The sequence below is a fragment of the Rhizobium cerradonense genome, from assembly GCF_030182455.1.
In the GTDB taxonomy this organism is placed as follows: domain Bacteria; phylum Pseudomonadota; class Alphaproteobacteria; order Rhizobiales; family Rhizobiaceae; genus Rhizobium.
In genome coordinates this window covers 286,103-339,956 of the sequence record NZ_JAQJCK010000006.1, presented here as the reverse complement: position 1 = coordinate 339,956, position 53,854 = coordinate 286,103, and the positions used below count along the sequence as shown (strand labels likewise).

General features: G+C 59.7%; 47 protein-coding genes (1 of these 47 only partly in view). 18 read left to right on the top strand and 29 right to left on the bottom strand.

Going from position 1 to position 53,854, the window contains the following annotated elements:
- The 6 genes from PH547_RS16730 to PH547_RS16705 form a co-directional block, all read right to left on the bottom strand.
- Nucleotides 1-1,380, bottom strand: a 1,380-nt coding sequence (locus PH547_RS16730; protein WP_285168905.1) for an NAD-dependent succinate-semialdehyde dehydrogenase, incomplete at its 3' end; no start/stop codon positions are given.
- A gap of 67 nt (nt 1,381-1,447) precedes the next feature.
- Nucleotides 1,448-2,428, bottom strand: a complete 981-nt coding sequence (hpaD, locus tag PH547_RS16725) for a 3,4-dihydroxyphenylacetate 2,3-dioxygenase (RefSeq protein ID WP_285168904.1) — start codon at nt 2,426-2,428, stop codon at nt 1,448-1,450.
- A gap of 30 nt (nt 2,429-2,458) precedes the next feature.
- A complete protein-coding gene (hpaE, locus tag PH547_RS16720) occupies nt 2,459-3,976 on the bottom strand; it encodes a 5-carboxymethyl-2-hydroxymuconate semialdehyde dehydrogenase (protein ID WP_283053133.1) in 1,518 nt (505 codons plus the stop codon).
- 40 nt (nt 3,977-4,016) lie between these two features.
- Nucleotides 4,017-4,403, bottom strand: coding sequence for a 5-carboxymethyl-2-hydroxymuconate Delta-isomerase (locus PH547_RS16715; RefSeq protein ID WP_104826042.1), 387 nt, complete (start codon nt 4,401-4,403; stop codon nt 4,017-4,019).
- 113 nt (nt 4,404-4,516) lie between these two features.
- Nucleotides 4,517-5,029 (bottom strand): flavin reductase, encoded by a 513-nt coding sequence (locus PH547_RS16710; protein WP_285168903.1) that lies wholly within the window; start codon nt 5,027-5,029, stop codon nt 4,517-4,519.
- Between the two features lie 9 nt (nt 5,030-5,038).
- Complete coding sequence (locus PH547_RS16705; RefSeq protein ID WP_285168902.1) at nt 5,039-6,601, bottom strand: 4-hydroxyphenylacetate 3-hydroxylase N-terminal domain-containing protein; 1,563 nt, start codon at nt 6,599-6,601, stop codon at nt 5,039-5,041.
- Nucleotides 6,602-6,696: 95 nt separating this feature from the next.
- Between PH547_RS16705 and PH547_RS16700 the strand changes: the two genes are divergently transcribed.
- A complete protein-coding gene (locus PH547_RS16700; protein WP_104826045.1) occupies nt 6,697-7,587 on the top strand; it encodes a helix-turn-helix domain-containing protein in 891 nt (296 codons plus the stop codon).
- A gap of 41 nt (nt 7,588-7,628) precedes the next feature.
- On the opposite strand, the gene PH547_RS16695 is transcribed toward PH547_RS16700, so the two are convergent.
- The 6 genes from PH547_RS16695 to PH547_RS16670 are packed head-to-tail and all read right to left on the bottom strand — an operon-like array spanning nt 7,629 to nt 13,991.
- Nucleotides 7,629-8,639, bottom strand: a complete 1,011-nt coding sequence (locus PH547_RS16695) for a phosphotransferase enzyme family protein (RefSeq protein WP_285168901.1) — start codon at nt 8,637-8,639, stop codon at nt 7,629-7,631.
- Nucleotides 8,640-8,647: 8 nt separating this feature from the next.
- Nucleotides 8,648-9,931, bottom strand: a complete 1,284-nt coding sequence (locus PH547_RS16690) for an aspartate aminotransferase family protein (RefSeq protein WP_285168900.1) — start codon at nt 9,929-9,931, stop codon at nt 8,648-8,650.
- A 2-nt stretch (nt 9,932-9,933) separates the two neighbouring features.
- Nucleotides 9,934-11,289, bottom strand: a complete 1,356-nt coding sequence (locus tag PH547_RS16685) for an aspartate aminotransferase family protein (protein WP_285168899.1) — start codon at nt 11,287-11,289, stop codon at nt 9,934-9,936.
- Between the two features lie 16 nt (nt 11,290-11,305).
- Nucleotides 11,306-11,956, bottom strand: coding sequence for an HAD family hydrolase (locus tag PH547_RS16680; RefSeq protein WP_285168898.1), 651 nt, complete (start codon nt 11,954-11,956; stop codon nt 11,306-11,308).
- Nucleotides 11,953-13,206 carry a Tm-1-like ATP-binding domain-containing protein gene (locus PH547_RS16675; protein ID WP_104826050.1) on the bottom strand — a complete coding sequence of 418 codons (1,254 nt, stop codon included), beginning with the start codon at nt 13,204-13,206 and terminating at the stop codon, nt 11,953-11,955. The genes PH547_RS16680 and PH547_RS16675 overlap by 4 nt, the downstream gene beginning before the upstream one ends.
- Nucleotides 13,206-13,991, bottom strand: coding sequence for an IclR family transcriptional regulator (locus PH547_RS16670; RefSeq protein WP_260304620.1), 786 nt, complete (start codon nt 13,989-13,991; stop codon nt 13,206-13,208). The genes PH547_RS16675 and PH547_RS16670 overlap by 1 nt, the downstream gene beginning before the upstream one ends.
- Nucleotides 13,992-14,306: 315 nt before the next feature.
- Between PH547_RS16670 and PH547_RS16665 the strand changes: the two genes are divergently transcribed.
- Both PH547_RS16665 and PH547_RS16660 read left to right on the top strand, forming a co-directional pair.
- A complete protein-coding gene (locus PH547_RS16665; protein WP_285168897.1) occupies nt 14,307-15,761 on the top strand; it encodes an APC family permease in 1,455 nt (484 codons plus the stop codon).
- A gap of 56 nt (nt 15,762-15,817) precedes the next feature.
- Nucleotides 15,818-17,296, top strand: coding sequence for an aldehyde dehydrogenase (locus PH547_RS16660; protein ID WP_285168896.1), 1,479 nt, complete (start codon nt 15,818-15,820; stop codon nt 17,294-17,296).
- A gap of 182 nt (nt 17,297-17,478) precedes the next feature.
- On the opposite strand, the gene PH547_RS16655 is transcribed toward PH547_RS16660, so the two are convergent.
- Together PH547_RS16655 and PH547_RS16650 are read right to left on the bottom strand one after the other, a co-directional pair.
- On the bottom strand, nt 17,479-18,375 hold the full coding sequence (locus PH547_RS16655; RefSeq protein WP_285168895.1) for an MBL fold metallo-hydrolase: 897 nt from the start codon (nt 18,373-18,375) through the stop codon (nt 17,479-17,481).
- Between the two features lie 25 nt (nt 18,376-18,400).
- A complete protein-coding gene (locus PH547_RS16650) occupies nt 18,401-19,039 on the bottom strand; it encodes a DsbA family protein (RefSeq protein ID WP_285168894.1) in 639 nt (212 codons plus the stop codon).
- 101 nt (nt 19,040-19,140) lie between these two features.
- Here PH547_RS16650 and PH547_RS16645 point away from each other — a divergent pair, with 101 nt between their 5' ends.
- On the top strand, nt 19,141-20,055 hold the full coding sequence (locus PH547_RS16645; RefSeq protein WP_285168893.1) for a LysR family transcriptional regulator: 915 nt from the start codon (nt 19,141-19,143) through the stop codon (nt 20,053-20,055).
- Between the two features lie 19 nt (nt 20,056-20,074).
- Here the strand turns inward: PH547_RS16645 and PH547_RS16640 are convergent, their stop codons facing one another.
- From PH547_RS16640 to alr, 8 genes are all read right to left on the bottom strand, one after another.
- Complete coding sequence (locus PH547_RS16640; RefSeq protein ID WP_285168892.1) at nt 20,075-21,064, bottom strand: beta-ketoacyl-ACP synthase III; 990 nt, start codon at nt 21,062-21,064, stop codon at nt 20,075-20,077.
- Nucleotides 21,061-22,329 (bottom strand): adenosylmethionine--8-amino-7-oxononanoate transaminase, encoded by a 1,269-nt coding sequence (locus tag PH547_RS16635; protein WP_285168891.1) that lies wholly within the window; start codon nt 22,327-22,329, stop codon nt 21,061-21,063. Before PH547_RS16635 ends, PH547_RS16640 begins: the two co-directional genes overlap by 4 nt.
- Complete coding sequence (gene bioD / locus PH547_RS16630) at nt 22,326-22,964, bottom strand: dethiobiotin synthase (protein ID WP_285168890.1); 639 nt, start codon at nt 22,962-22,964, stop codon at nt 22,326-22,328. Before bioD ends, PH547_RS16635 begins: the two co-directional genes overlap by 4 nt.
- Nucleotides 22,961-24,106, bottom strand: coding sequence for an 8-amino-7-oxononanoate synthase (locus tag PH547_RS16625; RefSeq protein ID WP_285168889.1), 1,146 nt, complete (start codon nt 24,104-24,106; stop codon nt 22,961-22,963). The genes bioD and PH547_RS16625 overlap by 4 nt, the downstream gene beginning before the upstream one ends.
- A complete protein-coding gene (gene bioB, locus PH547_RS16620; RefSeq protein ID WP_285168888.1) occupies nt 24,103-25,098 on the bottom strand; it encodes a biotin synthase BioB in 996 nt (331 codons plus the stop codon). The genes PH547_RS16625 and bioB overlap by 4 nt, the downstream gene beginning before the upstream one ends.
- 286 nt (nt 25,099-25,384) lie before the next feature.
- Nucleotides 25,385-25,765 (bottom strand): Rid family detoxifying hydrolase, encoded by a 381-nt coding sequence (locus PH547_RS16615; protein ID WP_285168887.1) that lies wholly within the window; start codon nt 25,763-25,765, stop codon nt 25,385-25,387.
- A gap of 35 nt (nt 25,766-25,800) precedes the next feature.
- Complete coding sequence (locus PH547_RS16610) at nt 25,801-27,051, bottom strand: D-amino acid dehydrogenase (RefSeq protein WP_285168886.1); 1,251 nt, start codon at nt 27,049-27,051, stop codon at nt 25,801-25,803.
- A gap of 25 nt (nt 27,052-27,076) precedes the next feature.
- The gene (alr, locus tag PH547_RS16605) at nt 27,077-28,210 is read right to left on the bottom strand and encodes an alanine racemase (RefSeq protein WP_285168885.1); all 1,134 of its coding nucleotides are present in this window, start codon (nt 28,208-28,210) and stop codon (nt 27,077-27,079) included.
- Between the two features lie 124 nt (nt 28,211-28,334).
- Here alr and PH547_RS16600 point away from each other — a divergent pair, with 124 nt between their 5' ends.
- Together PH547_RS16600 and fdhA are read left to right on the top strand one after the other, a co-directional pair.
- The gene (locus PH547_RS16600) at nt 28,335-28,799 is read left to right on the top strand and encodes an Lrp/AsnC family transcriptional regulator (RefSeq protein WP_285168884.1); all 465 of its coding nucleotides are present in this window, start codon (nt 28,335-28,337) and stop codon (nt 28,797-28,799) included.
- Nucleotides 28,800-29,258: 459 nt separating this feature from the next.
- Nucleotides 29,259-30,449 (top strand): formaldehyde dehydrogenase, glutathione-independent, encoded by a 1,191-nt coding sequence (gene fdhA / locus PH547_RS16595; RefSeq protein ID WP_104826064.1) that lies wholly within the window; start codon nt 29,259-29,261, stop codon nt 30,447-30,449.
- 188 nt (nt 30,450-30,637) lie between these two features.
- Here the strand turns inward: fdhA and PH547_RS16590 are convergent, their stop codons facing one another.
- The 3 genes from PH547_RS16590 to PH547_RS16580 are packed head-to-tail and all read right to left on the bottom strand — an operon-like array spanning nt 30,638 to nt 34,037.
- Nucleotides 30,638-31,075: a TadE/TadG family type IV pilus assembly protein gene (locus PH547_RS16590; protein WP_260304635.1), complete on the bottom strand. Its 438-nt coding sequence runs from the start codon at nt 31,073-31,075 to the stop codon at nt 30,638-30,640.
- On the bottom strand, nt 31,072-31,668 hold the full coding sequence (locus PH547_RS16585) for a TadE/TadG family type IV pilus assembly protein (protein WP_104826066.1): 597 nt from the start codon (nt 31,666-31,668) through the stop codon (nt 31,072-31,074). Before PH547_RS16585 ends, PH547_RS16590 begins: the two co-directional genes overlap by 4 nt.
- Nucleotides 31,665-34,037: a pilus assembly protein TadG-related protein gene (locus PH547_RS16580; protein WP_285168882.1), complete on the bottom strand. Its 2,373-nt coding sequence runs from the start codon at nt 34,035-34,037 to the stop codon at nt 31,665-31,667. Before PH547_RS16580 ends, PH547_RS16585 begins: the two co-directional genes overlap by 4 nt.
- On the opposite strand from PH547_RS16580, the gene PH547_RS16575 reads away from it, so the two are divergent.
- The 5 genes from PH547_RS16575 to PH547_RS16555 all read left to right on the top strand — a co-directional run bounded on the left by PH547_RS16575 (nt 33,998) and on the right by PH547_RS16555 (nt 40,616).
- On the top strand, nt 33,998-35,281 hold the full coding sequence (locus tag PH547_RS16575; RefSeq protein ID WP_285168881.1) for an NAD(P)/FAD-dependent oxidoreductase: 1,284 nt from the start codon (nt 33,998-34,000) through the stop codon (nt 35,279-35,281). The two genes, PH547_RS16580 and PH547_RS16575, sit on opposite strands and share 40 nt — an antisense overlap.
- A 10-nt stretch (nt 35,282-35,291) precedes the next feature.
- On the top strand, nt 35,292-36,188 hold the full coding sequence (locus PH547_RS16570; protein ID WP_104826068.1) for a LysR family transcriptional regulator: 897 nt from the start codon (nt 35,292-35,294) through the stop codon (nt 36,186-36,188).
- Between the two features lie 131 nt (nt 36,189-36,319).
- On the top strand, nt 36,320-37,735 hold the full coding sequence (gene hglS, locus PH547_RS16565) for a 2-oxoadipate dioxygenase/decarboxylase HglS (protein WP_260304638.1): 1,416 nt from the start codon (nt 36,320-36,322) through the stop codon (nt 37,733-37,735).
- A gap of 70 nt (nt 37,736-37,805) precedes the next feature.
- Nucleotides 37,806-39,368 carry an L-piperidine-6-carboxylate dehydrogenase gene (gene amaB / locus PH547_RS16560; RefSeq protein WP_104826070.1) on the top strand — a complete coding sequence of 521 codons (1,563 nt, stop codon included), beginning with the start codon at nt 37,806-37,808 and terminating at the stop codon, nt 39,366-39,368.
- A 9-nt stretch (nt 39,369-39,377) separates the two neighbouring features.
- Nucleotides 39,378-40,616: a pyridoxal phosphate-dependent aminotransferase gene (locus tag PH547_RS16555; protein ID WP_104826071.1), complete on the top strand. Its 1,239-nt coding sequence runs from the start codon at nt 39,378-39,380 to the stop codon at nt 40,614-40,616.
- Between the two features lie 60 nt (nt 40,617-40,676).
- On the opposite strand, the gene PH547_RS16550 is transcribed toward PH547_RS16555, so the two are convergent.
- The 3 genes from PH547_RS16550 to PH547_RS16540 all read right to left on the bottom strand — a co-directional run bounded on the left by PH547_RS16550 (nt 40,677) and on the right by PH547_RS16540 (nt 44,608).
- Nucleotides 40,677-41,003 carry a hypothetical protein gene (locus PH547_RS16550; protein WP_285168880.1) on the bottom strand — a complete coding sequence of 109 codons (327 nt, stop codon included), beginning with the start codon at nt 41,001-41,003 and terminating at the stop codon, nt 40,677-40,679.
- Nucleotides 41,000-43,294 (bottom strand): FdhF/YdeP family oxidoreductase, encoded by a 2,295-nt coding sequence (locus tag PH547_RS16545; RefSeq protein WP_285168879.1) that lies wholly within the window; start codon nt 43,292-43,294, stop codon nt 41,000-41,002. The genes PH547_RS16550 and PH547_RS16545 overlap by 4 nt, the downstream gene beginning before the upstream one ends.
- A gap of 126 nt (nt 43,295-43,420) precedes the next feature.
- Nucleotides 43,421-44,608: an MFS transporter gene (locus tag PH547_RS16540; protein ID WP_285168878.1), complete on the bottom strand. Its 1,188-nt coding sequence runs from the start codon at nt 44,606-44,608 to the stop codon at nt 43,421-43,423.
- A gap of 354 nt (nt 44,609-44,962) precedes the next feature.
- Here PH547_RS16540 and PH547_RS16535 point away from each other — a divergent pair, with 354 nt between their 5' ends.
- Nucleotides 44,963-46,078 (top strand): AraC family transcriptional regulator, encoded by a 1,116-nt coding sequence (locus tag PH547_RS16535; protein ID WP_285168877.1) that lies wholly within the window; start codon nt 44,963-44,965, stop codon nt 46,076-46,078.
- Nucleotides 46,079-46,183: 105 nt separating this feature from the next.
- On the opposite strand, the gene PH547_RS16530 is transcribed toward PH547_RS16535, so the two are convergent.
- Nucleotides 46,184-46,462 carry a hypothetical protein gene (locus PH547_RS16530; protein WP_104826074.1) on the bottom strand — a complete coding sequence of 93 codons (279 nt, stop codon included), beginning with the start codon at nt 46,460-46,462 and terminating at the stop codon, nt 46,184-46,186.
- Nucleotides 46,463-46,850: 388 nt separating this feature from the next.
- Here PH547_RS16530 and PH547_RS16525 point away from each other — a divergent pair, with 388 nt between their 5' ends.
- From PH547_RS16525 to PH547_RS16500, 6 genes are all read left to right on the top strand, one after another.
- On the top strand, nt 46,851-47,159 hold the full coding sequence (locus PH547_RS16525) for an MliC family protein (protein ID WP_285168876.1): 309 nt from the start codon (nt 46,851-46,853) through the stop codon (nt 47,157-47,159).
- A gap of 75 nt (nt 47,160-47,234) precedes the next feature.
- Nucleotides 47,235-48,152, top strand: a complete 918-nt coding sequence (locus PH547_RS16520; RefSeq protein WP_285168875.1) for a lysophospholipid acyltransferase family protein — start codon at nt 47,235-47,237, stop codon at nt 48,150-48,152.
- A 122-nt stretch (nt 48,153-48,274) separates the two neighbouring features.
- Nucleotides 48,275-50,518, top strand: coding sequence for a methyl-accepting chemotaxis protein (locus PH547_RS16515; protein ID WP_285168874.1), 2,244 nt, complete (start codon nt 48,275-48,277; stop codon nt 50,516-50,518).
- Between the two features lie 820 nt (nt 50,519-51,338).
- The gene (locus PH547_RS16510; RefSeq protein ID WP_260304648.1) at nt 51,339-52,373 is read left to right on the top strand and encodes an amino acid ABC transporter substrate-binding protein; all 1,035 of its coding nucleotides are present in this window, start codon (nt 51,339-51,341) and stop codon (nt 52,371-52,373) included.
- An 83-nt stretch (nt 52,374-52,456) separates the two neighbouring features.
- Nucleotides 52,457-53,587 (top strand): ABC transporter permease subunit, encoded by a 1,131-nt coding sequence (locus PH547_RS16505; protein ID WP_285168872.1) that lies wholly within the window; start codon nt 52,457-52,459, stop codon nt 53,585-53,587.
- A gap of 2 nt (nt 53,588-53,589) precedes the next feature.
- Nucleotides 53,590-53,854: the 5' portion of an amino acid ABC transporter permease gene (locus tag PH547_RS16500; RefSeq protein ID WP_285168871.1), read on the top strand. It continues 830 nt past the right edge of the window; only the first 265 of its 1,095 coding nucleotides appear in the window; it begins with the start codon at nt 53,590-53,592; its stop codon lies off the right edge, out of view.

The following is a 53,854-nucleotide window of genomic DNA, read 5'->3' as shown; positions in this document are numbered from 1 at the left end:
GCCGAGACCGGAGAGTTTGACGCCGCCGAATGGCGCTTCGGCCGTCGAGATCAGGCCGGTATTGACGCCGACCATGCCGTATTCGAGCGCTTCTGCGACGCGGAAGACGCGGGCGAGATCCTTGGCATAGAAATAGGAGGCAAGACCGAATTCGGTGTCGTTGGCCTGGGCAATGACATCGGCCTCATCCTTGAAGCGGAAGAGCGGAGCCACCGGTCCGAAAGTCTCTTCCTTGGCGACAGCCATCGCCGGCGTGACATTGGCCAGTACGGTCGCCTCATAAAAGCGTCCGCCGAGCTGGTGGCGATGACCGCCGGCAACGACACGGCCGCCCTTGGAAAGCGCATCGGCGACATGCTCCTCGACTTTGGCAAGGGCTGCTTCGTCGATCAGCGGGCCGAGATTGATGCCTTCGTCGAAACCATTGCCGGTCTTCAGTGCGCCGACCGCCTTAGAGAGTTTTTCGGCAAAGGCGTCATAGACGCCGTCCTGCACATAGAGCCTGTTGGCACAGACGCAGGTCTGGCCGTTGTTGCGGAACTTGGCGATCAACGCGCCTTCGACGGCGGCATCGAGATCGGCATCGTCAAAGACGATGAAGGGCGCATTGCCGCCGAGCTCCAGCCCGAGTTTCTTGATGGTCGGCGCGCTCTGCCTGTAAAGCTCGGCGCCGACTTCGGTCGAGCCGGTGAAGGTGAGCTTGCGCACGACCGGGCTTGCGGTCATCTCGCCGCCGATGGCGCGGGCCGAGCCGGTCAATACACTGAACAAGCCCTTGGGCAGGCCGGCGCGTTCGGCAAGGACCGCAATCGCGATCGCCGAAAATGGCGTCTGCGAGGCCGGCTTCAACACCATGGCGCAGCCGGCGGCAAAGGCAGGACCGGCCTTGCGGGTGATCATCGCATTCGGGAAGTTCCAGGGAGTGATCGCCGCAACCACGCCGATCGGCTGCTTCATCACCAGAATGCGCTTGTCCTTCTGGTGGCCGGGAATGATGTCGCCATAGACGCGACGGGCTTCTTCGGCAAACCATTCGATGAAGCTGGCGCCATAGGCGATCTCGCCCTTGGCCTCGGGCAGTGGCTTGCCCTGTTCGGCCGTCAGGATGCGGCCGAGATCATCCTGGTTTTCCATCATCAGCTCGAACCAGCGCCTCAGGATGCCGGAGCGTTCCTTGGCGGTGCGGGCGGCCCATTCCTTCTGGGCGGCTTCGGCCGCGGCAATCGCCTTTTTGGTCTCGGCAGCGCCCAGATTGGGAACGTGGCCGATGATCTCACCGGTCGCCGGATTGTCGACCTTGATTGCGTTGTCCCCTGCCTCGATCCAGTCGCCACCAACCAATGCGGCCTGCCGGAACAATGTTGCGTCTTTCAAATGCATGACGGCCTCCTCGCATCGCGAAGGTTGATGAGAAACGGACGTTTTCGCCCGCTCTCAAAGCTAACGCTTAGGGCGCGATAATCGGCTGTGACTTCAAGTCAGGCTCGGCTACTTCAGCACCGGCGAACAGACTGCCATGCTCGAACCAGGATTTGGGAGCGGGTGCGCCCCACAGTGTCTGGCGCTGCGGGTCCTTGAGGTCCCACTTGATCGGCTCCAGATCGGGATCGACGGTCTGATAGTCCGAGCAATAGATCTCGATGCGATGGCCGTCCGGATCGAGGATGTACAGGAAGAAGGCGTTGGAGATGCCGTGACGTCCCGGACCGCGCTCGATATTGGCAACCCAGCCGGTGGTCGCCATCAGGTCGAGAAGGTCGATGATGTTGAGCGGCGTCGGCACCCAGAAGGCGGTGTGGTGGAGGCGCGGGCCACGGCCGTTGGTGAAGGCGATGTCATGGACGCCGCCCTTGCGATGCGTCCATGCGGCCCAGAGGCGGCCGGTTTCCTCATCCTCGGTATATTCGGTCACACGGAAGCCGAGTTCGTTATAGAAGGCGACGCTCTCGTCGACATTGGTCGAAAAGCAGTTGAAGTGGTCGATGCGCAGCGGCTTCACGCCCTTGTAGAGGGCATATTTCTGATGGATCGGCGGCAGGCGATCCATCTTCGAATAGAATTCGAGCGGGATGCCGTGGGGGTCGCGGGTGCGGAAGGTCCGCGCCTGGTAGGGACGCTCGACCCATTCGACCGGCAGGTCCTTGCCCTTGAAGAAATGCGCCGCCTTGTCGAGGTCCTCGTCACCGAAGACCTTGAAGCCGAGATCGCGGGCTTCGGCCTTGTCGGATTTCTTGAGCACGATGCAGTGGTGGCCGCGTTCCTCCATTGCCCGCAGGTAAATCGTGTCGGAGGTCTCGTCCGTCACTTGCAGGCCGAGCGTGTCGACATAGAAAGCACGGGACTTGGCAAGATCGGTGACGCCGAATTCGACATGGCTGAGGCGCACGATGTTGAAGGGCGGATAGAGATTGGGTTTCGGCAGGGGCATTTGTTCCTCCTCTTTATGCGTATTGGCGGCTCAGCCGCCGAGTTTCTGGATGGCGTGCGGCTTGGTGGCGAAGGCGACGTTCTTGGTTTCCATGTAGAAATCGAAAGACCAGTCGCCGCCGTCGCGGCCGATGCCGGAGCTCTTGACCCCACCGAAGGGGGTTGGCAGGTGGCGCACGTTTTCCGAATTCACCCAGATCATGCCGGCTTCGAGATGGTCGGTGAAACGGAAGGCGCGAGTGACGTCCGACGTCCAGAGATAGCCGGTCAGGCCATATTGGACGTCGTTGGCAAGGGCGAGCGCATCGGACTCATCCTTGAAGGGGATGGCAGTCAGCACCGGCCCGAAGATCTCTTCCTGGGCGATACGCATCTGGTTGTTGGCACCGGTGAACAGGGTGGGGGAGACATAGCAACCGCCGCCCGGGCCGTTGAGTTTCTCGCCGCCGGCCGCAAGTGTTGCACCTTCGGATCTGCCGATCTGGATATATTCCAGCACCTTCTGTTCATGCACGGGATGGATAAGCGGGCCAACGACCGTTTCTGGGTCCAGCGGATGGCCGACCTTGATGCGCTTGGCCTTCTCGGCGACGATCGCGGTGAACTTGTCGTAGACGCTTTCCTCGACCAGCAGGCGTGAGGAGGAGGTGCAGCGCTCGCCGTTCAGCGAATAGATCATGAAAACGGCGGCATCGGCTGCACGCTCCAGATCGGCATCAGCAAAGACGATGACCGGGTTCTTGCCGCCGAGCTCGAAATGCACCCGCTTCAGCGTGTCGGCGCCCTGCTTCATGATCATCGAGCCGGTGCGGCTTTCGCCGACGAAACCGATCGCCTTGATCAACGGATGCTCCGTCAGAGCGCGACCGGCATCCTCGCCGAAGCCGTTGACGAGATTCCAGACACCCTTCGGCAGGCCGGCTTCCTCAGCGATTTCCACCAGCAGGCGGGCCGTCAGCGGCGAGAATTCGGCCGGCTTATGGACGATGGTGCAGCCCGCGGCGAGCGCCGGCGCGATCTTCCAGGTCGACAGCATGAAGGGTGTGTTCCAGGGTGTGATGATGCCGACCGGGCCGATCGGCGTCCTAGTCGTCAGGTTGACCTGACTATCGGTACGCAGTGACTTGCCATCCCGGGCTTCTGGTGCGCGGTCGGCGAAAAAGCGGAAGTTCTCCGCCCCGCGCAAGGCGGCCTTGGCCATGAATTTCAGGGACTGCCCGGTATCCATGCATTCGACGAAGGCGATCTCCTCAGCACGGGCGACGATCGCGTCGGCAATCTTGTGCAGGAGCTTCTTGCGCGCATCGCCCGGCAGGGCAGCCCATTCGGCGAAGGCAGATCTCGCGGCCTTTGCGGCGCGGTCGATATCGGCGGCCTTGCCGCGGGCAACGGTGGCGAGCGGCTTCAAATCGACAGGCGAGATGGTCTCGAAGGTGGAACCATCATCACCCGGCACATCCTCGCCATTGATGCGGTTGAGTACGCCGCGATCCTTGAACCGGGCGAGAAAGCTTTCGGCCTTCGCGATGTTTTCCTGCAGTTTGGACATCGTCTATTCCTTTGGTGTTACGTCGTCCCGCGAAGGGGTGTCACTTGCCGCGTAGCCGCGGATGGATGGCGTTCTTCTTCCAGCTCAGCTCCGCGTCGATCTCGCGGATTTCCAGTGAGAGGGCGAAATGCGGCGTCTCGAAGAGAGGGGCGAGAACGTCGATTGCCGCGGCAAAGATCGCTTCGCCGGCCCGCTTCTTTTCGTCATCTGTGCGGCCTTTCCCGATGCGGAAGTTCAGATCGACGAAGGCGTTCTCGGGCAGCTTGTCGGCAATTGCGTAGTGATCGGCGCGAAAGGCGCGCACCCGCACGGCACCAACCTCGAAGAGGCCGGTTTCCAGAACCGTCTTCAACAGCAGCTCGCAGAGCGCACCAATGTCGGCGCGCCCCTCCAGATTGGCCGAATATTCTATGGCGAGATGTGGCATGGGTCCTCCCTGTCGCCGTCTCATAATTAACATGTTAAATATATGGGCGGCTGTCAAGCGGCTTTCGATGATTACGATTGCGGGAGTGGATGACGCATAGACTTCGGCGGCTCTTAGCCCCCGAAGCTGCCGGCCTGCGTCGGTACGTGTACGTAGTTACGATCGAAGTAGAGCAAGGCGTGACCATCCTTGCGCGAGCGAATGTCCACCACTTCGCCAATGAAGATATTGTGCGTGCCGATGAGGCGCGACTCAACCAGCCGACAGTCGAAGGAGACGATCGCGTCGGCGAGCGCCTGGTTGCCGGAGAGCAGGTCCGTCCACTCGGCAGCCGCATAGCGAGCTTCCATGTCGGATTGCTGGCCCGCAAAATAGCCGGCGAGTTCCTTGTGCTCGCCGGTCAGCACGTTGACGCAGAAACGACGGTTCTCAACGAAGAGCCCGCTCTGCGCCGAGCGGCTGTTCATGCAGATCAGAAGCGTCGGCGGCTCATCCGTGACGCTGCACATCGCCGTGGCGGTGAACCCGCCGCGCCCGGCAGGTCCGTTGGTGGTGATGACGTTGACCGGGGCGCAGACCCTGGCCATCGCATTGCGGAACTCGATTTTCGAGACTTGCTCCTCCATGGCCGTGCCTCATTCAGCCGCGTTGCGGGTGAGGATTGTTCTGTCGATCGGCGGCAACCACGTATCGCCGGTCCAGCCGTTTTCGTCGTAGTCGCTCATGCAGCGATCGACGAGCGCTTCCATCTCCCTGAGACGTCCGCCGCGCTCCGCGCCCTTCAGCACCTGCAGCCGGACCTCCTCCGGCGCGCCGGCGTAGTTGAGTTCGTAAAGAGCGTGGCGTCCACCGAATTCGGTGCCGGTCGCGTCCCAAAGCAGTTTCATGATCTTGATGCGTTCGATATGGCCCATATCGTTCGAGCCGCGGACATATTGCGCGAGATAGCGGTCGATCTCCGGATTGCCGAAGTCCTTGGCCGAGGAGGGAAGATAGATCAGACCAGAGGCGACAACCTTGCGCACGGTTTCGATGACGCGTGGATAGGCCTCCGACATGAAGGTCCGGTAGGAAAGCGCCGCCTCCATGTTCGGCAGCACCGCGCCGTTCGCCCAGGACTGCGGATTGTAGGCCATGGCATTGGAGAAGGACCAGAACATGTGGCGAAGCGCGATGACTTCGCCGAGCGCCGCCTGATTGCCACGGAAGGCATCGCCGCCGGTGGCGCGCAGTGCCTTGGCGAGCAGGCCGGCCAGGAAGTCGAGCTTGACGGCAAAGCGCGTGCAACCCTGGAAGCAGTAGCCGTGCATGAAGCCGGAGGCCGGATGGAACGACAGGATCTTGGCGGCATCGCGAAGGACGAGCACGTCCTCCCAGGGAACGAACACATTGTCGAGCACCAGGATCGCATCGTTTTCGTCGAAGCGCGAGGATAAGGGATAGTCGAAAGGCTGACCGACGGTGTTGGCGGTTTGTTCGTAGGAGACGCGGCAGAACATCTTTATGCCAGGCGCATTCATCGGCACGATGAACATCACCGACAATGAAGGGTCTTCCGTCACCGTCGCCGAGCTTTGGGCGAGAAAATTATAGTGGGTGAGCGCCGAGGAGGTTGCCACCACCTTGGCACCGGAAACATATATGCCGGCATCGGTTTCCTTGGTGATGTGGACGAAGACATCTTTGACGGCATCGGCGGGCTTGTGGCGATCGATCGGCGGATTGACGATCGCGTGGTTCATGAAAAGAACGGATTCCTGCGCGCGCTTGTGCCAGGAAAGCGCATTGTCCTTGAATGGTCCGTACCAGTCGGCATTGGCACCGAGCGTGTTCATGAGGGCGGCCTTATAGTCGGCGGTGCGGCCCATCCAGCCATAGGACATGCGCGCCCAGTCGGCGATGGCGCCCTGCTGGGCGACGAGCTCGGCAGAGGATTTCGCGACCCGGAAATATTTGTGGGTGTAGCCGCCCGAGCCGGTATCGGTCGGTGAGGTCAGACGCTCCTTCGTCTTTTCGTCATGCAGGGCGTCGTACATCCGCGCGATGGAGCGAGCGGAATTGCGCATCGACGGATGAGCGGTGACATCGGCAATTCGCTCGCCGTTGATATAGACCTCACGCCCGTCGCGCAGGCTGGCGAGATATTCGGCGCCGGTAAATGGACGGGTGCTGTCCCCGCGGTGGTCTTCAGCTCGCATGTCGCGTTCCTCCCTTGAAATGTTGATAAAAGCTAGATCGGGAGAGCCATCGGGACCATGGACAAAGAGGGCAATTCGCTTGTACTTTTTGCGGCATGGTTGCGAGAAATGATATTCCATCCTTCTTCGTCTACGGCGAACCCGCCCGTGAACTCGACGTCGGTTTCCTCCACGTCGAGACGGTTATGGACCGGAAAAGCGAGCATTTCGGCCATGTTGCTCCACACCAGCACCCATTGATGGGACAAATAACCTATTGGTTCGAGGGTGGAGGCACCTACCGGATCGAGGACGAGACTTGGAATTTTTCGGCTCCGGCCATCAGTTTTGTGCCGAGCCGTGTGGTGCACGGTTTCGATGTCGGCGAACAGTCAGATGCTATTGTCGTCTCGGTCTCCGATGATCTTCTGCGAGCCATGGCTCCCCAGGTGGATCTCAGCCTCGACGTGCCGATGCTGCTCAAAGGAGAGAGCGCCGATCCCACGTGGACAAGGATGGGTTTGCTTCTCACGATGATTGCTGATGAATACCGCGCCGGTGCAAGTGCCAGCGAGAAGGTGCTGGTCAGTTTAGTGTCGGTCGTGCTGTCGCTGATGGCACGCCTCGGCGGAGCAGGCGGCCTCGATACGGCGTCACCGACCGTGGCCTTGGGAATGGCACTGCGCCGGGCTATTGACCAGCACTACAAGAAGGATTGGCCGGTCGGGCGCTATGTCGATCTGCTGGCGACGACGCCACATTTGCTCGACAAGGCGGCGCGTGAAGTCTTTGGGCATACCGTCAAGGAAACGCTGCTTGATCGAAGACTGCTTGAGGCCAAGCGGTTGTTGAAATTTACCATCCGTCCGGTCGAGGACATCGGCCGCGAGGTCGGATTCGAGGATCCCGCCTATTTCTCCCGTTTCTTCCGCAAACGCACCGGTGAAGCGCCGGCCGCCTGGCGTCGGCGACATCTGCAGCCGGAGACCGGCCCGTCGGGGACCTGAGGGTCGCAGACCTTCAGCCCGTTACCTGATGATCGAGCCTGTCACCGCTGGGAGAGCCCCTCGGCAAGCTCCAAGGACTCTGCAACATAGCGCGCCAGACGCTCCTTCGCTTCCGATGCGGTCACGCGGCTGCTGGCCCAGCCAATATAGGTAAGGCTCCGCAGCAGCAGAAAGAGGGGAAGGGCTTCGAGCGCCGCATCCGACAGTGGCCGTCGTCTGCGATATCCCTCGATAAGCGATGCGCTGATCAGCCCGAAATCCGGCTCCCGCCGGTTCCTGAGAAGTGCCGTGGCGATATCGAACATGCGCCAGCCGTAGCCGGCATCATCGAAATCGATCAGCTCGACATGATCGGGACCCACAAGAACATTTTCGCGGACGAGATCCGCATGGATAAGTCCGTAATCGAGCCCGGATATTGCCGCCGATCTCAGGCTGTCGATGAGTAGCGGCCGGAGTGTGGCAAGCCGATTTGCCGCCTCTGGCGCCAGCCCGGGACAATCCCAGAAACGCCCCCAGAGGGGGCTTTCCCCGAGTAAACCGTCGAAATCCCATGCAGGCCGCACAAACGACGGCGGTGGTGTCCAGCGGTCGGAGATATTGTGAAGCTCAGCCATTGCCTCGCCGAGATGGCCGAAGATCGCTTCAAGGCGCAGACGCGAGTGGTGAAGCGGCGTGCCGGAACGGCCCAGCTCTTCGCCATCCATCCAGCTTACGATATCGGCCTGCTGGGTGAAAAAGTACGGCGTAGCGGCCAGGGTCACCAGATTGCGCCCGTCAATGGTCGGGATCGGGGCTGGCACGCGTAGTCCGCCAGCCTTCAAAGCCGCCATCCATTGCAGTTCGGAGGCGAGAGCGCGGTCGTCATGATAACCGGGACGATGCAGTCGCAAGACCGCGGGCGTGCCATCGGCCATCCGGATCCTGAATACCGCATTCTCGCGGAATTTCAGCAGTTCCGGCGTTTGGTCCGCCAGTCCCCAATGGACGAGCGCTTCCTTGGCTCTTGCACAGAGATCATCCGCAGGCGCGGCAAAGTCGTGTTCGGCCATGGGGCAGCTCACAGGCCTGCCAGCACGTCATCGAAGATCGACAACATGAAGTCGGCATTGTCCTTCGAAAACGGCATGGGCGGGCGGATCTTCGTGGCGCATTGGTGAATGCCGATTTTGCCCATCAGCACACCGCGTTCACGCATGGCGTTGACGATCCGAGTCGCCTCAGCGACGGCCGGCTCCTTCGTCTGCCTGTCCAGCACGAATTCGGTGCCCATGAAGAGACCGCTGCCGCGCACGTCGCCGATGATCGAATACTTCTGCGCGAGCTGCTTGAAGGCATCGCGCGTATATTCGCCGACATTGCGGGCATTCTCGATGAGGTTCTCGTCCTCGATGACATCAAGCACGGCCATTGCCGCCGCACAGGAGACTGGATTGCCGCCGAAGGTGTTGAAGTAGCGGAACGCCTTTCGGAAGGCATTTATCATATCGACATTGGCAATGACGCCGCCGACCGGATGGCCGTTGGCCATCGGCTTGCCGAGCGTCACGATGTCGGGAACGATGCCGGCGTGCTGATGGCCCCACATATGCGAGCCGGTGCGGCCGAAACCGGGTTGCACCTCGTCGGTAATGACGAGACCGCCGGCCTTGCGCACGGCTGCGACCGTCCTGTCCAGAAAACCTGGCGGTAGGTCCGGAAAACCTTCATTGGCGAAGAACGGATCGATGATGATGGCCGAAAAGCCGTGTGGGCTGTCCTGAAGCGAGGCGATCGCCTTCTCGACCTCGGCCGCGAAGGCCGTCGCGAAGGCATCGCCGCCTTCTCCGCCGAGCGGACGATAGCCGTCCGGCGCCGGCACATGCCGGACATGACCGCCGAAGCCGCCGACCGGCGGCATGCGGGTCGATAGCTGAGACACGGCAGTCGTGTTGCCGTGATAAGTATGGTTCGTGGCGATGACGCCCGTCTTGCCGGTAACGGCCTGGGCCATGCGCAGCGCCACATCGTTCGCTTCGCTGCCCGTGCAGGTCAGGATCGCAGCATTCAGGCTCTCGTCGAAAGTGGCGGTCAGCCGCTCGACATAATCGAGAATGCCTTCATGCAGGTAGCGCGTATGCGTGTTCAGCATCGAGGCCTGCCGCGTGATCGCCTCGACTACGTGGGGATGGCAATGGCCGACATGCGGCACATTGTTGTAGCAATCGAGATACTTGCGGCCATCGGCGTCCCAAAGCCAGACGCCTTCCCCGCGCACCAGATGCACAGGGTCGTCGTAGAAGAGCGACATGTTCCGGCCTAAAAGCCGTTCGCGACGCGCGATCAGGGCTGCATTGTCGGACATGATCAGCCCCTCGCCGCGGCAAGACCTGCGTCGAGCGCGGTCAGGATGGTCTGAACATTCTCCGCCGTAACGATGAGCGGCGGCGACATGATGACGTTGGCGCCCGAGGTGCGGATCAGAACGCCGGCGTCATAGGTTGCGTCCTGAACCTTCTGGATGACGTCTTTGGCGGCACTGCTCTTCTTCTTCCGGTCGCTGACGAGCTCGAGGGCGCACATCAGGCCCTTGCCGCGCACGTCGCCCACTAGCTCATGCTTGTCCTGCAGCCTCTTTAGCCCGGCCAGCAGCTCTTCGCCACGTGCCGCGGCATTGGCGGCGACGTTGAGGCGCCTGGTTTCCTTCAATGTGGCAAGGGCTGCGGCGGCACCGACCGGGTGGCCGGAATAGGTGTAGCCGTGGCCGATGCTGCCGACAGCGTTCTTGTTGCTTTCGAAGACTTGTACCACCTTGTCCGCGATCATCACGGCGCCGAAGGGGAAATAGCCGTTGGTGATGGCCTTTGCCGTCGACATCAGATCCGGCTGCACTCCCCAGAGACGCGATCCGGTCCAGGCGCCGGTGCGACCGAAAGCGGTAATGACCTCGTCGGCGATCAGCAGGATGCCGTGTCGATCGCAGATCTCGCGCATCAGCGGTAGGAAGGTCTCGTGCGGAACGATGACGCCGCCGGCGCCGAGCACCGGCTCAACGATCAGCGCCGCGATGGTATCGGCGCCCTGGAAGGCGATTTCATCCTCGAAGAGCCTGCCGATCGCAGCCGCAATCTCCGCGCCGTCGGTCGTGTTGAAGGGGTTACGATAGGTGAAGGGGGCGGGCAGGTGAATGACGCCTGGAAGCAGCGGCTCGTAATTGCGGCGGAAATTCTGGTTGCCGTTGACGGAGGCACCACCGAAATGCGTGCCGTGATAACCCTTCTTCAGCGCAACGAACTTGGTGCGCTCCGGCTCGCCGTTGATCTTGTGGTACTGGCGCGCCAGCCGCAGGCAGGTCTCGACCGAATCCGAGCCGCCCGAGGTGAAGAAGGAGCGGCTCAACCCATCCGGCTTGAACCATTCGGCGAGCTCGTAGGAGAGTTCGATCAGCGGCGAGTTCGTCGTGCCGCGGAAGGTCGAATAATAGGGCAGCTCGTCAAGCTGGTCGCGGATTGCCTTTTTCACCGGCTCGCAGGAATAGCCGAGATTGACGTTCCAGAGGCCGCCGACTGCGTCCAGCACCTTCCTGCCCTGAATATCGACGATTTCGACGCCTTCGCCGGCATTGATGATGCGCGGCGGGTTGGCCTGCATTTCCGCAGGGTGGGCCATCGGATGCCAGAGGTGGCGGGCGTTGTTTTCGATGATGAAATTGGTTTCACGCATGTCGATTCCTCTTGGTTCAGAGCCCCAGCATGGCAAGTGCGCGGGCGTAGCTTTCAGCGGGCCGGGTCACGTCGAAATGCACGTGAGGCAGGTTCACGGCTTCGGCGCCTTCGATGTTTTTCCTCTGATCGTCGACGAAGACGCAGGCCTCGCGCGGCAAATCGAGCTCGGCAAGAACGAGCTCATAGGAGCGCGGATCGGGCTTGAGGATCTTGGTGTAAGTGGCATCGACAATGACGTCGAAGAGCTCGATCAGCGGAAAGCGCTGGCGGAATTCGACGCCGTAGAAGAGGTCGAGCTCGTTTGACAGGATTGCCAGCTTGAGACCTGCCTCCTTCGCACGCAGGATGGCGTCGCGCGCTTCCGGGCGCAGAACAAGCTCCGGCTCGGCGCCGCGCGCGCGGCGTACGAAGGTCTGCATATCCGTCCAGTTTTCGCCGACTAGCTTGCCGACTTCGCCGGCGCGCCTGAGCCAATAGTCGCGTTCGGTGATTTCGCGGTTCTGCATCGCAACCCAGAGCGCGTCCGTGGTCGCATCGAATGGCCCGAGCCAGGTCAGCGATCCCTTGGGAAGGTCGAGCGTGCGTTCGGTAATATCATGCGTTTCGAAAAGGGTGCGGGTAACGACGCCGCCGAAGTCGAGGATAAGCGCGCGGTCTTGTGTCATGGCCGTCCCTCCGGAATGACGCCCTCGGCGACCCATTGGTCGAAGATGGCGAGTGCCGCAGCCGAAAAAGCCGGCGCGTTGATATGGGCATCGACCTCCTGCAGGGTGACAGAAGACGGTACGGCGCGGCGCATCTCATCGAGGAAGGCGTCCAAGCCCTCCGGATCATGCAGCGGCTCATCCGGCTTGTCCCATTCCTGCAGCCCTTCGGTCGGCAGGAGGAAGGCGACCTTTGCTTCGGCGCGTTTCAGTTTTTCCCCGATCAATCGGGCGACTTCCCGTCTGCCCTCTGGCGACGTGGTCACCGATCCGATCAGCCGATTGTGGGCGTGATAGGGACGATCGGCAAAAATCTCCGGCAGGGCCTGCCACGCCTGAAGATCGACCATGTCGACAGCGCCGGGGGCGACGATCTGCGGAATGCCGGCGCGTCCGGCATTTTCCAGCCTGTCCGGCCCGGAAGTGACGACAGTGCCGTAGTGATGGTTGCTGACTTCCTGAATGCAGAAATCGAAAACGGCGGCAAAGTCGCCCTGGGAAGCGATGGCTTCATAGGCGCGTCCACCCATGCCGGTGGCATGGAATACGGCGACGTCATAGCCGCGCTTTTCCAGCTCAGGCCGCAGATATTTCATATATTTCAGGCAGGACGAGCCGAGCGAGGTCATGCCGACGAGCGGCCGTTTGCGATCGGGTCTGCTTCCGTGTTTTGCCGCACCGACGACCGCGCCGCAGGCTTGCGAGAGGACAGAACGGCAGATGCTGTTGAGGCCGTAGAGACCGCCGGCCCACAGGATCATCATCAGGTCGGGCGCAATGCGTTCGGGCGGGATAAGGTGAGAATAGGCGATGGTCGAAACCACGAATTTCGGGACGCCGAGCGGCAGGACTGCGGCGACGTCGAGCGCCAGATCCGTCCCCATGGAGCCGCCGAGCACGATGACGCCGTCGACCAATCCGTCTTCGTGAAGGCGCCCGGTCAGTGCTGCCGCGCCCTTTGCCATGGCTGCCATGGCGCTGTTTTCATCGCCGCTTTCGGCGATTGCCGCGATTGTAGTTTCAGCGGCCTTGGCGACGTCATGCTTGGAATAATCAGGACTATAGGGCGGATCGCCGAGAATGCTGACATCGACCATGATTGGCTGGCCGCCGGCTTCCGCGATGACGGACGCCATGAATTGCAGTTCGTCACATTTGGTGTCACCGGTTCCGATGACGAGTATCTTTGGCGAGGGAGCCTCCGGGCTCATCAATCTGTCCTCCTGATTTTTGCAATGGTTCCCATGGGTCTTTCCGACCCGTAATATTTTTCTGAGATCGCATTGGCCGCAGCGACTGCCTGCGCGCCAAATTCGTGGATGGCTACCTTCGTCGTGCGTGAGAGCGGGGCGGCGACCGCCACGCAGCCGATGGGATGGCCATTGGGCGTGCGGACCGGCGCGGCCGCGCTGATGACGCCGGCCTCTAAACCCTGATGACTGATGGAAAAGCCGCGTGCTGCCGTCTCATCGAGCATCGCACGCACCAGCAGGGGATCGACGATGGTATGGTCCGTAAATTTCTCGAGCGGCTTTTGGAGAGCCGCGTCGATCTCTGAGCGTGGAGAGAAGGCCAGAAAGGCAAGACCGGACGCCGTGGCATGAAAGGGCAGGAGGCTGCCGACATCGATGATGATGCGGTGGGCGCGGGGCGAATCTTCCACATGGATGGTCGAAAGCCGTCCTCCCGAAAATTCCGAAAGATGCACCGTCTCAGTCGATGTTTCGGCGAGCGACTTGATGAACGGGATCGCGACCCGCAGAAAAGGAAAGCGTGCTTCGCGAATGCGTGCGAGGCGAACCGGCGCCGAGCCGATGCGATAGCGGCGCGTATCCTGATCCTGCTCCACGAAGCCGTGCCTTTCCAGCTCCACCAGAAAGCGTCGCGCTGTTGCCTTGTCCAGCGCGCACAGGCGGGCGATGTCGGTCAGGCCCGCCTCCTTGTCCAGCCGTGACAGGGTATCCAGCAATGAAAGCGCCTTTCCGATCGTGCTCATCGTTCCTCCTCTTGGGTGGTCGGGTTCTGATTTCCTGTGTCCGGCCGAAGCTTTCCCTCAAATCAGGTCGCGACCTTGCGCCGCGGCACGATAGCAGCGACCCAAGATACTTAACATGCGAAATAACTTGACAGAGGCCGGGAATGTTTGCAAGTCTATATTTGAAGCTGCGGTTCAAATAATGAACCATAAGCGCTGACGGCGGCAAAATCAACAAAAGCCCAAACCCCCGCTCGTCAGTCCGGTTCTGGTGGAGGTCGCCTGCGCGCAATCGCAGCGATGATCGGATATTCTCAACAAGGGGAACGAACGAAGATGAATACGCAAAATTCGCAGGGCGCGGCTGAAAACCAGTTGCGCAAAAACAGTCTCGGCGTAGGTGCCGTCACCTTTCTGGTGGTTTCGGCCGCAGCGCCGCTGACCGCCGTTGCTGGCGGCGTGCCGCTTTCGATGATGCTTGGCAACGGGCCGGGGATACCGCTCACCTTCCTGCTGGTGACAGGCATTCTGCTGCTGTTTGCTGTTGGTTACGTCGCCATGGCGCGCCATATCCGCAATGCCGGCGCCTTTTATGCCTATACGGCCCAGGGTCTTGGCGGCCTCATGGGCGGCGCGGCCGCGCTGATCGCCATTCTCGCTTATAATGCCATGCAGGTCGGCGTTCTCGGCCTTTTCGGCGCAGCGACCAAGGGTTTCTTTGCCGAGCAGCTCGGCCTTGACCTTCCCTGGTGGGTCTGGAGCTTCGTCGGTATCGCCTTCGTCGCCGTTTTTGGCTACCGCCGCGTCGATCTATCGGCCAAGGTGCTGACGGTGCTCGTCATTCTCGAATATCTGGTCGTCCTCGTCATCGACGCCGCGATCTTCGTCAAGGGCGGCGACGCCGGCCTTTCCGCTGCGTCGTTTACGCCGGCGGCCTTCTGGAGCGGAACGCCGGCCATCGGCCTCTTGTTCTGCTTTGCCGCCTTCATCGGCTTTGAAGCGACGACCATTTATAGCGAAGAGGCCCGTGAGCCGGAAAAGACCGTGCCGCGCGCGACCTATATCTCCGTTCTCATCATCGGTCTCTTCTATATGCTGACTTCATGGCTGATGGTGGATGGCGCAGGCGTCGACAAGCTGGTTCCGGCGTTACAGGGTCTTGCCGATCCGACCACGTTCCTCTTCGGCCTTGCCGAGCGCTATGTCGGTCACTGGATCACCGTCGTGATGAGCGTTCTCTTCATCACCAGCCTGTTTGCCGGCATTCTCGCCTTCCACAATGGCGTGGCGCGTTACATGTATGTCGCCGGTCGCGAGGGTCTGCTGCCGAAGTCGGTCGGGGTCACGCATCCGGTCTTCCAGAGCCCGCATGTCGGCTCGATCATCCAGACCGTTATTGCCGTGCTCGTCGTCGCACTCTTTGCAGCGACGGGTCAGGATCCGGTGCTGGCACTCTTCTCCTGGCTCACCAATGTCGCCACGCTGGCAATCATCCTGCTGATGGCGTTCACGGCCTTCTCGATCGTGGTGTTCTTCAGCCGTAATCCGGGGCTTGAGCGCAATGTGCTTGTCATCAAGGTGCTGCCGATCGTGACGGGGCTGATCCTTCTGGCGCTCGTCTACTACATCTCGGCGAATTTCGGTGCGATCGCCGGTGCCAACGGCGTACTTGCCGTGTTGCTGCCAGGTCTGGTGCTGATCGCGGCGATCATCGGATTCATCGCCGCGGCGCGTCTGAAGTCTTCGGATGCGGCAGGCTATGCCCGCCTTGGTGCCGGCCAGGAAGCCTGAAGCAGTTCCAATCGCGGTGGCGGGGAAACCCGCCACCCTCTTTGTGAGACAATGAGATGCAAGACAAGATCGACCAGCTCCGGACACTATCCGTTTCCCCGCAGGCATTGTTCATCGGCGGCGCATGGCGCCAGCCGGTCAGCAGCGCCACGATGGATGTCATTTCCCCGATCGATGGAACGAGGCTGACCACCATCGCCGATGCCGGTAAGGAGGATGTCGATCTTGCGGTCAAGGCTGCACGGCATGCTTTCGAAAAGGGCAGTTGGTCGAAGGCGGCGCCGGCGGAACGCAAGAAGGTGCTGCTGAAGATTGCCGAGCTGATCGAAAAGAATGCGCTTGAACTCGCCGTGCTCGGCGTGCGCGATAACGGCACGGAAATCTCGATGGCGCTGAAGGCCGAGCCCGGCAGTGCCGCAGGCACCTTCCGCTATTATGCCGAGACGATCGACAAGGTTTATGGCGAAATCGCTCCGACGGCGGAGAATATTCTGGGTCTCGTTCATCGCGAGCCGATCGGCGTCGTCGCTGCCATCGTGCCGTGGAATTTCCCGATGATGATCGGCGCCTGGAAGATCGCCCCGGCACTCGCTGCTGGCAATTCCGTCGTGCTGAAGCCCGCCGAAGGCGCATCGCTGACGCTTCTCAAGCTTGCCGAAATTTGCGCCGAAGCCGGATTGCCAGAAGGCGTGTTCAATGTCGTCACCGGGCGCGGCGCGGTCTGCGGCGAGGCCCTGGGGCTGCACATGGATATCGACGTGCTCGCCTTCACCGGTTCCGGCTCGATCGGGCGGCGTCTCCTGGAGTATTCCGCGCGCTCAAACCTGAAGCGGGTCTATCTCGAACTCGGCGGCAAATCTCCGAACATCGTCTTTGCGGATGTGCCGGATATGGATGAAGCGGCCAAGGTCTCGGCCTATGGGATATTCCGAAATGCGGGGCAGGTTTGCGTCGCGGGATCGCGGCTGCTTGTGGAGAAATCGATCCATCAGGCGTTTGCAGAGAAACTCGTAGGGGTCGCGGAGACGATGAAGGTCGGCGATCCTCTGCAGTTCTCTACCGAGATCGGCGCGGTCTCCAGCGAAGCGCAGCTCAGCAAAGATCTTGGCTATGTCGAGCAAGCTCTCGTCGAAGGAGCTTTTTTGCGTACGGGCGGAAAGCGCATTCTGGGGGAGACGGGGGGCTTCTACATGCAGCCCACTGTCTTCGATGTCAGGCCCGACATGACGCTGGCGAGGGAGGAGGTCTTCGGCCCCATTCTGTCGATCATACCCTTTGAGAGCGAGGCCGAAGCTTTGGAGATTGCCAACGCCACCGATTATGGTCTCGCCTCGGCGGTATGGACCTCGAACCTTTCGCGAGCGCACCGCATGATCCGCAACATCCGCGCCGGGGTGGTGCATGTGAATACCTATGGCGGGGCTGACAACACCGTACCCCTCGGCGGCGTCAAGCAGTCAGGCAACGGTCACGATAAGTCTTTGCATGCGCTCGATAAATACGTCGATCTGAAGACTGCGTGGATCAAACTCTGAGGTTCATGCAGGAAAGATGCTGTCGGGCGTTGGGTTGGTGCCCGACAGCGCGCAAAGATTGGAGTCCACCGTCATTCCTCGACTCCTGAGAAGCGAACGACAAAGGACTTTGACCAAAGTCAGCCCGGAAATTTTCCTAAGAAAAAACCCGGACTGATCGGGGCAAGGTTACACAGCGAGGCCTACCCCCACTTCATCTCGCCCTTTGCGACCTTGGCGCCCAATTCGAGCGAGCTGGCGTCGCCCAGATGGGGATAACGCTTGGTCATTGCGGCGATCAAAGCCGCACTGTCCTTGGCCTTCACTTCCTCTTCATGGAAGGCGACAAGATAGTCGCGCGTAAACTTGACGGCATCGAGACGTTGCGGAGCACCCTCGGCCTGATGAGCGGGGACCACGATCTTCGGCTTACGAGCCGCCAATGCGTCGAGCGCCTTGATCCAGGCTTCCCGCTTTTCAGGCGTGGCCTCGTCGGCGACCCAGACGTGGATCCCGGAGGAAATCAGCACACCCCCGAACACAGCCTTGATGGAAGGGACCCAGAGATAGCGGCGATCGTGCATGTCAGGGACTTCGACGATTTCGATCTTCTCGCCGTCAAGTTCGAGCGCACTCAGATCCGACGCAGTGGGAATGACGACGTCCGACAGCTTTTGCGGACCGTTTTCCTTCAGTTGCGGTCCCCAGACCGCGAGCTTGCCTTCGACATTGGCATGGATGGCCGCGACGGTGACGGGCTTTGCGATGACCTTGGCATCCGGGAAGGCTTCGACGATCGGCCGGAGGCTGAAATAGTAATCGGGATCGTTGCAACTCACATAGATGGTGCTCAGATGCTTGCCGGTCGCCTTGATGGCGTCCGCGACGGCGCGGCCATCCGAAAGCGTGAAGCCGCCATCGATGAGAATGGCTTCCTTCTTGCCGGTGAGCAACACCGGCGTGCGGCGGAACCCGGTCTCGGACGCCTGGAAGTATTGCCACTTGATCTTCGCACTTGCGGCCCGGGAAACGCTGAGGGGGACAATCGAAATGGCGCCGGCGGCCAAGGAAAGTTTGAGTGCATCGCGTCTGGTAAACATACAGGTTCCTTTGTGGTTAGTAAGATCAAGCGGCTTGGAGATGCGCCATGAGGTTGTCATAGCTGCCGAAGAGGGCACTGGCGTTCAGCAGACGCTGGTGTCCGTTTCCTTCGACGACGAGGGCTGGGACGCCGTTGGCGCCATGTTGGCGGAAGAGGCCCTGGCCTTGAGCAATGAGTTGCCGATTGGCGTCGAGCAATTCGACCGAGCCTTCGGTCAAGAGACGGGCGGCTTCGCTCAATCCTTCGGATTCGAACAAGCCTGCCAGAACCGGCACGCTGGTGATGTCCAATCCCTTCACATAGCGGGCATGCTGGATGAGACGCAGCGCGTCGAGGCGTCTGCGGTGGTCCGCAAGGCCAGCCGCCGTGATTGCCAGTGTCGCCGGACCCGAGTCGAACAGCGAGCCCGGCCTGTTCAAGACCTTCGATCGATAGTCCTCAGAAAAGGGCTGGCCGCTCAAGCGTTCGATCCGTTGATCGTTGGACCAGGCATAGGCTGCCAATGACGCATCCATCTCACGGGCACCCCCACCCGTGAACAAGCCCGTCGGCAGGAGCTTGAGCTCGACACCCGCCAGATGCAAACGCTCGATCGCCGGGCTCGCACCATAGCACCAGCCACATAGGGGATCGAAGAGATAGACGGCCGAGAATTCCTGCATGGATCGTAGTCCTCCGTTGATGGGGCCAATCATCTCAGCGGTTGCGATGTAAGGAAATATCGGTCAATCATACAGACTGTACGAACAAATCAGACAATGGCATGAGCGAACTCCTCAATCTCAACAGGTTGATCTTCTTCACATCCGTGGTGGAAACCGGATCATTCACCGCCGCCGCTGAACGGCTTGGCGTCGCCAAGGCCGTGGTCAGCCATCAGGTGGCACGTCTGGAGGATGAGCTTGGCGTGTCGTTGCTGATGCGAACGACCCGGCGGCTGCATGCGACGGAAGAGGGGCGAGTGTTCTATGACCGGTGCGCCATCATTCTGCGGGAAGCAGAAGCCGCTTATGGAGAGATGTCGCTTCACGCCATCGAACCCACCGGCACGCTGACGCTGACGGCACCCTTGGACTACGGTGAAGCAGTCGTTGCGCCGGTGGTCGCCACCTACAGGGAGCGGTTTCCGCAGATGCGCGTCGATCTCATATTCGATGACAATGTCATCGATCTCGCCAATGGGCAGTTGGACCTGGCAATCAGGGTTGGCTGGCTGACGGATATGAGCAACAAGGCCCGGCGCTTGGGCACGTTCCAGCAGTATCTGGTGGCAACGCCAAAGTTGGTGGCGAGTTTTCCCAAGGTCCTGAAACCGTCCGATGTGGCGGCGCTGCCCTGGATCGAGAACGCGGTTCTGCGCCAGCCTTTACGCTGGATGTTTTCTCGCGAGGGCTATTCCTCCGAGATCGTCGAGGCGAATTCGGCCGTGCGTACCGACAAGACGCCATCGGCCTATGCCTGCGTGAAGGCTGGTATTGGTGTTTCCGTCTTTCCTGACTACATGGTCGTCGACGATATCGCAGCCGGGCGTTTGAGCCGATTGCTGCCTGACTGGACCTTGCCCGCCGGCGGGATCCATGCCGTGCTGCCGATGGCTCGTTTCCGTCCCGCCAAGGTACGGCGGTTCATCGAGATGATGCAGGCCGCCGAGCGGCGTCGGGGATCTACGCCCAAATAGGCTGCTCGCCGCCGCTGGATTATATGCCGAAAACGACGGCACCTCCCGTCAGGCCTGCGCCCGCGGCTGTCAGTAGCAGCTTTTCCCCCGAAACGAACGGCCTGGCTCGATGTGAGACCGACAGGGAAAGAGCGATCGTCGCCGCCGACGAATTTCCGTAGGTTTCGATCGTCCGCACAGTTTTTGCCGGATCGATGCCGAGCCTGTCGGTAACGGCATCGAAAATGCGGGCATTGGCCTGATGTGGCACGAAGCGGTCGATCGCTGCCGCATCCAGATGGGCAGCAGCAAGCGCGCGGGCGCTGCTGGTCGCCATCATGTCCACCGCTTGCGTGAACATTTCGCGTCCGTCACGCATCGTCATCAGGAAATCCTCCGTCGCCATGCCCGGTGCGAAGGGCCTGTTGCTGCCGCCGGCCGGAATGGAGATCAGATCGTAGCGGCTTCCGTCTGAGGCGAGATCCACACCAAGAATGCCCTTCTCCGTATCGCCTGACGGCGCCAAGACGACGGCGCCGGCAGCATCCGCGAAGAGAACGGCGCTAGCCCGTTCGGCCGGGTTGATCCGCCGGCTGAGAATATTGGCCGCCACCACCAGGACCGGCCGTCCCTGCGTGCGGACAAAGCCATCGGCAAGTGTCAGCGCGTAGAGGAAGCCGGAACATGCGCCGGCCAGGTCGATCGCGCCGCTATTTCGAAGGCCGAGGCGATGCGCGAGCAACGGGGCAGAGGGTGGCAGCAGATGATCGGGTGTCGACGTGGCGAGCAGGGTCAAAGCAATGTCGTCACGCGCGATGCCGCAGTCGCCGAGGGCAGCTTCGCCGGCCTTTGCGGCAAGTCCGCTCAGCGTCTCAGCATCGTCAACCCAGTGGCGCGCGCGGATGCCGGTCCGGCGCTCGATCCAGCCGGGTTCCAGGCCGAGTCTCGCTTCAATCTCGGCATTTTCGACGCGCCGATCGGGCACGGCATGGCCGACGCCCGCCAGAGAAGATGAGCGCGCCTCCCTCATAGCCGCCCAGCCGCGAGAAGGCCTGCCGCTTCATCGATGGCGTCATAGGACCGGTCAAGGTCAGCGGCGGTAATGCAGTAAGGTGGCATCAGATAGATGACGTTGCCGAGTGGACGGATCAGCAGCCTTCGTTCGCGGAAGAAGGCGCGAAGGCGAGGCCCGACCTCCGAGAGGTATCCGCCTTCCGGCGCGACGAGATCGAGAGCGGCGATCGTGCCGCTCTGGCGAATATTGTCAAACCGCGGATCACCTTGAAAGCGGGAAAGCCCCGCGCTTTGGCGCTCTACGAGCTTGGCGATGCGCTCACCCACAGGTTCCGTCCTCCAGATATTCAGGTTGGCCACCGCTGCCGCGCAGGCGATAGGGTTGGCGGTATAGGAACTGGAATGGAAGAAGGTCTTGCGCCGGTCCGCCGAGAGATGGGCATCGAATATCTCGCGGGTGCAGAGCGTTGCCGCCAGCGGCAGCGCGCCGCCCGTCAAACCCTTGGATGTGCAGAGTATATCAGGGGTTATAGATGCCTGCTCGCAGGCAAACAGGCTGCCCGTCCGGCCCCAGCCGGTCATCACCTCGTCGGCGATCATCAGAGCGCCGTATCGCTCGGCGATGCGCTTCAGCTCGCTGAGCAGTGAGGCTCGATAGATTTTCATCCCACCCGCTCCGAGAATGAGCGGTTCGATGAGAAGCGCCGCCACCTCGCCTGACCGGCAGGCATCCTCGAATGCATCGAGCGTGGCCTGCTCCTCGCCGATCGTCGGAAAGGGCAGTCTGTTGACCACGAAAAGCAGCGGCTCGTAAGCGGCGTTGAACACGCCGCGCTCTCCGACGGACATCGTACCGATCGTATCGCCGTGATAGCTGTGCTCCATCACCACGATGCGGCTGCGCGGCTTTTGCGTGTTATGGAAAAAGCCGAGCGCCATCTTCAACGCCACCTCGACCGCGGTGGAGCCGCTGTCGGAATAGAAGACGTGCTTGAGCCCAGCGGGTGCGATCTCGATCAAGCCTCTGGCCAGCTCTTCGGCCGGTTCATGGGAATATTCGGCGAAGATGATCTGGTCGTAGGTTTCGCAGGCTCGTCGGATCGCATCCATGATCACGGGATGACGGTGGCCGTGGGTAATCACCCACCACGAGGAGATCGCATCCAGAATGGCGGTGCCATCTTCGTCTACAAGATGGGCACCTTCGGTTTTTGCAATACGCTTCATCGCCGGCTCGAGCGCGTGCTGCGTAAAGGGATGCCATACGGGCGAAGACGTCATACCGGCTCCTTGCGGAAGAGATCGATGTCGAAATTTTCGCCAAAGGCCTGGCGCAGAAGCTCCGGCGTGAGCGTATCGAGTTTTGGAAGCCGTCCGAGTGAACGGACTCGCCCCAGCTTTGCGATGATGCTTTCCGTTTCCGCCTGTTTATCGCCGATGAAAGCGACGCCGAAAACTGGAATGGACCGGGCGCGCAGCGCCTCCAGTGACAGCAATGTGTGATTGATGGTTCCGAGGCCCGTGCGGGCGCAAAGGACGACAGGTATTTTCCAGCGGGCAAAGACGTCTGCAAACACGGCCTCTTCGGTGAGCGGCACCAGCAATCCACCTGCGCCTTCGATGATCAGCGGCGCATCGGTACTGGGCGGAATAAGGGCTTCGGCCTCTATCCGGACCCCGTCGATCCTGGCTGCAAGATGCGGCGAAGCCGGTGTCCGCAGCCGGTAGGCTTCCGGCATGATGCGCGCAGGCGGGATCCGACCGAGCCGCTGCACCGTCTCACTGTCCGTTTCGTCTTCGAGACCGGCTTGGATCGGCTTCCAATAATAAGCGCCGAGCGCATCGGTCAGGGCCGCCGAGAAAACGGTCTTGCCAATGCCCGTGTCGGTTCCAGTGACCACAAACCTTAGCGTCACGGCTTTTCCTCCGCGATGACGGCGGCGAGGCGCGCGAACATGTGCGATATTGTCGTCCTATCGACATTCAGGGTGATGGCAATTCTGAGCCTCGCCGTGCCTTCGGGTACGGTCGGTGGCCGGATCGCGCGGATGTCGAAGCCTTCGTAGCGCATCCGCGCTGCGATCCGCATCGATAGGGCGTTATCACCGATCGGAACCGGCAGGATCTGCGAGCCGCTACCGTCGGCGCCAAGTGCGGCAGCAAGTTCTGCGTTGGCGAATGTCTGCAATGCTTCCAGAGAGGCCCGGCGCTCGGGTTCGTCGGCAAGAACCTTCAACGCCTCGCGTACGCCGGCAGCCATCAGCGGCGATGGCGCGGTCGAGTAGATGAAACCGCGTGCCCGGTTGACGAGATAGTCGCATAGCACCGCACGGCCGCCGATCAGCGCGCCGCTACTACCAAGCGCCTTGCCGCAAGTATGGAGAACGACGATGTTCTCGCGGCTTTCGAGACCGGAAGCGAATCCACGCCCGCCGGGTCCGAAAACGCCCGTCGCATGGGCCTCGTCAATCACCAGAAGGCCGTCATGCCGGTCGGCCAGTTCGGCGAGCTCGGTCAGCGGAGCCCGATCGCCATCCATCGAATAGAGGCTCTCGACGGCAATCCATGGATGGCCGGCGCCGCCCGCAGCGCGCCATTTCTGAATGGCCTCGGCAAAGGCCTGGACGTCATTGTGCTGCACGGAGACCGATGGTGCCTTGCTTGCCGAAATCCCTTCATGCACGCTCGCATGTACCAATGCGTCATGAACAATCAGATCATCCCGTTGCGGCAGGGTCGAAAAGAGCGCGACATTGGCGGCATAGCCGCTGCCAAAGTAGAGGCAGCGTTCCACGCCGAAATAGACGGCGGCCTCGGCTTCGAGCACCTCATGCTCCGGATGGTTGCCGCGCAGCAATCGCGAGCCACCGGCACCGACCGGCACGCCCCGTTCGATCGCTGCGGTGATGGCAGCCTTGAGGCGCGGAGAATTGGCGAGTGCCAGATAGTCGTTCGAGGTGAAGTCGACGCCCCCTTGCGGCAGCAAGGTCCGATACCGTCCCTTGCGCTCGAGCCCGTTCAATGTCCGTCCATAGCGCGCGAGGCCCGCGCCTGTCATGCATTCGGCTCCAGTTCCATGGGCTTCAAGCCGAGGCGGCGGAAAAGGCCGGTGTCGTGGTCCTCCCCCGGATTGTCGGTGGTCAGCAACGTATCGCCGACGAAGATGGAATTGGCTCCGGCGAAGAAACAGAGCGCCTGCGTCTCATCGCTCATTTCCGTCCGACCGGCTGACAGGCGCACATGGGATTGCGGCATCAGAATTCGCGCAAGCGCAATGGTGCGGATGAACGCGATGGGATCGATCGGCGCGGCATCGGCGAGTTTTGACCCAGGAATCGGAATGAGCATGTTGATCGGCACGCTTTCCGGCGGCGAGGGGAGGTTGGCGAGCGTCACCAGCATGGAAATGCGGTCGTCAGCCGTTTCCCCCATGCCAAGGATGCCGCCGGCGCAGACCTTGATCCCGGCGTCGCGCACATTCGAAAGCGTTTCCAGACGGTCGGCAAAGGTGCGGGTGGTGATGATCTCGCTGTAAAAGCGCTCGGAAGTATCGATATTGTGGTTGTAATAGTCGAGGCCGGCATCTGCGAGTTCCGCGCTCTGCCCGGGCGACAGCATGCCCAGTGTCATGCAGGTCTCCATGCCGAGCGCCTTGACGCCGCGAACCATCGCAACGATCGCCTCCATGTCACGTTCTTTCGGGCTGCGCCACGCAGCGCCCATGCAATAACGCGTTGCACCTCCCTCTTTGGCCTTGGCCGCCTCGGCGACAACCCGCTCGACCTCCATGAGCTTCGACGCTTTGAGCCCTGTTGGATAATGTGCCGATTGGCTGCAGTAGCCGCAGTCCTCGGCGCAGCCGCCGGTCTTGATCGAAAGAAGCCGGCTCATTTGTACGGCATTGGGATCGAAATTCTCCCGATGCACGCTATGCGCACGGAACAAAAGATCATTGAACGGAAAATTATAGATTTTTTCTGCTTCGAAAAAGCTCCATTTCTCCGTTGATGCAACCAGTTTTGGATCGTTTTCAGCGACTTCGTGCGGCATCTCCGGCAAATTCCTTCTCCCTGCAGAATAGTTATCGATAGAGCGTTCCTGATTATCTATAATTTCTCGATGCGAACTACTGCAAGCACTCATACGGCGAAGGTTGTCGGTCGTTCAACAATTCATGAGAGTGTGGTTGCCGGGGGCCGGCGATGGTTTGTCCTCCCTTTGCCGGCAAGCAGTTCGTCTCGGAGACTACGGCTTCATGTGCCGTGCCGCGTTATATTCCACGCCACCGGCGCGAAATGATTGCGACATCAGGGCGCGCGATCATTCATGGTGCGGCTCAGGCAAGCGAAATGATTGCCTCGATCTCGACTTGTGCCCCTTTGGGCAGCGAGCTGACCTCATAGCAGGCTCGGGCTGGAAAAGGATTTCGGAAGAAGGTTGCGTATATCTTGTTGATGTCAGCGAACTGGGAAAGGTCCGTGAGCAGGACGGTCGTCTTGACCGTCTTCTCGATGCTCGATCCCGCCGCTTTCGCGATCGCCGCAATGTTTTTCAAGCATTGTTCCGCTTGTTCGACAGGATCGTCGGAAACGAACTCTCCGGTGGCCGGATTGATCGGGAGCTGCCCCGAGACGAAGAGCAGATCGCCCACCTTGATTGCCTGCGAAAACGGGCCGATTGCGCCCGGAGCTTCAGACGTCGTTATTGCCTCGATCATTGATGCCTCCATCCTGTCTTGCTTTAAATACGGGTTCAGCGGTAACGGCTGATTGCCAGATCGGCCGCGTCGATTTCCGGCTTGCGCCCGCTGACCAGATCGCTGATCAGACGCGCGGAGCCGCAGCTCATGGTCCAGCCGAGCGTGCCGTGGCCGGTGTTGAGGAAAAGGCCGGCAATCTTCGTCGGGCCGATCACCGGCGTCCCGTCCGGCGTCATGGGCCTCAGCCCGGACCAGAATGATGCCTTCCGCAGATTCCCACCCGGGAAAAGGTCGGTTACCGAATGGTCGAGCGTCCGCCGGCGGGCATCACCAAGATCGTTGGTATAGCCTGAGATTTCAGCCATGCCGCCGACGCGGATACGATCGCCGAGGCGGGTAATCGCGATTTTGTAGGTTTCGTCCATCACGGTCGATTCCGGTGCCCGTGATGCATCGATGATCGGGATCGTCAGTGAGTAGCCCTTGACCGGATAGACGGAAAGCCGGATGCCAAGGGGCCTCAGCAGCAGTGGCGAATAGCTGCCGAGTGCGACGACGATCGCATCGGCGCTCATATGCCCGCGGTCGGTCATGACGCCGCGAACCTTGCCGCTCTGGACATCGAGCCCCTTGATCGTAGTTCCATATTGGAACCGCACGCCGAGTTCGCTTGCCCTTGCGGCGAGGGCATTGGTGAACTTGAAGCAATCGCCGGTCTCGTCCTTGGGCGTCAGCAGACCGCCGACGATCTTTTCGCGGACATGGCGGAGCGCCGGCTCCACACGAATGCATCCGTCGCGGTCGAGTACCTCATAGGGAATGCCGTCGGCCGCAAGAGCCTTGACGTCCTTTGCCGATGCATCGAGTTGTTGCTGCGTTCGGAACAACTGCAGCGTACCCTGCATGCGTTCGTCATAGGCGATGCCGGTCTCTTCGCGAACCTCGGCCAGCGAGATGCGGCTGTAGTCGGCAAGGCGCAGCATCCGGCTCTTGTTGATCGCATAGCGTTCCGACGTGCAATTCGACAGCATCTTGACGAGCCAGGACAGCATGGCGCGATCGAGCCGTGGACGCAGGATGAGCGGAGCATGTTCCATGAACAGCCACTTCATCGCTTTCATCGGGATGCCTGGTGCGGCCCAAGGCGAGCAGTAACCGAACGAGACTTCACCTGCGTTTGCGAAGCTCGTTTCCAGGGCGGGTCCTTCCTGACGGTCGACGACGGTGACCTCGTGTCCTGCCTTGGCGAGTTGGTAGGCGCTGGTTACGCCGATGACGCCGGCGCCGAGTACGATGACTTTCATAGTTTCCTCGATGGTGGTCTGTTGCTCAGCGATACCGACGTTCGTAGCGACGGCCGAGGCTGGTCAGGATTTCATAGGAGATGGTGCCGGCGGCTTCGGCGACGTCCTCAAGCGTCTGGTGAGGGCCGAGGACTTCGACGAGGCTGCCAAGCGAAAGCGTGCCGGAGGGGAGGGCGGTGATATCCACGGTAATGCTGTCCATCGAGACACGGCCGACAATCGGCAGACGAACGCCACCATAGAAAACGGCTCCTCGATCACTGAGACTGCGCGGCAGCCCATCGGCATAACCCGCGGCGATCGTGGCGAGCCTGCTCTCGGCAGAAGTCACGCGGCCGCCTCCATATCCGACGCGCGTGCCCGCCGGAACTGTTCTCGTCTGGATCACAGCGACATCGAGCCGGACCACCGCCTCCATTGGATTGGCTTTGCCCTGCGTGGGCGCTCCGCCGTAAAGCGCGATGCCGGGACGGGCCAGAACCCCGTGATACTCGCTGCCTAGAAAAACGCCTCCCGAATTGGCGAAGCAGACATCAAGACCGGGAAACTCGGTCGCGACAAGACGCATTTCCGCGAGCTGATCGGCATTCAGCCCGTTGTCCACCTCGTCTGCGCAGGCGAGATGGCTCATGATGAAAAGGACTTCGATGTTGCTGCAGCTCTTGAGATCGGTTGCGAGTGTGCTTCTTTCCTCCGGCGAGATGCCCAAACGCGACATGCCGGTGTCGAACTGCAAAACGGCGGGAAGAACGCGTCCGAGCTTCCGAGCCGTCGACGACCACCGCCGGAACTGCTCAAGCGAGTTGAGAACCGGAACGATGTCGGCCTCGGCACAGCCAATCTCTGATCCCGGCTGCAGTCCGTTGAGCACGAATATTCGCGTATCGTTTGGGAAAAAGGGCCTGAGTTGGATCGCCTCCGAAAAGTGTGCAACAAAGAAATGCTGGCAGCCTTGCGCATAAAGGGCCTTGGAGACCTGTTCGGCGCCAAGACCATACGCATCAGCCTTGACGACGGCTGCGGCTTTTGCGGGCGCGACCGTCGCCGAAAGCTTCCGGTAATTTCGGCACAATGCGGGAAGGTCGATGGTCAGATAGCCGGAAGCCCCGATACCGGCTTCGGTCTGCTGATAGTCTACATGCAGAGTCTGATGATCCATATGCAACCCCCTCATCATGCCTGAAGATATTGAAATATTCTTTGAATATCCCGCCTATTGCTGATCGTTTGTTTCAATGCATGATATTCAGTCAAATAATCTGCGAAAAAATGGAATATTCTGCATGACAGCGATTGACGCGATCGACCGCAATCTCCTCCGCCTGCTGCGATTGAATGCACGCATGACCAATGCGCACTTGGCGCAGGAAGTCGGCTTGTCCCCTTCTGCCTGCCTGCGGCGGATCAAATTGCTCGAGGAGGCTGGCATCATCCGCGGCTATACGGCCCTGGTGAACAGCGGCAGTTCCGAGGATACGATCGCGGTGATCATCAACATCACATTGGAACGGCAGACCGAGGAACACCTCGACCGCTTCGAAGCCGCGGTGCGAAAACATCCCGAAATTCGCGAATGTTTCCTGATGACCGGCGGCTCGGACTATCTACTGAGGGTGGAGGTGGCAGGCGCGGGTGAGTTCGAGAGAATTCATAAGGAAATTCTCTCGACGTTGCCCGGCGTCCTGAGAATTCATTCCAGCTTTTCAATTCGAAACGTCCTGGCTACCCGGACCAGGGGGCGACGTTGATCCCGATTTGGCAAGTCGGCTGACTGATTATCTGGTAAGCAAAATCGCCAGTTCCGCCCGCTTCATCCTGGAACTTGTTCCGCCGCTGCGCCGCAGATCATATTCGTCGTGCAGAGGGGGAATGTCCTGAACATCCCTTATTCGAAGACGTTGTGCCCAACGCCATTGAATGTCCGAGCCAGTCAGGCACTTTTGCTGACGTGCAATAAACTCAAGCCGGTAGTGAATTTTTTTGCACAGTCGCGATCGCTATATCGATGGTAGACAATATAGCATCATCGCTTTTAAAGGCGAATTCGCCAGCTTGGTAATTAAAAAATAGAGAGATGAATAGGCGACTTAGATAGAGGCTATGTCGTCGTGAGAATAACCGCGCTCTTATGCGGGAACTGCGACGCAATTGGAATCCTGCCCGCGGAGGAATGGGCAAGAGAGACTTAACCCAGGAGGAGACAGACTATGAGCAGGAACAGAGGCGTCGTCTACATGCGGCCCGGCAAGGTCGAGGTCCGCGACATCGACGACCCCAAGCTGGAGGCGCCGGACGGCCGCCGTATCGAGCATGGCGTGATCCTCAAAGTGATTTCCACGAACATCTGCGGCTCAGACCAGCACATGGTGCGCGGCCGCACGACGGCAATGCCGGGTTTGGTGCTCGGCCACGAGATCACGGGGGAGATCATTGAAAAGGGTATCGATGTCGAAATGCTGGAGATCGGCGACATCGTCTCCGTGCCGTTCAACGTGGCCTGCGGGCGCTGCCGCTGCTGCAAGTCACAGGACACCGGTGTCTGCCTTACTGTTAACCCTTCGCGCGCTGGTGGCGCCTACGGTTATGTCGACATGGGCGGCTGGATCGGCGGGCAGGCGCGCTACGTCATGGTGCCCTATGCGGATTTCAATTTGCTGAAGTTCCCCGATCGCGACAAGGCGATGGCTAAGATCCGCGATCTTACTATGCTGTCCGACATCCTGCCGACAGGTTTCCATGGCGCGGTGCGCGCGGGCGTCGGTGTCGGCTCTACGGTCTATGTGGCGGGCGCCGGTCCAGTCGGCCTTGCCGCTGCCGCTTCGGCGCGCATCCTGGGGGCGGCCGTTGTCATGATTGGCGACTTCAACAAGGATCGCCTGCAGCATGCTGCCAATGTCGGCTTCGAACCCATCGATCTCTCCAAAAGCGACAAGCTAGGTGACATGATCGCCCAAGTGGTCGGCACGAACGAAGTGGACAGTGCGATTGATGCGGTCGGCTTCGAGGCGCGCGGCCATGCGGGCGGCGAGCAGCCAGCGATCGTGCTCAACCAGATGATGGAGATCACACGCGCAGCAGGCTCGATTGGCATTCCAGGGCTCTATGTGACGGAAGATCCTGGCGCTGTCGACAACGCGGCAAAACACGGCAACCTGTCATTGCGCTTTGGTCTCGGTTGGGCGAAAGCGCAGTCCTTCCACACTGGTCAGACGCCGGTGTTGAAGTACAACCGTCAGCTCATGCAGGCGATTCTGCACGACCGGCTGCCGATCGCCGATATCGTCAATGCGAAGATCATTGCACTCGACGATGCCGCTCAGGGTTACGAGAGTTTTGACCAGGGCGCGGCGACCAAATTCGTCCTCGACCCGCATGGAGACCTGCTGAGGGCTGCCTGAAGTAAAACAGATTGCCACGGCGGAACATTGTCCGTCTGCGATATGAGCCAGGAAGCAGGCTTTGCGTGGCACGATGATATGGAAGCTCAGGCCTAGTCTGAGCTTCTATTCAAAGCAGTCGACTACATCCTCATTTGGTTGAGCTAGGTCGATGCTGCGACGTTTGACCTGGGGTCGCACGCCTGCCGTCAGTGATTTGTGTAACACGCATCGGCCGTGAGATTTGTGCCGCCGGACAAGGACATCAGTAAATCTGGCACGACGGTGATGAATTGATAGGTGATTTTTACTTGCGAGAAGCCTGCCAAGCCATGGCAAGTGGCGTCGTGATCGAGCGTGACCGATGCGTCGTCCAGCCCTACGAACCAGCCGGTAGCCGTACTGCGTGCGAAGGCTGCCGCCTTCGACGCACTGTAAGTCCCGCCATCTTCGCATTCCGTCTGCGGAATGCCCATGCATCGCGCCGTTGCAATCGCCGTGTCATGGAGGGCATGGCTCGTCCAGAGCAATCGGCCGAGCTCGATCATGCCGAACAGCATGAGGAAAAAGACTGGCGCAACCAGCGCGAACTCCACCGCACTAGCGCCGGAACGCGACTGCCAAATTTTTCGGATAGCGCGCTTCATTGTGTCCGCACGATCGCGCTGGCGTCAATAAAGTCGCCTTTCACAAGGCCGTAGCCGGAGAACAACGGCGTATAGGCCTGTTTTACCATGACGGAGACAAACCGGCCCGCCCGCCCGCCATCGGGGCAGGACGAACCACAGGATTGCTGCGAGCCCCAATCAAGCGACGACGCGCTGCCGCTCGGACAGTAACAAGCATCGGCTTGGCTGACGTTGCCGCTGATCACAATTTTCGCACCATTGTAGTTGGCGACTGCGCCGTTATTCACATTTACTGATGCCTGCGTATCGCCCGCCGCGTATTCGCTGGCGATCATGGTGGCGATTTTCGTTGCCAGATCGCTGCCATCCTTGCCATCGACCAGATCAGCATTGACCATCGCATAGCTGGCACTGTCGGAAACCGTAGCTTCTAGCTGAAAGCGCGAGAATATGAGCATGCCGAGATCAAGGCTGCCAGCCAAGATGAGGATGAAAACTGGCGCAATCAGTGCAAATTCGACTGCTGCATTACCCGAGATATCTCGCAGAAAATGTCTTAGGCCGGCTCGAAGCTGGAGAGCTTTTTTCCCGGCTACATGGATGAAAATCATTGAACCAATTCCACCTCGCTACTGGTGGCCGACAGAGTGCATTCCGACATCGTCTGTGAACCACCGGACAATGAAATACTTGCGCCAATCAATTGCAGGCAGCCGGTTGCGGCATCACCGATCTGGCCGCCGCCGCCGAAATCGATCAGCCCTTTTGGAAAATAGAACGCGCCGGAAATCTTACCTCTGCCGCCGGAGGTGATTTCCGCGTCTGCATAAGATTTCGATGATTGCGGGCCGATAACCGCAAGATTGGCGTAGGTGCCGCTCTGCGGGGCAGAAAGTGTGATGGCATTGCCGCCAGTCAAACAGAATGCCTTTCCTTTGCATTCCCAATCGGAGGGCGTTTCGGTCCCCGAAATGACGATCGTGACATTTGTCCCGGAAACGGCGATGGAATCGCTGCAGCTAGCGCCCCCGGTATTGACCGAGAAATATCCGTCGACCGTGTAGACCCCGGCACCCAGCCTGGCGCCGCCCGCGAGGTTGACGCTGCCCGATATGTCGTGCTGTGCGCTTGCGGGAAACGTGATGCAGCTACCACCGCCGCCGCCATTGATGTCGCCGTCGGCGCGGAAAACACCCTTGCCCGTACTGGCATCCGCCATATAGGTGGTCGAGCCGCCACCCACGCCCATCGCGTTGTCGCCGCTGGACTGGCCGATGGTATAGCTGTTGGCCGTTCCGGCTCCGAGCTTCAGGCTAGCGCCATCGCCCGTGTAGAAGCCGGCGTCCAATATGAAGGTGCTGGGTCCGTCGATGACGGTTTTTCCTGAACTGCACAGGCTGTAGCGCGCATCGCCGCAATTGGTATCGCCCATCCCGAAGTGAAAGGAACCGGCGCCGAATGTCAGATCGGCGCCGTAAACGCCTCCTGCAACATTGTAGGTGCCGTCCCCGAATACCAGCTTCGTGCCGAAATCATTCTGGATCTTGCCCGAGAAGTTGTAGGTCGTGCTTTTGCTGCCCGAAATATTGAAATTTACCTGAACGTTGCCGTGAACCAGCAGGGAGCCGATATTCACCTCAGACCCGGAGCAGGTGATGTCCCATTTGGTTGTCCAATATTGATTGTAGTTCGCAGGATCGTAGCTGCAGTCGATGGATGTTATGGCGTCTGCGGTTTGCTTTGGGGTCGCGTTGCCGCCAAACTCAATGTTGGTACCCGTGCTCACGGAGACCTTCTTTGGCCACGACGCCTTGCGGATGGTATCGAAGCGTGCGGTAAGTTCGGCTACTCCGGAATTTCCCGAGAGAGGATCCTCTGTGTATTGCTTGGTGACGGGCGCCGCACTTCCATCTGCCTGCACGAGGTTGGTAGACCAAGGGCAAGGCTGCGACGTACCGCCGTAATAGGTCGTACCCTTATTGGTGATCTTCGTTCCGCAGGGGGCGACGACATCACTGTTGGAGTTTACGTAGCACTTGCTTGCGCTGACCTGCACGCCGCCCGAGAGAGTGACGCCCGATCCGGATTTGTCCAAGGCGATGATGCAGCCGCTCTCCGCCGAACCTATGGATGAATAAGCTTCAGCCCCGATTTCGAGCTTTGAACTGACGCCGAGAACGGGTGCGAGAAAAAGTGTGTTCGCGGTGGAGATGGTGGCATGCACCGCCTGAACGCGCGCGTCCTTCGGAGAGGTTGTCAGCGAAACGGAAACGCTGCCGGCATCGACACCGTTGAGCTTCGCCACGGCAAGCGCTGCCGCTTTCATCTCGTCTTCCGAACTCGTATCACTATAGGCGAGCGCGCCGGCATAGGAGGCAAGATCCGCCGTGCGCTGGTTTTCGTTGCGCACCAGAAGCCCGTATCCGTACTCCACGGAGAGAGCAGCAAAGCCGATAACAATCGGCAGGCATAAGGCTGCCATGATCGCGATACCGCCGTCCCGGTTCCGGCAAAGCGACCGCAGTTGATGCAGCGCGATTTTCATTGACTCGTCTCCGTTTGAACGATGAGCTTCAAAAAGTCGGGCAGGAGGTACAATCGCAGGTGTTGAGCGGTGGAGATTTTCGCTTGCGCTGACTAACTGTCGGGTATTTCTTAACAAAACCCTTTGTTTCTGCTGCGCCGCACCATTGCCGGCGCGATGCGGATAATTATGCCGAAAACGGATAGAATTTCTCGAAGGCCCGGCCATGCAGCATCGATAGGGCCAGTCATCACCTCGCCTTCGCGGGGCGAGACGCTGGACGCGCGAACCGGCTCCCCTCAATGGGTCGAACTCATTCCTGCAGGGAATGATCTCTTGTACATAATGAGATAGTCCGTTTACCGACGCAGCGATATCGTGCTGAAAAACTGCTAACTTTAGGAAGATCGGCGCCGATGTTGAATGATCCGAAATCGCATGGACTGTGGGAAACATCAGCGCCGCCCGCCCCGATCACGGAAGAGCTGAACGATGATGCTCACGCAGACGTAGTCATTGTCGGCGGAGGCTACACAGGATTTTCGGCGGCGATCCATCTTGCAAAACTTGGGATAAAATCGGTTCTGCTTGAAGCGGTGGAGGTCGGGTTTGGCGGCTCCGGAAGAAATGTCGGGCTCATCAATGGCGGCATGTGGGTGATGCCCGACGACATACCCGGCGTCCTCGGTCCACAATATGGAGAGAGATGTCTTAAGCTCCTATCGGATGCGCCTGTACTCGTTCGCCAGGTTATTGAAGAGCATGAAATCTCATGCCAGTTGGAAAAGAATGGGACGCTTCACCTCGGCGTCGGGCGCAAGGGTCTGGAAGAGCTCGAGACCCGTCACCGCCAATGGACCGCGAGAGGAGCGCCGCTTCAACTTCTCGATAGCGATGAGACACGGCGCCGTACCGGCTCGGCCGTGTATTCCGGCGCACTTTTCGATCCGAGGGCCGGTACGCTTCAACCTCTTGCTTATGTGCGTGGCCTGGCACGGGCCGCGATCACGTCAGGCGTCAAAGTCTATACGAAGAGCCCTGTCTTGGCGGTAGAGCGCCGGGCAGATGATTGGCGGGTGGCGACGCGTCGGGGTTCCGTGACTTGCAAGTGGATCGTCGTAGCGACTGACGCTTATTCGACCGGGCCGTGGAAAATCGTGCGCGAGGAACAGGTTCATCTTCCCTATTTTAATTTCGCCACGAAGCCGCTTTCCGACAATGTGCGTAAAACGATCCTTCCGAATAGGGAAGGATGCTGGGATACGAAGGAAATTCTCTCGTCTTTTAGAATGGACCAGCGTGGCCGGCTTGTTTTCGGCAGCGTCGGAGCGCTTCGTAACACGGGACATGCAATTCACGAGTCCTGGGCAAAGCGGTCATTGAAACGGGTTTTTCCCCAGCTTGGCGATGTCGAATTCGAAAGTGCCTGGTACGGGAAAATTGGCATGACCTCGGACGCAGTTCCGCGGTTCCATAAGTTTGAAAACAATGTGGTGGGCTTCAGCGGATATAACGGACGAGGCATTGCGCCTGGAACGACCTTCGGAAAGGTCTTGGCGTCTTACATTGCCGGCAATATCGATGATGCAGGCTTGCCACTGCCGATTACCGAACCAAAGTCCGATCCCTTGCGCATGGCGAAGGAGGCGTACTACGAAATGGGCGCGCAGGTAGCACATCTGGCAGGAGCGCGCTTGTAGGAGGGCATGGGTGCAAGTACCGCGAAGATTTTTGCCTTCACTGCCACTGCTCGCTGCTTTTGAAGCGGCGGCTCGTACCGGGAGCGTAACCGCGGCAGCCAAGGAGCTCAATCTCACCCAGAGTGCCGTTAGCCGGCAGATTCGCGCTCTGGAGGAGCAACTCGGTGTGGAGCTCTTTCATCGAGAGCGCCAGACGATCAAGCTCACCGTCGGAGGTGAGGGATATGCGCGCGAGATCCGGGACGCGCTGCGTAAGATCAGCAGCGCATCGTTGAACCTGCGGGCAAACCCGTATGGAGGGACGCTGAACCTTGCAATATTGCCAACATTCGGCACCCGATGGTTGGCGCCCAGACTACCGGACTTTCTCGCTGAAAATCCTGGAATTACCGTCAATCTCGTCACAAAGATCACGGCGTTCGATTTTCGGTTGGAGCCGGTGGACGCTGCGATTCATTTCGGCGCCGCGGAATGGCCAAGCGGCGAGCTTGCGTTGCTTCGCCAAGAAATCGTCGTTCCAGCATGCAGTCCGAAGCTGCGTGAACAATACAATTTCACGGAGCCCTCGGACATCCGAGCAGCGCCATTGCTCCATCTGACCAGCCGCCCTGATGCTTGGGAACGCTGGATGATGATGAACGGGGTTACGCCGGATTCGGTTCACGGCATGCTGTTCGATCAGTTCGCAACGGCAACCCAAGCCGCAATAGCAGGCGTGGGGGTGGCGTTGCTGCCAAAGTTCCTCATTGAAGAGGAACTCTCTCAAGGCAAGCTGGTCTATGCTCTCGATCTCCAGATGAAGAGCGCCGAGGCGTACTATCTGGTATGGCCTACCGACCGCGCCTCGCACCCGCCGCTGCTTGCCTTCAAGAAGTGGATATTGGCGCAGACCGCCGCCGATCGATGAAAGTTCATTCCTCATTGGAATAACATCTGACCTATTGCTTGATAGAAATACAAGCACATCGAAGCGAATACTCCTCAACAATCATGATCTCGGAGAATGACCGAGCTCGTAGCAGACTAGAGGAGGCCATCATGGCGATCGACCACGTGCACCCAGATGATGTTCGAACCCGTTTTTCGCGGGCCATGTCGGAGATGTACCGCACGGAGGTGCCGCAATACGGAACTCTCATGGATCTGGTCGCTGACGTGAACGAAGACACGCTCGCGAACGATCCGGGGCTCCACGACGCGCTTGTTCGCAATGACGAGCTCGATCGCCTGAGCGTCGAACGCCATGGAGCTATTCGCCTTGGCACGGCGGACGAGCTTTTCAATATTCGCCGGGTGTTCGCCGTCATGGGCATGTATCCGGTCGGCTATTATGATTTGTCGGTGGCGGGCATACCCGTTCATTCGACCGCTTTTCGGCCTGTAGACGACGAGGCTCTTCGCCGCAATCCGTTCCGAGTCTTCACCTCCCTGCTGCGCCTGGAACTGATAGCCGACGAAGTATTGCGTGCTGAGGCAGCGGAAATCCTTTCTCGCCGCAAGATCTTTACCGACCGTGCCCTTTTCCTGGTCGATAAGGCGGAAATGGACGGCGGACTTGCCAGCGAAGATGCGGATGAGTTCGTCCGGGAGGTCTTGGAAACGTTCCGTTGGCACAGCGATGCCACCGTCACCCTCGCCACCTACAAGCGCCTGCATGATGCTCATCGGTTGATCGCGGATGTCGTCAGCTTCAAAGGGCCGCATATCAACCACCTCACGCCTCGGACGCTTGATATCGATGCTGTTCAGGAAGGCATGCCCAAGCGCGGCATCAGTCCGAAAGCAGTCATCGAGGGTCCGCCGCGTCGACGGTGCGCCATTCTTCTCCGCCAGACGAGCTTCAAGGCACTTGAGGAGAACATCAAATTCAAACCAGCCGCAGATGGTGGTTCGTCCGGAACGCACACGGCGCGGTTCGGCGAGATCGAGCAGCGAGGCGTAGCCCTGACGGCCAAGGGCAGGAAGCTGTATGACGAGCTTCTTGCGTCTGTTCGTAGTGACGTTCAAGTGGCGTCGACCGGTGGCAACTCGGGAGATTACAACAGCCAGCTCGTCGAAACGTTCAGGCAGTTTCCCGACGAGTGGCGTGAGTTGCGCACGAAGGGCTTGGCGTTCTTCCGGTATTCCGCGACCGAAACCGGATTGAACAACGTCGCCGGTGGTCGCCTTCCGTCGAACTTGGATGCGCTGATCGACGCCGGATACGTCAGATTCGATCCGATCGTCTACGAGGATTTCCTTCCGGTCAGCGCTGCGGGGATCTTCCAGTCCAACCTCGGCACCGATGTGCAACAGAACTATTCGGAGAGCTCGAACCGGGTAGCGTTCGAACAAAGTCTGGGTGCCGCCGTCCAAAACGAACTGGATCTTTACGCCGATGCCGAACGACGCTCGCTCGACCTAGCCTACGAAGTCCTGGGGCTTGGGCAGCCGGCCCAACGCCTTATCGCGTAGGGCGGCAGCAAAGCCACGCAATCGATGCGCAACAATACAGTTTCAATGTAAAAGAGAAAAAGGGAAGCAAATGTCGACAGCTCTCGCTCACCAGACAGCCGGCACATCCATTCAGTCGCTGCAGGCCGAAACACACCAGCTCTTGAGTGAACTCGGCGTCACCCCCCAGGCCTATGCGGATGGTGAAATCTGTGCTCGCACGCCCATCACCGGCGAGCCCCTTGGCAATGTCAAGAATATCCCGGTCAGCGAAGCATCCGCCCGCGTCGCCAAAGCCCATGAGGCCTTCCTCGCTTGGCGGAATGTGCCGGCTCCCAAGAGGGGCGAGCTCATTCGACTTCTCGGCGAGGAGTTGCGGGCCAACAAGCAGGCACTCGGACGTCTGGTTTCCATCGAGGTCGGCAAGATCACATCCGAAGGTCTGGGCGAAGTCCAGGAGATGATCGATATCTGCGACTTTGCCGTCGGTCTCTCCCGTCAGCTATACGGCCTGACGATCGCCACGGAACGCGCCGATCACCGGATGATGGAAACCTGGCATCCGCTCGGGGTGATCGGTATCATTACCGCCTTCAACTTTCCCGTTGCCGTCTGGGCGTGGAACGCGGCACTCGCGCTCGTCTGCGGCAATAGCGTCGTCTGGAAGCCCTCTGAAAAGACAATGCTGACTGCGCTCGCGACTGAGGCAATCTTCAACCGGGCGCTCGAACGCTTCAAGGCTGAAGGGGGAGAAGCCCCCGAAGGACTCGCGCAGATTCTCGTCGGTAACCGCGAGGTCGGCGAGATACTCGTGGACGATCACCGGGTTCCGCTGGTGTCCGCGACGGGTTCCACCGCCATGGGGCGGGCCGTCGGCCCCAAGCTTGCCAATCGCTTCGCGCGGGCAATTCTCGAACTCGGCGGCAACAATGCCGCCATCGTTACTCCCACCGCCGATCTGGATCTGACGCTGCGCGGCGTCGCGTTTGCGGCAATGGGAACGGCGGGGCAGCGCTGCACGAGCCTCCGGCGCCTTTTTGTGCACGAGAACGTATACGACCAGCTCGTCGATCGGCTGAAGAAGGCATACTCCTCCGTCACGGTCGGCAACCCGCTGGATGGCAATCTCGTGGGACCGCTCATCGACAAGGCCGCCTTCGATGCCATGCAGGCCGCGCTTCAATCCGCCAAGAATCTGGGCGGCGAGGTATCGGGCGGAGTGCGGCACGATGTCGGCCAGGAAAACGCATATTACGTTCGGCCTGCCCTCGTCGAAATGCCGCGGCAGGAAGGGCCGGTCGAGAACGAGACCTTCGCACCCATCCTCTACGTCATGAAGTACCGCGACTTCGATGAGGTCTTGAAGCTTCACAACGCCGTCCCACAAGGACTTTCCTCGTCGATCTTCACCAATGACATGCGCGAGGCGGAACTCTTCATCTCGGCACGCGGATCGGACTGCGGTATCGCCAACGTCAACATCGGTCCTTCCGGCGCCGAAATCGGTGGTGCTTTCGGTGGCGAAAAGGAAACCGGTGGCGGCCGCGAATCCGGATCGGATGCGTGGAAGGCCTACATGCGCAGGGCTACCAACACCATCAATTATGGCCGCACCTTGCCACTCGCCCAGGGTGTCAAGTTCGACGTCGAGTGAGAGGCCGCGATGAACAGCGTAGCTCAGGCCACAAGCTTCAGGCCCTCGGACCGGCTGTCGCAGATCGGTGTGTCGGAAATCCTCAAAATAACGGGGCTCTCGAACGAACTTAAGCGCCAAGGCCGCGACGTGATCGTCCTTGGCGCCGGCGAGCCCGACTTCGACACGCCGGAAAACATCAAGGAGGCGGCGGTCCGGGCGATCGCCGCCGGCCAGACCAAATATACGGCTCTCGACGGGACAGCCGAACTCAAAGCTGCGATACGTCACAAATTCAAGACCGAGAATGGCCTGGAATTTGAGCAGAGCGAGATCACGGTCGCGGCCGGTGCGAAACAAGTGATCTATAACGCGATGATGGCCACGCTCGATCCGGGCGATGAGGTGATCATTCCTACGCCGTTTTGGGTGACCTACGCTGATATAGTGATCATTGCTGGCGGCAAGCCAGTTCTTGTTCCATGCAAGGAAGAGAACGGGTTTCGTCTTTCTCCGGAAGACCTCGAAGCAGCCATCACGCCGAAGACCCGCTGGCTGATGCTCAACTCGCCGTCAAACCCGTCTGGTGCGGCCTACTCCGAGGCCCAATATCGTCCGATCCTCGACGTTTTGTTGAAGCATCCGCAGGTGTGGCTGATGGTCGACGATATGTATGAGCACATCGTTTACGGCGACTTTCGGTTCGTTACGCCGGCGGCGATCAAGCCAGAGCTTAGAAACCGCACGCTCACTATCAACGGTGTCTCCAAGGCCTATGCAATGACCGGCTGGCGGATCGGATATGCAGGCGGCCCCGCGGCGCTCATCAAGTCCATGGCGGTGGTCCAGAGCCAGTCGACGTCCTGCCCATCCTCGATCAGTCAAGCCGCTGCCGTTGAAGCTTTGACCGGGCCGCAGGACATCCTCCTTCAGCGTCGCAAGTCCTTCGAGGAGCGCCGTGACCTGGTCGTGAAGGCTCTAAACAATATCGAAGGCATCACCTGCCGGGTTCCGGAAGGCGCATTCTATACATTCTCGAGCATCGCCGGGCTTATCGGTCGAAAGACGCCGGAGGGACGAGTGGTCGAAAGCGATTCCGTTTTCGCTGACTACCTCCTTCGAAGCGCAGAGGTGGCGGTCGTTCCGGGTTCGGCATTCGGTCTCGCCCCATATTTCCGCATATCCTATGCGACCTCGCTTGCGGAACTCGAAGACGCTTGCAAACGAATTGGCGCTGCCGTCGCGAAACTTCGACCTGAAGGCCGGTAACTCCATACCGAACCTTCAGACAGGTCTCCGGTCCTTCTGGCTGCCGCACGACGACGGCCGTCAGGCCTTCTCCGAGATCCGGATGCGGCACGCCGATGATAGCATCGCGCGGCCATTCGCTGTCAGATGAAAATGACTGCGAAGGGTGCGGGGGTCCCGTTTGGCAATCACCAAAAACCCGCCGACTGTGTCCAAGACATTGAGCTCGCGCAGCACGAGAGCATGCTCGACACCAAGTCGCTTCGAAAACGTTCGACTGTCCGAGGCGATGTCGAGCGCACAAGCGACGAGCAGTGCGCCCTGCAGTCCGGTGAGGTGCCTGTTCACCTGAACGAGGTTTTCGACCAGATCCAAGAATACCTGCGGCTCGGTCGCGATGTCGTTCAAGATGCCTCGCGGGTCCGTAACGACACCATGATCGATTTCGACGTTGGCGTGTCGCTTTCTTCGCCGGCGCTGGCGAGCGGTACCAGAACGTTCAGCTCCGGATAATAGCCGGCGATGCTGCCACGCGGAATATCGTAGGGGACGAGCCGGAAATCCGCTGCTTTCCGCTCCACGCCGTCGCTGTATTCGCCGATGACATCCACGCGCTCGCCGCTCCCGGCGCCCAGCGCAGCCAGGTCGTCGGGGTTGATGAAAATCACCTGCCGTTCGCCATAGACCCCGCGATAGCGGTCGTCGAGACCATAGACCGTAGTGTTGTACTGGTCGTGCGAGCGGAATGTCTGAAGCGCGAAGCGTCCGCCGCCTTTGCGCGCCCGTTGATGGACGGTTTCCTCCGGCAGGCTGCCGGAAGAGAAGGTCGCCTTGCCGGCTGTCGTATTCCACTCGCGATGCGCCGCACTGTTGCGCAGATGAAAGCCGCGTGGCTTGCGCAGACGCTCGTTGTAGCGCTCAAAACCGGGAATCGTCGCCTCGATGTGGTCGCGGATACGATCGTAGTCGTTGGCGAGCCGATCCCAGTCGACATGCGCGTCGCCGACGGTCGCGGCGGCAATGCCGGCGATGATGGCGACTTCCGAGAGCAGGTGCGGCGACGCAGGGCGATTGATGCCGGCCGAGCCATGAACCATGCTCATGGAATCCTCGACGCTTATGAGCTGGGACTGCCCGTCCGCGTTCAGATCCATTTCCGTGCGCCCCAGGCAGGGCAGAATGAAAGCGATTTCGCCCGGCATCAAATGCGAATGGTTCGGTTTGGTCGCGATATGAACCGTAAGCTTCAGGTGACGGAGTGCCTTCTCCACCAGCGCGCTATCGGGCGTCGCCCGGGCGAAATTGCCGCCGAGGCCGATGAACGCCTGCGCCGATCCGTCGAGCATTGCGCCGATCGCCGCCAGGACATTGTGTCCGTGTTCCCGCGGTACCGCGAAGCCGAACTCCTTCTCCAGGGCAGCAAGAAAATCCTCCGGCGGCTTTTCGTTGATGCCGACGGTGCGGTCGCCTTGAACATTGGAATGGCCGCGCACCGGGCAAAGACCGGCACCGGGTTTGCCGATATTGCCGCGCAGGAACATGAAATTGGCGATTTCGCGGATCGTCGCGACGGAATGCACATGTTGCGTCACACCCATCGCCCAGGTGCAAATGACGCGTTCGGCATTGATGTAGACGGCCGCGGCCTGCTCGATCTCTGCGCGGCTCAGACCGGATTGGTCCTCGATGTCGGCCCAGCTCGTTGCCTCCACCGCGGCGCGATAGTCTGCGAAGCCGGCGGCATGCTCGGCCAGAAAGGCCTGATCCAGAATCGACGGTAGGCCGGCGGCGATTGCCGCATCGTCGGCCGCAAACACGGCCTTGCTCATGCCGCGCACGGCAGCCATGTCGCCGCCGAGTTGCGGTTGAAAATAATGGCTGGCAATCTCGGTCGATCCGCCGCGCAGCATCTCCACCTTGTCCTGCGGATCGGAAAAGCGCTCCAAGCCCTTCTCGCGGACCGGGTTGAACACGACGACCCGGGCGCCGCGCATTGCGGCGCGTCGGAGATCGCCGAGCATGCGCGGATGGTTGGTGCCCGGATTCTGCCCGATCACGAAGATTGCGTCCGCTTCTTCGAAATCTTCGAGAAGCACCGTTCCCTTGCCGACACCGATCGCCTGCTTTAAGGCGACGCCACTCGCCTCGTGGCACATGTTGGAGCAATCGGGAAAATTGTTGGTGCCATAGAGCCGCACGAAGAGCTGATAGAGGAAGGCTGCCTCGTTGCTCGCACGCCCCGACGTATAGAATTCGGCGCGATTGGGGTTGTCGAGGCCTTTCAGCACCGAGCCGATTTCGGCAAAAGCTTCCTCCCAGGCCACCGGCAGATAGCGGTCGCTTGCCGCATCGTACCGCATCGGATGAGTCAGGCGGCCGTTCAGTTCAAGCTCATAGTCGCTGAGGCGCCGCAGCTCCGAAACGGTATGGGCGGCGAAGAAAGTAGGGTTTGCACGCTTCTCCGTCGCCTCCCATGCCACCGCTTTGACGCCGTTCTCGCAAAATTCGAACGAGGAACCGTGTTCTGGATCGCCCCAGGCGCAACCCGGGCAATCGAAACCATCAGGTTGATTGGCGCGCAGCATCGCGCGTGCACCCGAAAGCGGCGCTCCGCTTTGCAACAGTCGCTTGCCGCAGCTCTTCAGCGCGCCCCAACCGCCGGCCGCCGATGACTTTTTTCCAATAAAATCAGTGCTCATGACGCATCTATTTGCTGCGGCGCAGCAAAGGTCAAGATTACTTACCTAATGGCTTGATAGAATTTTCCTATCGGTGATCGCAAGCGTGCTTCTGGGGTTCGACAACCACATCGCACATTCGCGCCTTCAAGGCTCGGATGCTGTCAACACTCTTGACTGGCGTGCGCCTAACAACAGGACGACAGCGGCAAAGAGAGCGACCAAGGAAGCAACGTGGAGCACGGTTCGAAAGCCGTAGGCCTGTGCGATGATCCCCACCGCCGGGCCTGCGAGCACGCCGCTAATCATCAGCGTATTCCAGTAAATTGCGGTGGCACGCGCCGGACGGCCTTCGGCGTAGGACTGCACAAAACTGATGCCAAGACTCGCATAGAGCCCGTAGTAGAGCCCCTCCATTGCCGCACCGGCCACCATTTGCGGAAAAGTCTGGACCGACGCCAGAACCTGGATGGCGACAACGGCTAGCAGCGTCGTGGCCATCAAGGGCTTGCGAATCCCAAACCGGGCCATCAGAAACGGAGTTGAAAAAATCGCGATTACTTCGACGAACGTTTTTACGGTGAAGGCCGTCCCGGGTGCATAGCCGGGCAGCCCGACCTCCTGCACGTAGAAAAGAGGCAAGGTCGAAAACGTCAGGGAGTGTGCGGACGACAGGCAGAACACAAATGTTGCAGCCAGCCAAAGTCCGGGATTTGCGTTACCGCCCTCACGGTTTTCCGGGACGCTTTCCTTGGGCTTGGCCGTAGCATTTTGTGGCTTCACACACCACCAAAGCGCCAACCAGACGAGTCCGAGCAAGACGCAGCATCGGAAGACCGCGGCCTTGCCGAATTGATCTGCGACGAGAAAGGAGACCGCCGGTCCGACCATCCAGGCCGTGGATGTCGTGGCACGCATGAAGGCGTTAAGCCGGCGATTTTCGATCTGGTGCTTCGCGGCCAAACCGCCGCCAAGGCTGAACATCGTCGATACGGCGCTGGTGCTCACCCCGAACCCGATCACGCCGAAGGTCAGCACCGTCCAGAGAGACGGAACGATTGACAAAGAAAGGTTCGCCGAGAGGTAGCCGGCCAAGGCGATCCCGATCAGCGGAAAGGCATTTTTTCCACGGTCGATACGACCGGCAAACTGACGATTGATAGCAATCGCCAAACACGACAGGGCGCCCGCATAGATGCTGATCGTCCACGGGGGCTGTTTCAGACCTTCGACGATGAAGAAGCCCATGAATGGCGCGATCATCGCGTTGCAGACTGTTCCCACGAACAACAGGAGCAGAAAGGGAAGCAGAGCTTTTAAATGAGGGTGAGCCATGAGGACCAATGCGAGCTGGTGGGACGCTCTGCATCGCACGGCTTAAAGTTCTAGGCAATCGCGATGCTTCGGCAGCTTTCGCCTATCCGTAAATCAAATGGCTGAGCTCCAATTATTTGCGAGGATCGGCGATGAGGTAAGGTTCGGACATGCGTTGCTTGCTGTCATCGCAACTGTTTCTTATGGCGTTATACGTTCGATTTCTGACTGACATTCGCCGGCTTAAGTCTGACAGCAGTATTGGTTCCGTCCGGCCGCACTGAATTATCGATATTCGAATGGGCTCAGGATGCTGACAATCCTTGTTCCCGCTGGGTTTTTTATTCCATTGCTATTCAGCCCCCGAGAGGCGAAATGAGTGTTGAAGCCGCGCCCGATACAGACGGGCAGCCATTGTTGTTTGATATCGCCGCTTTTGACTCACCGCAGCAGGGATTCGAGCGGTTATGTGAGCTGATTGTCGACATCTGCGACGCAACGATGCTGGGCGAGCCGGAGAATTTCCGCTTCGCCGCCAGTACGTTGCATCTTGGCAGCGCGTTGTTGCTGGAAAGTCGGTCGAGCGCCTTGCGCTATAACAGGACGCCTGAGCACGTCGCGCGGGGCCTCGACCATTTTCAGCTCGTCATGTATCTCGGCGGTGGCGCTGAATTCATCGCTGGCGAACACACCTTTCTGCAGCGAGCGGGCGATGTCTCGCTGATCAATATGAGCAAACCCCTCCTGACGCGGGAGATTCCGGGGGATGACGGCGTCGTCCAGGTTTTGAGCTTCATGCTTCCTCGGCCCCTGCTTGCGCCTCTGTTCGCTGCGATCGAAAACGTTCCGACGATCGTCGTTGCAAGGCGCGAGGCGGCTTTTGGAACGTTGATCGGCGAACATATGCTGACGCTGCGGCGTTGCGCGACTCAACTCACGCAGGCGGAGCGCCAAGCAGCGGCGCAATCGCTGGCGCAACTCGCGGCCGGTGGCATGGAGTGGCGCGCCGACAACGCCGACCCTCTGCCACGCTTATCGCAGGAAGCGCTGCGAACCCGGATCAAACGGCATATCGAGGAGAATCTCGGCACGGACTCGCTCGACGTGCCGAACCTTTGCCGCCGCTTCGCCTTGTCGCGCGCAAGCCTCTATCGCCTGTTCGCACCGCAGAGCCCGGCGAGCTACATTCAGCAGCGCCGGCTGCATCGCGCCTTCGCCATCCTCGTTACGCCAGCGTTCCGCCCTTGGCGGGTCATCGACGTCGCCATCGAATGCCAGTTCAGCTCGGACGCGACCTTCATCCGCGCCTTTCGTCGCGAGTTTGGCATCACGCCCGGCGAGGCGCGAGAGCGCTCGCTGCGGACCTCCAACGCGCCTCGCGACGATCACCCGGCCGAGCCGCATCCCGATGCCGAATCGGCGCGCTGGGTGGCTCAGCTCACGGGCGCCATGCCGCAACTTTCGACGCTTCGCGGCGACCGCAAGCCGTAGCGGGCGGACAGACGGGCCAATTGCCTCCGCAATAATTCGAAGCACGAATCCAACAAAAAGGCGCCCGAGCGGGCGCCTTCAAAAGGTGGTTTCCGGCGCGCGCGATCAGTTGGCGGCACCCATACCGGCCTGCACCTCGACGATCGCCTGATTGACCAGGTCAATCGCGTTGAGACGGTGGCCCCCCTTGTTGGTCGCGCCCTTCTGCAGCGATGATTTCGCCGCAAGCAGCGAGCTGAGTGCCGACTGCATATAGGGCTGATTGGCGCCCCATTGGGCTTCGGCATGGCTCGGTTGCAGGACGATCACCGCGCTCGAAGCAAAGGCCATTCCAAGGCAAAAGGCGATCGCCGTACGGCGCGGCAATAAAGATAAAGATTTCATCAACGACTCCATTAAATCTAAATTTCGTGGCGAGAGATCAATCACTTACGTCGCGCAAGATACGTGGGCGGGAATGAAGGGCAATCGCTGGAGCGCATATTTGTGAGGCCAGCAACGAAATTGATACGCTTAGAAAACTTCGCTGAGACGCTTGGCAAATACTTGATGTATTATCGCTCAACCGAAGGCCGGCGATGCGCGTATTTACCCAAGAAGGTTTTAATATCGTCGGGCTGAGCCGCCTTCCCTCGGCGCTTCGCGGCGAACGGAAACATTAGCCGTTCGCCTAGAAGAATGAGACGGCGTGCAAGGCGCGATGGGACATACGGCAAAGCCGCCGCTCCCATCTTCCGCTAGCGTCCATGCTTTCCAACGCAAGGAGATCAGCGTGAACAGGATCGGCATGGCAATGTTTGGAGCGCTAGGCGCAATGTTTTTGCTAAGCGCGGCCCCTGCTTTCGCGGAGGACCAGGTCGGTCTGTTTTATCGTTGCGACGACGGCACGGCCTTGACGGCAAGCTTCCTGAATTCAAGCAACGAGGCCCTCATCACGACAGACGGGCGCAGCTACCGCTTGCCGCAGGCGAGATCCGGTTCAGGCGCGCGCTACACGGATGGCAGCGTGGTTTTCTGGATCAAGGGCAGAGACGCGCAACTGGAAGCGCCCGGTCGATCGACCAACTGCCACACGCGATAAGTTCAAGCATCAATCGAGAAGCTGAAATCACCGCGCCTCTGCGAAGCTGCGGGGCATTTGACATGGGTTGAACACATGACCGCAAGCCTGCTTTCCTACGCCAACGACAAGGATCATTTCGCTAAGCGCATGGCCATTCGTGGCATCGAAACTGCACTTGGCCGCCGCGCGGTGGAAAAAGTCTTTGAACGCTGGCGCGTCGATGTTCACGGTGTTTCTCAACATCCGTTCGGTCGCATACTGGAAATGTATGGCATCGACTTCCGCATCAAGGGCGAGTGGCCGCTGCGTGAGATACCCGATGGCCCGATCGTGATGGTCGCCAATCATCCCTTCGGCGTGGCCGATGGCATGGCGCTCGGCGCCATTGCCGAACATTTCGGCCGGCCTTATCGGGTAATCGTCAACGAGCGCATGATGAAGGTGCCGGAATTTCGGCCTTATATCCTGCCGATCTCTTTCGATGAGACTGCCGAGGCGATGGAGGTTAATCTCTCCACCCGCAATGAGGCGATCAGGCTGCTGCGCGACGGCGTCACGATCGGCATTTTCCCCTCCGGCGGCGTGGCAACAGCGCCGCGCGGCTTCGGGCCGGCCGAGGAACTACCGTGGAAGATGTTCCTGGCGAAACTCATTCAGATGGGCAAGGCGAATGTGCTGCCGATCTTTATCGAAGGGCAGAACAGCCTGCTTTTTCAAATGATGAGCCGCGTATCGCCGACGGTGCGCCTGGCACTGCTGTTCAACGAATTCCACCGCCTGTCGCAGCGATCCATCACCGCTCGCGTCGATTGCCTGATGCCCTGGAGCGAGCTTGCCGCCATCCGCGATCGCAAGGCCGTCATGGATCATATCCAGGAAAGGGTTATCGCCATGCGGCCCTATGACCGGCGGCGCCTGTCTCCGGCTGCGCTGCGGGCCCAGCAACAACACTGGCTCTGGCGTGAAGGCGGCATCAGCATCGGATCGGAGATAACTGGCATTTCCAAGTGAAAGCCATAGTGCCGGGAGGTCACGACGGCGCCTCGCGATATCTAACGACATTATGTCGACATTTATGCAAATTTAACCTCATTGGTAGCAGTATTTGGCATTGCTTGCTGGGGGTTACAAAAATGTGGGCTGTTTTAGCGGCGAAATTCAATTGGACGATCAGTAGAAAGATCCCGGTGTTGATGGTCGGGGTTACCGTGCTAGCCTGCGGCACCGTGGCTGGTTACGCGGGCCTGACGTCATTCTCGACCGCTAGAAGCCTGATCGGAACTCACCTGGAATATGTTGCCAGTACCAAGCGGAATATACTGGCAACCAAGCTGGATATGTCCAAGCTCGATATCGAGGGTCTGGCCGTCAATCCGGCGCTGGTGAAATCATTCGACAACATGATTACCGGCTACAAGATCCTGCCGCAGGAACAGGCAGTCGCCTTGTCCAAACTCAAGGCCTCAGGCGAAGATCTCAAGGGCGGCGCCACGCCGAAGGCGCAATTCTATCTGGATGCCTACAAGCAGATCGACGTCTGGCTGAAATCCCTGGGTTCCGAGCATGGCTACTCCAACATTCTGCTCATCAACGCAAAAGGGGAACTTATATACAGCACCGGGACGGATCCGCTCGGCGCGGTTGCGCCCGATAGCCCGATCGCTCAAGCCGTACGACTATCTCAGGGCCAGCGGCGGGCGGTGATGACGGATTTCTCCCCGCCGTCGAAAGAAGGACCGGGTTTGGCCTTTTTTGCGATCGGGGTCGCCAACGCGATGATCCCCGACGAGCGTGGGGGCACGCTGGTCGTCGCCATCGGCACGAATGTCATCGATGCGATCATGCATGACAGCGCCGGCTTCAGCGCGCAGGGCGAAGCGCTTGTCGCAGGAAGCGACGGCCTGGCGCGCTCGACATCGCGTTTCTCCGGAACCAGCAATGCGTCGTTGGAGGTCGACAAGAGCTTGCTCGCCCCGAAAGCCTCGTTCAGCGTCTATCGCGATCAGGAAGTCCTCGCAGCGTCTGAGCCGCTGTCATGGGGTGGACAGAACTGGTCGGTTATTGCGGTCGAGCCGACGACGGCGGTCTTTGCGCCGGCAGTAGACATGCTGTGGAAAATCCTCGCCATCACTGCGGCGACAGCGCTTTTCACGCTGTTGCTGGCCGTTGTCGCATCCCGCTCCATTTCCGGGCCGATCGTCCGGCTGGTGGCGGAAATGAAAAGGCTGGCCTCCGGGGACACCAGCGGTGATGTGGAAGGAACGACCCGCACTGACGAGGTCGGGGACATGTCCCGAGCGGTTCTCGTCTTCAAGGACAATGCCGTTGCCAAGAGGGTTGCAGAAGAGGACGCGCGAAGAACCGAAGCCGAGGCGGAAAGCGAACGCAAGGTCATGGAGGCCGATCGGCTTGACAGGTCTCGTATTCAGGCCGGTGTCGTCGCTGAAATCGGCAGCAGCCTGTCCGCCCTTGCCAACGGCACTTTATCCCACAAGATCGCTATGAAATTCCCGGCGGACTATCAGCAACTGAAGGATGACTTCAATGAAGCGGTGACGCAGCTCAGTCATACCGTGCTGACCGTTTCTACGCAGGCAAAGTCGATTTCTTCGATTGCCGATGAGATGAGCGGCGCGATGGACACGCTTGCCACGCGAACGGAGCATCAAGCCATCGTTCTCGAAGGCGCCGTCAACACGCTGCACGCGGTCTCCACGGACGTCAATCGAACCGCCGAGGCGGCTAACAAGGCCAATACAATCGTTGCCGAGGCGCACTCGGCCGCCTCCTCTTCCGACGAGATCGTGTCCCAGGCGATTGCCGGCATGGGCCAAATCGAGGATTCCTCGCGGCAGATCGCCAGCATCGTCAACGTTATCGACGAAATTGCTTTCCAGACCAACCTTCTGGCATTGAATGCCGGTGTGGAGGCCTCGCGCGCCGGTGACGCCGGAAAGGGTTTTGCCGTCGTCGCTTCAGAAGTTCGCGCGCTGGCGCAGCGCTCCGCCGACGCCGCGAAGGAGATCAAGGAATTGATCAATACCTCGTCGCGGCGTGTCGAGCGGGGAACTCAGCTTGTCAGTTCCACCGGCGAACTGCTGAAGACAATCGCCGGCCAAATCGATCTCATCAAGTCGGTCGTCTCGAATATCGCCTCGACTGCATCCAATCAGGCGACGCATCTCGGCGCATTCGGTGCGACGATCAAGGAAATCGACATGTCGACGCAACAGACGGCGGCAATGGCGGAGGAATCGACGGCAGCTTGCAGGTCCTTGGCGGAGGAAGCGACCCATCTGCTGCATCTTATCAGCCAGTTCGATCTCGATGAGAATGCCGTGCAGGCCGAGCAAGCCGCTCGTGCCAAGGTCGCTTAATTGCCATCTCTGAGGATGTGCATGCGCCGAAGATAGCCGGCCACGAAGAAGCCGGGGACAAGCCTCGGCGCGAAAGGCATCCGGATGCTTTGCCGGCAGCTCGGAAAATCCTTTGATCTCGTATTTGCGGCCGTTCCGCGGGCGGCGGCATTTTCCGCCCATTTAACGGGCTCGTCGAACATCGGGCCGCGCCCGTGTAGGCCGCACTCATACGCAACTTTTATCTAGGCGCCCGCCGGCGGAAGCTATGGTCTGAGGCCAAGCCTTCGCCTGTTTGGATGCGGCTGCGCGTCGAAAAACGGCGCCGCAGCGGCGAAAATCAAAAATAAGGCTTGACTATGTCGACGGGTAGTCGACAATATAATCCAGTCGACATGCAGCCGACAGAAATTGAACGAGATCCAGCAGACCGAGGACGGGTTCAACTTTTTGCTTGACTTTGTCGACATTAGAACGACTAATTATAAAGTCGACATTAGAACGACAATTGATTGGCCGAAGATGCCAACGGGTGGGAACTGCGCTTAGCGCGCTAAAAATAGGGTGAGGCGATGAAATCGAGCACTGGGGGAATGCGTTTCCCGCTGCCAATGCCTGTCGATCAAAAGTCGAAAGGCGACGCTTTCTTTAGCTCTGTGATGACCTTGTTTTTGCGTCGCAGACGAGCCGTGTGGCCACTTTCTTAAAGCTGACGACTTTCGTTCGACCGTGCCATCCCACGGTTCGAACTGAATGAATGGGTCGCTTACGGGCTTAAGCCCCCGCGACGCGTCCCGGGCAATTGAAAATCAAGGTCACATCCAACAGAGGACTGAAGGTAATGAAGAATATCTTGAAACTAGCCGTCGCCTTGGCGTCATTGACTGCAGCGGGTACTCAGATCGCTGCTGCAGCCCCTGGCGATACGTTGAAGGCCGTTCAGGGGCGCGGCTATGTCAATTGCACGTCGAGCGATGGCAACTTCGAAGGCTTCGCGGAAGTCGATGCCCAAGGCAAATGGCATGGCCTGGATATCGATTATTGCCGCGCTGTCGCGACCGCGATCTTTGGTTCTGATGACAAACTCAAACTCATCCCCGTGAGCTGGGCCCAGCGCTTTCCGGCGCTTCAGTCCGGCGATCTCGATCTCGTCATCAAGGCGAGCGGCTGGTTGATGAGCCGCGACACCGAACTTGGCCTTCAATTCAGCATGCCCTACTTCATTGGCGTCACAACGTTCCTGGCCCACAAGGACCTGAACGCAAAGTCGATGGCTGACCTGCAGGGTGGGACCGTATGCCTCGCCGGCGGCACGAGCACGGAAAAGCTCATCAGCGACTACATCAAGCAGAACAAATACGACGTCAAAATCGTAACCTTCGAAAAGAACACAGAGGCAGCGGCCGCTTATTTTGCGAACCGTTGCGACTCCTATGCCGAATGGGGCCCTATCGTCGCCGCTACTCGTGCGACTTCGGCCGACCCTGACAATCACGTCATTCTGTCCGATTCCATTTCGCTGGAGCCGGAAGCTGTCGTGATGCGCCAGGGGGATGACTCTTGGGTGGACCTCGTCAACTGGGTCATCGCCGTTCAGCGCATCGCCGAAGAAAACGGCGTCAACAGCACCAACGTCGACCAGATGAAGGCCAATCCTCCGAATACGGTCGTCGGCAAACTGCTCGGCGCCACACCTGGCATTGGCACCCGTCTCGGCCTCAAGGATGACTGGGCCTACAATGTCATCCAGAAGCTCGGCAATGCCGAGGAAATGTACAACCGCAACTTCGGCACGGAATCCCGCTACAAGTTGCCGCGCGCTTTGAACTCGCCCTGGAACAAGGGCGGCGTGTTCTTCGCTCCGGTTCTCGACTGATCGCACGAATGTCCCGCCGGCCAAGGTCGGCGGGACATAGGCCTATGACAAAATCCCAACATGCCCTTGGGGGGATCGCAGTGATGACCACATTGATCGGAAACCGCAGATACCGCAATGTCGCCTTGCAGCTAGCATTTGTCACGACAATCGCTGCAATCGTGATTGTGGGTGTCGTGACGACGCGGCATAACCTGCAGGTGCAGGGGGTCTCCATGGGATGGGACTTCCTGAACTATACCACGGGATCGACCATCTCCTTCAGCCTGATTGATTACGACATCAACTCGACGTTCGCGCGGGCGCTTCTGGTCGGTTTCGTCAATACGATTTTTCTGGGCGTCATTTCCGTTTCCCTGGCGGTGATACTCGGCACGATCATCGGCACGGCGCGCCTGTCCAGGCATAAGCTCGTCAATTTGATAGCAGCGTCCTATGTTCAGGTCTTCCGGAATATTCCGCTGATATTGCAGGCATTTTTCTGGTATTCCCTGATCACCCATCTGCCTTCGCCCCGTTCGGCGATCGCTTTGCCCGGCGGTATTTATATTGCCAATCGCGGCATTTCCTTCCCCTGGCTGAACGTGGAGCCCTGGCATGTGGTCTTCGCGGCGGCTGCTTTGGCGGCTGGACTCATGCTGACCGTCCGCTCCCTCCGGCGTTCGGCACGTTCAGCCGCTTTTCTTTGGCTCGCAGGCGGCGTGGCTTGTGCCGCCGTTGCCATAATCTTCGGCCGGCTCGACGGTTTGCCGTTGGTCGATATACCGCACGTCCAAGGACTTCGTCTTGCGGGAGGTGTCATGATGGTACCGGAGCTCAGCGCCGCCATCGTTGCCATTTCGCTGTTTGGCGCATCCTATGTCGCGGAAATCGTCCGTGCCGGCTTTCTGGCAATTCCAATCGGACTGACGGAAGCCGGGCAGGCCCTTGGCCTGCGCAACTGGCATATTTTCTGGCGCATCCGGCTGCCTCTGATGATCCGCAAAATACTGCCGACCATGACCAACCAGATCATCTGGCTGATGAAAGCCACAACGATCGGCATAGCGATCGGCTTCTCGGATTACTTCGGTGTCATCGCCAATTCGATCAATCACTCCGGGCAGACCCTGACGCTGATCTTCCTGCTCATCATCGGGTTCTGGGCAATCAACATGTCCATCGCCTTTGTCATGAACACCATCAATCGTGCAATCGCACTGCCGGGGCGTTAGAAATGAAAGCGGAAACCACATTGACCGCCATCGATCTGTCGTCAACACCGTCGGGCAGGTGGATTGCTGACCTTCGACGCGACTATTTTTCGACACCGGGCCAAGCCTTGGTGACACTCGTTTGCCTGACGCTGGTTGGAATTTTGGTCTGGTCATTCGTCAGTTGGGCCTTCCTTCATTCCGTTTGGACTGGAACGCCCGAGGACTGCCACAAGGCCAGCGGCGCATGTTGGGCTGTTGTCACCGACCGCTATCGTCTCATCCTGT

What these genes read in the sequence shown, in the direction of transcription:
- hpaD (WP_285168904.1), bottom strand. Translation starts at nt 2,428, where the DNA reads ATGCCCCTGCCGAAACCCAATCTCTATCCGCCCTTCAACATCGTGCGC.
- hpaE (WP_283053133.1), bottom strand. Translation starts at nt 3,976, where the DNA reads ATGTCCAAACTGCAGGAAAACATCGCGAAGGCCGAAAGCTTTCTCGCC.
- PH547_RS16715 (WP_104826042.1), bottom strand. Translation starts at nt 4,403, where the DNA reads ATGCCACATCTCGCCATAGAATATTCGGCCAATCTGGAGGGGCGCGCC.
- PH547_RS16710 (WP_285168903.1), bottom strand. Translation starts at nt 5,029, where the DNA reads ATGGAGGAGCAAGTCTCGAAAATCGAGTTCCGCAATGCGATGGCCAGG.
- PH547_RS16705 (WP_285168902.1), bottom strand. Translation starts at nt 6,601, where the DNA reads ATGCGAGCTGAAGACCACCGCGGGGACAGCACCCGTCCATTTACCGGC.
- PH547_RS16700 (WP_104826045.1), top strand. Translation starts at nt 6,697, where the DNA reads ATGGTTGCGAGAAATGATATTCCATCCTTCTTCGTCTACGGCGAACCC.
- PH547_RS16695 (WP_285168901.1), bottom strand. Translation starts at nt 8,639, where the DNA reads ATGGCCGAACACGACTTTGCCGCGCCTGCGGATGATCTCTGTGCAAGA.
- PH547_RS16690 (WP_285168900.1), bottom strand. Translation starts at nt 9,931, where the DNA reads ATGTCCGACAATGCAGCCCTGATCGCGCGTCGCGAACGGCTTTTAGGC.
- PH547_RS16685 (WP_285168899.1), bottom strand. Translation starts at nt 11,289, where the DNA reads ATGCGTGAAACCAATTTCATCATCGAAAACAACGCCCGCCACCTCTGG.
- PH547_RS16680 (WP_285168898.1), bottom strand. Translation starts at nt 11,956, where the DNA reads ATGACACAAGACCGCGCGCTTATCCTCGACTTCGGCGGCGTCGTTACC.
- PH547_RS16675 (WP_104826050.1), bottom strand. Translation starts at nt 13,206, where the DNA reads ATGAGCCCGGAGGCTCCCTCGCCAAAGATACTCGTCATCGGAACCGGT.
- PH547_RS16670 (WP_260304620.1), bottom strand. Translation starts at nt 13,991, where the DNA reads ATGAGCACGATCGGAAAGGCGCTTTCATTGCTGGATACCCTGTCACGG.
- PH547_RS16665 (WP_285168897.1), top strand. Translation starts at nt 14,307, where the DNA reads ATGAATACGCAAAATTCGCAGGGCGCGGCTGAAAACCAGTTGCGCAAA.
- PH547_RS16660 (WP_285168896.1), top strand. Translation starts at nt 15,818, where the DNA reads ATGCAAGACAAGATCGACCAGCTCCGGACACTATCCGTTTCCCCGCAG.
- PH547_RS16655 (WP_285168895.1), bottom strand. Translation starts at nt 18,375, where the DNA reads ATGTTTACCAGACGCGATGCACTCAAACTTTCCTTGGCCGCCGGCGCC.
- PH547_RS16650 (WP_285168894.1), bottom strand. Translation starts at nt 19,039, where the DNA reads ATGCAGGAATTCTCGGCCGTCTATCTCTTCGATCCCCTATGTGGCTGG.
- PH547_RS16645 (WP_285168893.1), top strand. Translation starts at nt 19,141, where the DNA reads ATGAGCGAACTCCTCAATCTCAACAGGTTGATCTTCTTCACATCCGTG.
- PH547_RS16640 (WP_285168892.1), bottom strand. Translation starts at nt 21,064, where the DNA reads ATGAGGGAGGCGCGCTCATCTTCTCTGGCGGGCGTCGGCCATGCCGTG.
- PH547_RS16635 (WP_285168891.1), bottom strand. Translation starts at nt 22,329, where the DNA reads ATGACGTCTTCGCCCGTATGGCATCCCTTTACGCAGCACGCGCTCGAG.
- PH547_RS16625 (WP_285168889.1), bottom strand. Translation starts at nt 24,106, where the DNA reads ATGACAGGCGCGGGCCTCGCGCGCTATGGACGGACATTGAACGGGCTC.
- bioB (WP_285168888.1), bottom strand. Translation starts at nt 25,098, where the DNA reads ATGCCGCACGAAGTCGCTGAAAACGATCCAAAACTGGTTGCATCAACG.
- PH547_RS16615 (WP_285168887.1), bottom strand. Translation starts at nt 25,765, where the DNA reads ATGATCGAGGCAATAACGACGTCTGAAGCTCCGGGCGCAATCGGCCCG.
- PH547_RS16610 (WP_285168886.1), bottom strand. Translation starts at nt 27,051, where the DNA reads ATGAAAGTCATCGTACTCGGCGCCGGCGTCATCGGCGTAACCAGCGCC.
- alr (WP_285168885.1), bottom strand. Translation starts at nt 28,210, where the DNA reads ATGGATCATCAGACTCTGCATGTAGACTATCAGCAGACCGAAGCCGGT.
- PH547_RS16600 (WP_285168884.1), top strand. Translation starts at nt 28,335, where the DNA reads ATGACAGCGATTGACGCGATCGACCGCAATCTCCTCCGCCTGCTGCGA.
- fdhA (WP_104826064.1), top strand. Translation starts at nt 29,259, where the DNA reads ATGAGCAGGAACAGAGGCGTCGTCTACATGCGGCCCGGCAAGGTCGAG.
- PH547_RS16590 (WP_260304635.1), bottom strand. Translation starts at nt 31,075, where the DNA reads ATGAAGCGCGCTATCCGAAAAATTTGGCAGTCGCGTTCCGGCGCTAGT.
- PH547_RS16585 (WP_104826066.1), bottom strand. Translation starts at nt 31,668, where the DNA reads ATGATTTTCATCCATGTAGCCGGGAAAAAAGCTCTCCAGCTTCGAGCC.
- PH547_RS16575 (WP_285168881.1), top strand. Translation starts at nt 33,998, where the DNA reads ATGTTGAATGATCCGAAATCGCATGGACTGTGGGAAACATCAGCGCCG.
- PH547_RS16580 (WP_285168882.1), bottom strand. Translation starts at nt 34,037, where the DNA reads ATGTTTCCCACAGTCCATGCGATTTCGGATCATTCAACATCGGCGCCG.
- hglS (WP_260304638.1), top strand. Translation starts at nt 36,320, where the DNA reads ATGGCGATCGACCACGTGCACCCAGATGATGTTCGAACCCGTTTTTCG.
- amaB (WP_104826070.1), top strand. Translation starts at nt 37,806, where the DNA reads ATGTCGACAGCTCTCGCTCACCAGACAGCCGGCACATCCATTCAGTCG.
- PH547_RS16555 (WP_104826071.1), top strand. Translation starts at nt 39,378, where the DNA reads ATGAACAGCGTAGCTCAGGCCACAAGCTTCAGGCCCTCGGACCGGCTG.
- PH547_RS16545 (WP_285168879.1), bottom strand. Translation starts at nt 43,294, where the DNA reads ATGAGCACTGATTTTATTGGAAAAAAGTCATCGGCGGCCGGCGGTTGG.
- PH547_RS16540 (WP_285168878.1), bottom strand. Translation starts at nt 44,608, where the DNA reads ATGGCTCACCCTCATTTAAAAGCTCTGCTTCCCTTTCTGCTCCTGTTG.
- PH547_RS16535 (WP_285168877.1), top strand. Translation starts at nt 44,963, where the DNA reads ATGAGTGTTGAAGCCGCGCCCGATACAGACGGGCAGCCATTGTTGTTT.
- PH547_RS16530 (WP_104826074.1), bottom strand. Translation starts at nt 46,462, where the DNA reads ATGAAATCTTTATCTTTATTGCCGCGCCGTACGGCGATCGCCTTTTGC.
- PH547_RS16520 (WP_285168875.1), top strand. Translation starts at nt 47,235, where the DNA reads ATGACCGCAAGCCTGCTTTCCTACGCCAACGACAAGGATCATTTCGCT.
- PH547_RS16515 (WP_285168874.1), top strand. Translation starts at nt 48,275, where the DNA reads ATGTGGGCTGTTTTAGCGGCGAAATTCAATTGGACGATCAGTAGAAAG.
- PH547_RS16510 (WP_260304648.1), top strand. Translation starts at nt 51,339, where the DNA reads ATGAAGAATATCTTGAAACTAGCCGTCGCCTTGGCGTCATTGACTGCA.
- PH547_RS16505 (WP_285168872.1), top strand. Translation starts at nt 52,457, where the DNA reads ATGACCACATTGATCGGAAACCGCAGATACCGCAATGTCGCCTTGCAG.